Source organism: Bilifractor sp. LCP21S3_F8 (assembly GCF_052117805.1).
Classification (GTDB): domain Bacteria; phylum Bacillota; class Clostridia; order Lachnospirales; family Lachnospiraceae; genus Bilifractor.
The window spans coordinates 1-57,671 of sequence record NZ_JBQKIK010000007.1; the positions used below are offsets into that span (position 1 = coordinate 1).

Annotated in this window: 49 protein-coding genes (1 of these 49 running past the window's edge); 18 read left to right on the top strand and 31 right to left on the bottom strand. The window is 48.9% G+C overall.

What is annotated here, in order from left to right:
- The first annotated feature begins 342 nt into the window (after window positions 1-342).
- The 5 genes from ACTQ3A_RS04960 (at window position 343) to ACTQ3A_RS04980 (ending at window position 6,441) form a co-directional block, all read left to right on the top strand.
- A complete protein-coding gene (locus tag ACTQ3A_RS04960; RefSeq protein WP_441100175.1) occupies window positions 343-1,047 on the top strand; it encodes a hypothetical protein in 705 nt (234 codons plus the stop codon).
- 152 nt (window positions 1,048-1,199) lie between these two features.
- A complete protein-coding gene (locus ACTQ3A_RS04965; RefSeq protein ID WP_441495255.1) occupies window positions 1,200-3,299 on the top strand; it encodes an NlpC/P60 family protein in 2,100 nt (699 codons plus the stop codon).
- 112 nt (window positions 3,300-3,411) lie between these two features.
- A complete protein-coding gene (locus ACTQ3A_RS04970; RefSeq protein WP_441100173.1) occupies window positions 3,412-4,314 on the top strand; it encodes a hypothetical protein in 903 nt (300 codons plus the stop codon).
- Window positions 4,311-4,892 carry a glycerol-3-phosphate responsive antiterminator gene (locus tag ACTQ3A_RS04975; protein ID WP_441100171.1) on the top strand — a complete coding sequence of 194 codons (582 nt, stop codon included), beginning with the start codon at window positions 4,311-4,313 and terminating at the stop codon, window positions 4,890-4,892. Before ACTQ3A_RS04970 ends, ACTQ3A_RS04975 begins: the two co-directional genes overlap by 4 nt.
- A 154-nt stretch (window positions 4,893-5,046) precedes the next feature.
- Window positions 5,047-6,441, top strand: a complete 1,395-nt coding sequence (locus ACTQ3A_RS04980) for an alanine/glycine:cation symporter family protein (RefSeq protein ID WP_441100170.1) — start codon at window positions 5,047-5,049, stop codon at window positions 6,439-6,441.
- Here ACTQ3A_RS04980 and ACTQ3A_RS04985 read toward each other — a convergent pair.
- Window positions 6,438-7,646, bottom strand: coding sequence for a helix-turn-helix transcriptional regulator (locus ACTQ3A_RS04985; protein ID WP_441100169.1), 1,209 nt, complete (start codon window positions 7,644-7,646; stop codon window positions 6,438-6,440). The two genes, ACTQ3A_RS04980 and ACTQ3A_RS04985, sit on opposite strands and share 4 nt — an antisense overlap.
- Window positions 7,647-7,896: 250 nt before the next feature.
- Between ACTQ3A_RS04985 and ACTQ3A_RS04990 the strand changes: the two genes are divergently transcribed.
- The 7 genes from ACTQ3A_RS04990 to ACTQ3A_RS05020 all read left to right on the top strand — a co-directional run bounded on the left by ACTQ3A_RS04990 (window position 7,897) and on the right by ACTQ3A_RS05020 (window position 18,295).
- Window positions 7,897-9,315, top strand: a complete 1,419-nt coding sequence (locus tag ACTQ3A_RS04990; RefSeq protein WP_441100168.1) for an MFS transporter — start codon at window positions 7,897-7,899, stop codon at window positions 9,313-9,315.
- Between the two features lie 116 nt (window positions 9,316-9,431).
- Window positions 9,432-11,882 (top strand): beta-glucosidase, encoded by a 2,451-nt coding sequence (locus tag ACTQ3A_RS04995; protein WP_441494296.1) that lies wholly within the window; start codon window positions 9,432-9,434, stop codon window positions 11,880-11,882.
- A gap of 18 nt (window positions 11,883-11,900) precedes the next feature.
- Window positions 11,901-14,474 (top strand): family 78 glycoside hydrolase catalytic domain, encoded by a 2,574-nt coding sequence (locus ACTQ3A_RS05000; RefSeq protein WP_441494295.1) that lies wholly within the window; start codon window positions 11,901-11,903, stop codon window positions 14,472-14,474.
- 308 nt (window positions 14,475-14,782) lie between these two features.
- Window positions 14,783-16,288, top strand: a complete 1,506-nt coding sequence (glpK, locus tag ACTQ3A_RS05005) for a glycerol kinase GlpK (protein WP_441100165.1) — start codon at window positions 14,783-14,785, stop codon at window positions 16,286-16,288.
- A gap of 31 nt (window positions 16,289-16,319) precedes the next feature.
- Window positions 16,320-16,484, top strand: a complete 165-nt coding sequence (locus ACTQ3A_RS05010; protein ID WP_441495256.1) for a hypothetical protein — start codon at window positions 16,320-16,322, stop codon at window positions 16,482-16,484.
- A gap of 174 nt (window positions 16,485-16,658) precedes the next feature.
- Window positions 16,659-16,991, top strand: a complete 333-nt coding sequence (locus tag ACTQ3A_RS05015) for a hypothetical protein (protein ID WP_441494294.1) — start codon at window positions 16,659-16,661, stop codon at window positions 16,989-16,991.
- Between the two features lie 278 nt (window positions 16,992-17,269).
- Window positions 17,270-18,295: a tyrosine-type recombinase/integrase gene (locus tag ACTQ3A_RS05020; protein WP_441100163.1), complete on the top strand. Its 1,026-nt coding sequence runs from the start codon at window positions 17,270-17,272 to the stop codon at window positions 18,293-18,295.
- Window positions 18,296-18,383: 88 nt separating this feature from the next.
- Here the strand turns inward: ACTQ3A_RS05020 and ACTQ3A_RS05025 are convergent, their stop codons facing one another.
- The 9 genes from ACTQ3A_RS05025 to ACTQ3A_RS05065 form a co-directional block, all read right to left on the bottom strand.
- Entirely contained in the window at window positions 18,384-19,733 is a 1,350-nt protein-coding gene (locus tag ACTQ3A_RS05025; RefSeq protein WP_441494293.1) for an S-layer homology domain-containing protein, read from the bottom strand.
- A 236-nt stretch (window positions 19,734-19,969) separates the two neighbouring features.
- Entirely contained in the window at window positions 19,970-20,500 is a 531-nt protein-coding gene (locus tag ACTQ3A_RS05030; protein ID WP_441100161.1) for an HD domain-containing protein, read from the bottom strand.
- A 118-nt stretch (window positions 20,501-20,618) separates the two neighbouring features.
- The gene (locus ACTQ3A_RS05035) at window positions 20,619-22,988 is read right to left on the bottom strand and encodes an S-layer homology domain-containing protein (RefSeq protein WP_441100160.1); all 2,370 of its coding nucleotides are present in this window, start codon (window positions 22,986-22,988) and stop codon (window positions 20,619-20,621) included.
- Between the two features lie 159 nt (window positions 22,989-23,147).
- Entirely contained in the window at window positions 23,148-23,309 is a 162-nt protein-coding gene (locus ACTQ3A_RS05040) for a hypothetical protein (protein WP_441100159.1), read from the bottom strand.
- Window positions 23,310-23,531: 222 nt separating this feature from the next.
- A complete protein-coding gene (locus ACTQ3A_RS05045; protein ID WP_441100158.1) occupies window positions 23,532-25,118 on the bottom strand; it encodes a L,D-transpeptidase family protein in 1,587 nt (528 codons plus the stop codon).
- A gap of 222 nt (window positions 25,119-25,340) precedes the next feature.
- Window positions 25,341-25,985, bottom strand: coding sequence for a lysoplasmalogenase (locus ACTQ3A_RS05050; RefSeq protein WP_441100157.1), 645 nt, complete (start codon window positions 25,983-25,985; stop codon window positions 25,341-25,343).
- A gap of 80 nt (window positions 25,986-26,065) precedes the next feature.
- On the bottom strand, window positions 26,066-26,473 hold the full coding sequence (locus ACTQ3A_RS05055) for a DUF6483 family protein (protein ID WP_441100156.1): 408 nt from the start codon (window positions 26,471-26,473) through the stop codon (window positions 26,066-26,068).
- A 157-nt stretch (window positions 26,474-26,630) separates the two neighbouring features.
- Window positions 26,631-27,941, bottom strand: coding sequence for a homoserine dehydrogenase (locus tag ACTQ3A_RS05060; protein ID WP_441494292.1), 1,311 nt, complete (start codon window positions 27,939-27,941; stop codon window positions 26,631-26,633).
- A 154-nt stretch (window positions 27,942-28,095) separates the two neighbouring features.
- Complete coding sequence (locus tag ACTQ3A_RS05065) at window positions 28,096-28,806, bottom strand: Crp/Fnr family transcriptional regulator (RefSeq protein WP_441100154.1); 711 nt, start codon at window positions 28,804-28,806, stop codon at window positions 28,096-28,098.
- 333 nt (window positions 28,807-29,139) lie between these two features.
- On the opposite strand from ACTQ3A_RS05065, the gene asrA reads away from it, so the two are divergent.
- From asrA to asrC, 3 genes are read left to right on the top strand one after another with little or no spacing between them, the layout of a single operon-like run.
- A complete protein-coding gene (asrA, locus tag ACTQ3A_RS05070) occupies window positions 29,140-30,204 on the top strand; it encodes an anaerobic sulfite reductase subunit AsrA (protein ID WP_441100153.1) in 1,065 nt (354 codons plus the stop codon).
- Complete coding sequence (asrB, locus tag ACTQ3A_RS05075) at window positions 30,191-30,991, top strand: anaerobic sulfite reductase subunit AsrB (RefSeq protein ID WP_441100152.1); 801 nt, start codon at window positions 30,191-30,193, stop codon at window positions 30,989-30,991. The genes asrA and asrB overlap by 14 nt, the downstream gene beginning before the upstream one ends.
- A 14-nt stretch (window positions 30,992-31,005) precedes the next feature.
- On the top strand, window positions 31,006-32,082 hold the full coding sequence (gene asrC / locus ACTQ3A_RS05080) for a sulfite reductase subunit C (RefSeq protein ID WP_441100151.1): 1,077 nt from the start codon (window positions 31,006-31,008) through the stop codon (window positions 32,080-32,082).
- Window positions 32,083-32,197: 115 nt separating this feature from the next.
- Here the strand turns inward: asrC and ACTQ3A_RS05085 are convergent, their stop codons facing one another.
- The 19 genes from ACTQ3A_RS05085 to ACTQ3A_RS05175 all read right to left on the bottom strand — a co-directional run bounded on the left by ACTQ3A_RS05085 (window position 32,198) and on the right by ACTQ3A_RS05175 (window position 55,442).
- Window positions 32,198-32,845, bottom strand: a complete 648-nt coding sequence (locus tag ACTQ3A_RS05085; protein ID WP_441486207.1) for an AAA family ATPase — start codon at window positions 32,843-32,845, stop codon at window positions 32,198-32,200.
- 175 nt (window positions 32,846-33,020) lie between these two features.
- The gene (locus ACTQ3A_RS05090; protein WP_441100149.1) at window positions 33,021-33,938 is read right to left on the bottom strand and encodes an RluA family pseudouridine synthase; all 918 of its coding nucleotides are present in this window, start codon (window positions 33,936-33,938) and stop codon (window positions 33,021-33,023) included.
- Window positions 33,935-34,483: a signal peptidase II gene (lspA, locus tag ACTQ3A_RS05095; protein ID WP_441494291.1), complete on the bottom strand. Its 549-nt coding sequence runs from the start codon at window positions 34,481-34,483 to the stop codon at window positions 33,935-33,937. The genes ACTQ3A_RS05090 and lspA overlap by 4 nt, the downstream gene beginning before the upstream one ends.
- A 120-nt stretch (window positions 34,484-34,603) precedes the next feature.
- Entirely contained in the window at window positions 34,604-35,701 is a 1,098-nt protein-coding gene (gene aroB, locus ACTQ3A_RS05100) for a 3-dehydroquinate synthase (RefSeq protein WP_441494290.1), read from the bottom strand.
- A 470-nt stretch (window positions 35,702-36,171) separates the two neighbouring features.
- The gene (locus ACTQ3A_RS05105) at window positions 36,172-36,768 is read right to left on the bottom strand and encodes a cell division protein SepF (RefSeq protein WP_441494289.1); all 597 of its coding nucleotides are present in this window, start codon (window positions 36,766-36,768) and stop codon (window positions 36,172-36,174) included.
- Window positions 36,769-36,944: 176 nt separating this feature from the next.
- Window positions 36,945-37,652 carry a YggS family pyridoxal phosphate-dependent enzyme gene (locus tag ACTQ3A_RS05110; RefSeq protein WP_441494288.1) on the bottom strand — a complete coding sequence of 236 codons (708 nt, stop codon included), beginning with the start codon at window positions 37,650-37,652 and terminating at the stop codon, window positions 36,945-36,947.
- A 207-nt stretch (window positions 37,653-37,859) separates the two neighbouring features.
- A complete protein-coding gene (locus tag ACTQ3A_RS05115) occupies window positions 37,860-39,188 on the bottom strand; it encodes an HlyD family efflux transporter periplasmic adaptor subunit (protein WP_441100144.1) in 1,329 nt (442 codons plus the stop codon).
- Window positions 39,189-39,417: 229 nt separating this feature from the next.
- A complete protein-coding gene (locus ACTQ3A_RS05120) occupies window positions 39,418-39,843 on the bottom strand; it encodes a twitching motility protein PilT (RefSeq protein ID WP_441474444.1) in 426 nt (141 codons plus the stop codon).
- A gap of 185 nt (window positions 39,844-40,028) precedes the next feature.
- Complete coding sequence (locus ACTQ3A_RS05125; RefSeq protein WP_441494287.1) at window positions 40,029-41,315, bottom strand: D-alanyl-D-alanine carboxypeptidase family protein; 1,287 nt, start codon at window positions 41,313-41,315, stop codon at window positions 40,029-40,031.
- Window positions 41,251-42,441 carry an FtsW/RodA/SpoVE family cell cycle protein gene (locus ACTQ3A_RS05130; protein WP_441100141.1) on the bottom strand — a complete coding sequence of 397 codons (1,191 nt, stop codon included), beginning with the start codon at window positions 42,439-42,441 and terminating at the stop codon, window positions 41,251-41,253. Before ACTQ3A_RS05130 ends, ACTQ3A_RS05125 begins: the two co-directional genes overlap by 65 nt.
- Before the next feature lie 99 nt (window positions 42,442-42,540).
- Complete coding sequence (locus ACTQ3A_RS05135; protein WP_441494286.1) at window positions 42,541-45,489, bottom strand: penicillin-binding transpeptidase domain-containing protein; 2,949 nt, start codon at window positions 45,487-45,489, stop codon at window positions 42,541-42,543.
- Window positions 45,474-46,001 (bottom strand): rod shape-determining protein MreD, encoded by a 528-nt coding sequence (gene mreD, locus ACTQ3A_RS05140; protein WP_441100138.1) that lies wholly within the window; start codon window positions 45,999-46,001, stop codon window positions 45,474-45,476. The genes ACTQ3A_RS05135 and mreD overlap by 16 nt, the downstream gene beginning before the upstream one ends.
- Window positions 45,998-46,846, bottom strand: a complete 849-nt coding sequence (gene mreC / locus ACTQ3A_RS05145; protein WP_441100137.1) for a rod shape-determining protein MreC — start codon at window positions 46,844-46,846, stop codon at window positions 45,998-46,000. The genes mreD and mreC overlap by 4 nt, the downstream gene beginning before the upstream one ends.
- A complete protein-coding gene (locus tag ACTQ3A_RS05150; RefSeq protein WP_441494285.1) occupies window positions 46,843-47,862 on the bottom strand; it encodes a rod shape-determining protein in 1,020 nt (339 codons plus the stop codon). Before ACTQ3A_RS05150 ends, mreC begins: the two co-directional genes overlap by 4 nt.
- Before the next feature lie 41 nt (window positions 47,863-47,903).
- A complete protein-coding gene (gene radC / locus ACTQ3A_RS05155) occupies window positions 47,904-48,680 on the bottom strand; it encodes a RadC family protein (RefSeq protein WP_441494284.1) in 777 nt (258 codons plus the stop codon).
- Window positions 48,681-49,064: 384 nt separating this feature from the next.
- Window positions 49,065-50,696, bottom strand: coding sequence for an NAD(P)/FAD-dependent oxidoreductase (locus ACTQ3A_RS05160; RefSeq protein ID WP_441100133.1), 1,632 nt, complete (start codon window positions 50,694-50,696; stop codon window positions 49,065-49,067).
- A 119-nt stretch (window positions 50,697-50,815) separates the two neighbouring features.
- On the bottom strand, window positions 50,816-52,402 hold the full coding sequence (locus ACTQ3A_RS05165) for an FtsX-like permease family protein (protein WP_441494283.1): 1,587 nt from the start codon (window positions 52,400-52,402) through the stop codon (window positions 50,816-50,818).
- 47 nt (window positions 52,403-52,449) lie between these two features.
- Entirely contained in the window at window positions 52,450-52,920 is a 471-nt protein-coding gene (locus ACTQ3A_RS05170) for an ATP-binding cassette domain-containing protein (protein ID WP_441495259.1), read from the bottom strand.
- 773 nt (window positions 52,921-53,693) lie between these two features.
- A complete protein-coding gene (locus ACTQ3A_RS05175; protein WP_441494282.1) occupies window positions 53,694-55,442 on the bottom strand; it encodes a hypothetical protein in 1,749 nt (582 codons plus the stop codon).
- A 78-nt stretch (window positions 55,443-55,520) separates the two neighbouring features.
- On the opposite strand from ACTQ3A_RS05175, the gene ACTQ3A_RS05180 reads away from it, so the two are divergent.
- The 3 genes from ACTQ3A_RS05180 (at window position 55,521) to ACTQ3A_RS05190 (ending at window position 57,029) form a co-directional block, all read left to right on the top strand.
- Window positions 55,521-56,186 (top strand): DUF2115 family protein, encoded by a 666-nt coding sequence (locus tag ACTQ3A_RS05180; RefSeq protein WP_441495257.1) that lies wholly within the window; start codon window positions 55,521-55,523, stop codon window positions 56,184-56,186.
- Window positions 56,089-56,556 carry a DUF2284 domain-containing protein gene (locus tag ACTQ3A_RS05185; protein ID WP_441494280.1) on the top strand — a complete coding sequence of 156 codons (468 nt, stop codon included), beginning with the start codon at window positions 56,089-56,091 and terminating at the stop codon, window positions 56,554-56,556. Before ACTQ3A_RS05180 ends, ACTQ3A_RS05185 begins: the two co-directional genes overlap by 98 nt.
- 233 nt (window positions 56,557-56,789) lie before the next feature.
- Window positions 56,790-57,029 carry a hypothetical protein gene (locus ACTQ3A_RS05190; RefSeq protein WP_441494279.1) on the top strand — a complete coding sequence of 80 codons (240 nt, stop codon included), beginning with the start codon at window positions 56,790-56,792 and terminating at the stop codon, window positions 57,027-57,029.
- Here ACTQ3A_RS05190 and ACTQ3A_RS05195 read toward each other — a convergent pair.
- Window positions 57,014-57,178 (bottom strand): hypothetical protein, encoded by a 165-nt coding sequence (locus tag ACTQ3A_RS05195; RefSeq protein ID WP_441494278.1) that lies wholly within the window; start codon window positions 57,176-57,178, stop codon window positions 57,014-57,016. The genes ACTQ3A_RS05190 and ACTQ3A_RS05195 overlap by 16 nt on opposite strands.
- Window positions 57,179-57,361: 183 nt before the next feature.
- Window positions 57,362-57,671, bottom strand: the final stretch of a protein-coding gene (locus tag ACTQ3A_RS05200) for a HigA family addiction module antitoxin (protein ID WP_441494277.1). 743 nt of this gene lie beyond the right edge of the window; the window shows 310 of its 1,053 coding nt (coding positions 744-1,053); its start codon lies beyond the right edge, outside the window — the gene reads right to left on this strand; it ends in the stop codon at window positions 57,362-57,364.

The following is a 57,671-nucleotide window of genomic DNA, read 5'->3' on the forward strand; positions in this document are numbered from 1 at the left end:
TATGCGATTTCGAAGGCAACAGGTATGAGGATGAAGCGCGAACGCGCGAAATCCGAATACCTGTAGGATTGCGGGAGTGCGAAGCACGGAGCAATCCGTAGCTTATACAGTTTGTGGCACTGTTTACTATTACCGGGCGTAATTCTCATACAGGTCTCATACACTTCAGAAGTTTTCATCCTTGGATTGACGCGGATTGGTGCAGAAGACTATAATAATAACAATAAGCCTTAGCGGGAAAGTATGTCCTTCATAGATCCATATCCCGCTGGCGGGGCAGTACAGATCATTATCTGGTGTGGATTGCCCCGGGTTTCGGACTTTCGCAGGGAGGAACATTTCATGAAGAAATCTGTTATAACCGTTCTTTTAGCAGGTGCCATTGCTGTTTCCGCCGCTGGATGCGGGAACCGTACCTCCGGCACTGCGCCGTCCGTTGAGAAGAGCACCGCGGCTGAAGTGACGGAAGCAGCATCGTCTTCCGACAGCAGTGCGGAAGGCTCTCAGTCTGAATCCATTGTTTCTTCCTCGTCCGGAGAATCAGTTTCATCGGATTCCATGTCTTCATCCGTGTCTTCGTCCTCACAGAACAGTGTCGCACCCGAGACGGAAGCTCTGACCGCAGTTGCCGTCAGTTCGGATGATTCCGCTGCTTCTCTTGAAAGCTCTTTCGGAGATGTTCTTGATATCTGTACAAGCTGGGGACCCGGAACGGCTGGCTCTTCACTGCAAAGCGTGTTATCAGCGGTTACGCTGATCACCTGGGCAAATACAAATGATGTGAAGGATATGGATCAGGATAAACTTCTCGGTATTGTCATGGATGTAATCGACAAATCGGATGATACAGAAAAGGACGCACTTGCGGCAAACTGGAGAACAATCTACGACACCGGTGACAGTATTCTGAATGACCCGACAAATCTGTATGGAATCATGAGCGATGCCGGCTGTTATGATGAGGGAATAGCAATTGTGCAGAACGCGGATTCTGCAAAGAACTGGGAGACACTCAAGCTTCTGATCGAGAGAAATGCTTTTGAGTAAAAATACGGTTATAAGCAGGCAAGATAAGAAGAAATAAACTGACTGAAAAAGACAGAATTGACAGAACGTGAAAAAGACAGAATTGACAGAACATCATTGGAAAGGCAGGACCATTGAGACAGAATCAGATAAGAAAAAAGCTCGGTATTATTGTGACTGCACTGGTAATTGCATCGATTACGGCGGCTCCGTCCGCACTCGCTGTGTCAGCGGATGAGATCACGACCGCTTCTTCTTCAGCGGTAACGGGGAGCAGCCAGGTGCCGGACAGCAGTATCGCATCCTCGTCTGCCGGGGCAGGAACTACTGGGACAGCAGTACCGTCTGCTCCTGCGACGACGACTCCGGACGCAGGAAATCAGGGGACGGGAGAAATTGCTTCTCCTGGAGCATCGTCTGAAACAGCGGGATCTGTTCCAGAGAGTTCAGCTTCTTCATCGGAGACAGGTACTGTGTCTTCCAGTTCCTCTGCATCCACACAGAGCGCTTCCGGGTCGGCCGGTGCTTCGGAATCATCCGCTGTGAAAGAAAATGGATCGTCTGACGAGAGCTCCGGGAATAAGGCTGCGGATGGGCAGAAGGACACCGATGGACTGACGATTACAGATACAGCAGGAGAGACACCGGCTTCTGATTCGACCGGGGCGAATGGGGGCGAGGCAGAAGGACCGCAGAGAGCTCCGACCGGATCCCGTACGGTTGTTCCGCCTGAATATCTGAAGGTATCCAATCTTCGATTTGAGACGATCGGTAAGCACCCGGTTTTTGCCGCGGAGGATATGAATATCTATATGTCGGCTGCCACATCCGCTCAGGTGGTCGGACATATCACGAAAAGCGGCATCATGTACCGCCTGAAGGATGAGGGGAACGGGTGGCTGTATGTCGAGTCCGGAGAGGTCCGCGGTTTTATTCCTGCTTCTTCAATCCGGTCGGAGGTAGCTGCGAAGCACCTGATTGCGGCGCGTTATCGGCTTGGAAACGCTCATACAGATGAAGAAAAGGCCGAATTCGACTGGAGCCCTTATTTTGCCTCGAAGACAGTTGAGATCTGGGACAATGAGGCGTTCACACACACGAACACAACGACGCGAGAAACCATCGCTGAAAAGCATAATCTGCTCACGCTATCCGCAGTGAATATTACAGAACAGCCGGATCCGAACAGCACAGTGGTCGGCACTATTCCGGCAAACGGCCTTCTGTACAAGATTGAAAACGCAGGAAGCGACTGGTTCTATGTGGAATCCGGTGACTGCCGGGGATTTGTTCCGAGGAGCAGTGTCCGGGGCGGCAGAGAAGTCAATGCTGAGGTTGCGGCAGCAGGAGAGAGCAGTTTCGCGGGAGCCACAGAGAAGGTCAGCCCGAAGGATAACCGGGCGTTCTATTACAGTCTGTCTTCGGTAACCCCCTGGTCCGAGAAAAAAGACCTCGGTGCTTCAATTATCAAAAACGCCTCCTATTACATCGGAAACAATTATGTATGGGGAGGAACCAGTCTGACGGATGGCGCGGACTGTTCTGGATTTGTGCAGACGCTTTACGGTGAGTTCGGGATATCGCTCCCGAGAGTGGCACAGGATCAGGCACAGGTCGGCGCGAAGGTTTCACTGGAGGACGCGGTTCCCGGAGATCTCTGTTTCTACCGGAATGCTGCGACCGGTGAGATCTATCATGTGGCAATATATGCCGGAGACGGGAAAACAATTGAGGCCTACAGCTCAAGCCGCGGGATTATCGCGACGACCGTCTACACGCCGGATTTGTGCTGGTGTACCCATGTGCTTCCTGACCAGACGAATGAGCCGGACGCCCTGACGGCGGGGGATTCTGCGACAGTCACTCCGGCTGCGTCCGCGGGCGGTCAGTATGGTTATGGTATATGGGACAATTTCTGTGCGGCGGGAACTTTTGAGAGAGGGCTGAAGGAAAAGTACGGAGATTTTGATGCGGAGGGTTTTGGAAGAATCAGCGGAAGATACGTGATTTCCTGTATGCCGTCCTTTGGTAAGGTCGGAGACCTTATTGATTTTACACTCTCGAATGGAACTGTACTGAAAACGATTGTCGGAAGCAACATGACTCCGTCTGATAATCAGTGGGGACTGGCGGGAGGAAAGAACGCCATTTCCTTTATGGCTGCCGGAAGAACCTGGAAGGAAGGGCATCCGGTTCCGGGAACTGCGGAGTTCCATCCGGAATGGAACGCGGCAGTTCAATCGGCTCACAATTACGGTTCGATTCTTGGCTGACCGGCTTCTGAAATACCCGGAGAGCTTTCCAGCTGATGGGATTTTGAAATATTCCGCCTTCGGAAGCGGTAATTCCGATATGCAATCCATGTAAGGAGAAAAGAATGCGATTATGAACGACTCAATTTCAATAAATGAAAAGAACTTTCCGAATGCGGACTGGTTTTATCTGAAAAACGGAAATATTGCGGCGGTCCTTCCGGATCCTGATTCGGAGAAGATCCGTGAGAAGGAGTTCTGCAGACGTTACCACCTTTTTGCGGCGGTATACAGCAGCTCTGAGGAAAGCGAGGAGGACAAGGTCCTCAGATTTGAGAAGGAGTACGACCCTAGGGGCGGAAAGGCAATGTATGCCTATGTCAGCGACGGATCACGGTTCTGGCTTGCTGCTGTCGGTTCTGAAGTCGTATCCGAACTGGGCAAAGACCGTGAGGAGACCGGAAAGTATTTGAAGAGGGTTCTGGCTATCTGGAAATCGGAAAAAATATGGACGCTTCAGACGGTTGCCTTGTATGACGCGGCATCCGGAAAGGAAGTGGATCACTTCACCGGTATCCGTTCCTGCGGCAAGACGGATGAGGACATTCTCCGTGATTCCGGGATGCTGAAGAAATATAAAACAGGGATTGAGACAGATCTCTACAGCGGATTCAAAGACATATCCGGTGTCCTGAATTCGGTGGAGAGCTATCGGATGCAGAAATCGAAAAGTGCGGTGCTTGCGCTGAATAGGGATAGAGAATATTACACGATCTGCAAGGGAAATGAGAGACGGATGGTTTGCTATCGGGCTTCTGACGCCCGGACGCACTGCATTCCTGTTTATACGGATCGTACGGAAGCGGCACGCGCAGCTTCTTCGCGCGGCAGCGAATACAGCGTTCGGACAATGAATCTGCGGGAGCTTGTTGGAATGCTTGAAAAGCCTTCCTTCAGTGAGGTGAGACTGTATACGACAGACGGTAGTACTACATTGGATGCACAGACGGTCATCAGCCGTTACAATGAGACATGAATAAGGAATTTCTGGATAAACTGGAGGACAGTCCGATTGTGGCGGCTGTCAGAAATGACGAGGGCCTTGAGGCCTGCCTGAAGACAGAGGTTGAGATTGTATTTGTTCTCTATGGCGATGTGTGCAGTATCTCCGGAATCACAGAGCAAATCGCAAAAGCCGGGAAGACACCGGTCGTTCACCTGGATCTGATTGACGGATTGAGTCAGAGGGAGGCTGCCGTTGATTTCCTGAAGAAGAGGACCATGGCGCAGGGAATCATCACGACGAGGAGCAGTCTGATCTCCTGCATCAAGGACCGGGGACTTGCAGCGGTTCTTCGTGTCTTTATTCTGGACAGCAGAGCAATGGACACCGTCGGGAAGCTGACCAGACAGAGCTATTCATCACAGCCGGATGTGATTGAGATTCTTCCTGGAACGCTGGCGCCGAAGGTGATCAGCAAGATCCGGAGATCGGCGAATCTGCCGCTGATCTGCGGAGGACTCATCAGTGACCGGGAGGATGTGATGAACGCGCTGGACCACGGAGCCATCGCGGTTTCCGCCACCAGTCCGGCGATCTGGGATATGCTGTAGCAGAGGAATCAGGCATCGGGATCGCGGAGTGTTTTTATCATTTGGAATCAGTATTTTTCAGAAAGACTATCGCAGGTGAGAGAGGCCTCCGGTAATGAGGCGGGTATTTCAAATGCGGTAGTCATTTTATATGATTGTCGATGAAGGGGAAACCATGAAAAATATTACGGAAATCATCAATCAGTTCGACTCGCTGGTCTGGGGCATTCCCATGCTTGTGCTGTTGCTTGGAACAGGCGTTTTCCTGAGTATTCGTCTTCGCTTCATGCAGTTTCGCAAGTTCGGATATATCATGAAGAAGACTGTCGGACAGCTGTTCGTTCGCAAGGAGAATCAAAATGGAAGTCTGACCCCGGTACAGGCGCTCAGCACGGCGCTGGCGGGAACAGTCGGAACCGGAAATATCGCCGGCGTTGCGGGTGCGATCGCAATTGGCGGGCCGGGCGCTATTTTCTGGATGTGGATAGCGGCTCTGTTTGGAATGTGTACGAAATACTCGGAGATTCTGCTTGCCGTTCATTTCCGCAAGAAGAACAGCAATGGAGATTTTGTGGGCGGTCCGATGTACTATATCCAGAACGGACTCGGTGCCAGATGGCACTGGCTGGCAGTTCTGTTCTGTGTTTTCGGCTCTATAGCCGCGATCGGTACAGGAAATATGACCCAGATCAATACCATCGTTACCTCGATCGGAGCAGTTGTCACATCCTTCCAGCCGAACCTTCCTGCGGGAGACCTTCAGGCGCTTTATATGGTGATCGGTATTATTGGAGCGGTCCTGACCATTCTCGTATTGTTCGGAGGTATGCAGCGAATCGGAAGCGTAACCGAAAAACTGGTTCCGGTGATGGCACTTGTATACATTGTGGCGGCACTGGTCGTGGTTCTGGGAAATGCCGGCATGATCGGATCTGTATTTTCCGATATTTTCAGGGGTGCCTTTGATCCGAAATCCATCAGCGGCGGGCTTGCAGGTGTAGCGGTTCAGCAGGCAGTGAAGGCCGGATTCGGAAGAGGTATTTTCTCGAATGAGGCCGGACTTGGAACGGCACCGATTGCGCATGCGGCTGCAGATGTCGAGCATCCGGTTCAGCAGGGAATGTATGGTGTATTTGAAGTTTTTGCGGATACCATCGTTATCTGTACGCTGACAGCGCTTGCGATCCTGATATCCGGCAAGGCCGAGGCCTTTTATGGAAAGACCGCAGGAACGGATCTGACCATTATGGCGTTTGGAACAGTGCTTGGAACAAAGCTGGCAGCCATTGTAATCGCCGTATGTATTGCCATGTTCGCCTATTCGACATTGCTTTCCTGGAGCCTTTATGGGAGCAGATGTTTTGAATTTATTTTCGGAACGACCGGTTCAAAGGTATATCAGGCGATCTATGTAATCTTCGTTGTGGTCGGAGCAAATGTAAAGCTGGGACTTGCCTGGACGATTGCGGACGCCTCGAACGCACTCATGGCGTTTCCAAACCTGATTGCCGTGCTTCTGCTTTCTCCGGTTGTTGTTCAGCTCACGCGTGAATATAAAGGGATGAATTAACGAGCGTGCGTTTCTGATTTCGTGACAGATTTTCGATATTCCCTGGGTGTGCAACCGTATTTTTTGCGAAAGACATTCTGAAAATAGGACTGTGAGGAGAAGCACAGATATTCGCTTATCTCACTGATCGTTTTATCGGTGTAGCGCAGAAGGCTTCTGGCCTCCTCCAGTTTCCGCCGCATGATATAGGAACTGATATGGAATCCAAGCTCTTTTTTGAATTTTCTGGAGAGAGTACTTCGGTCCATTTTCAGTTCCTTTGCTATATCACTGACAGATATGTTTCGATTGATATGATTCGAGATAAACTGAATGGCGCGAAAGACATCCGTTGACATACCGCTGGGAATTTTCGCGTCAGAAACTCTTCTGGTGAAATCCATTGTCGCTGTTGCGGTTAACAGCGTGATAGCTGTGGCATCTGTCATACGCTCCGCTTCCTGAATGTAGGAATCGGAGAGCTGATAGGCAGTTTCAATATCGAGACCTCCGGAGATTGCGTGACGAGTCATAAGCGCAATAGTGATGATAAAGATATTCTTCGATTGCCGCAGGGAATCCTGAGCGACAGAACCGATGTCAAGCGGTGGAACCGTTTTCATGAAATCCTTCAGGCCATTCAAATCTCCCCGTTCGACAAATCCATAGTAGGCCTGCTCAAAAAAGTAGGTATCATGATAATGCTGTTCCTCCTTGCGCTCATAGAGCAACCTGGAGTGTACATTTCCTATTTCTTCTTCCCTTTCATGATTTACAATTCCAAACCGTGCAAAGATGTCAATGTCGTTTCCGGTCAGCTCTGTATAGATTAATGCAAGGATATTCAGAAACTGATCCAGAGAGAAAAGAGGCGTCTGATGAAAAAAATCTATGATCTGAAGCCGCATCTGCACCGGGAGGCTGTAAGCGGAAATGAGATGATCAATTGCCTCGTCACCTAAGGGTATTGAGCAGACCGGACCTAAAACGACAGACTCACCGGTCTCCGGGTTTCTGCAGAAGCCAAAATAGGCAAATTCTTTTGTCGTCAGATAAAGAAGATTATCTTGTGCAGAGAGCAATTGGTCCTTATAATGCTCCAGATAATCATCCGGAAGGCTGAGAGAAGGATAAACAGCCTTCAGATTACTCTTTACGTAATAGTGGGTCGGCACATAGGTGGCATGATAAATCATGTTTAGCTTTTGTTCAAAATCTATGTTCATTAATGAAGCCTTTCTTTTATCTTCTGTAGATTTTCATGTTTAAAGATATTCAGACTGCTATATTTTGATTCTTCGATATTTCAATGATTTGCTTCTTATCCGTAATAAGTTTCTTCCGATAATGCCTTAATTTTACAATATATCATCACAATTTTACAATAAAAAGGGCTATTTTCCTGTTAGACTGTTCATAAAAGAACCGTTATGGGGCCCGGCCAGCTCGGATATCGATGTTTTACAGGAGGAGATTATGGGAAAGAAAATGGCACTTGGTAAGGACGCGATGGGAATTCAGAAAACTATGCGCTTTAAGGATTATCTGGGAGATGGAATCGGTCAGCTTCCTTTAAATGCGGTTTCCTGTCTGGTGGGACAACTGACGTATTTCTATACGGATAAAGTGGGACTTGCAGCGGCAGCGGTGGCAACCATGCTCGTTATCGCTAAGATTATAGATGCGTTTACGGATTTGATCATGGGAAAGATTATGGATGATGTTACTTTCAGGGATGGAAAAGCCAGGCCATGGTTTCGGATCATGGCGATTCCGATAGCGGCAATTATTGTCTTGCTCTTCACGGTTCCCACGAAGGCATCCAGGGGTGTTCAGTCCGGTTATGTGCTGATCACAAACATCCTGTGCAGCGCAGTCATCTATACAGCGATTGCCATCCCCTACGGCGCTATGATTGCCATGCGCACGGAGAGCAGCGAGGAGCGTGGAAAGATGGGAATATACCGCGCAGTCTTCGGATATGTGGTCGGCATGATTATATCGATCGGTCTGATACCGATCACGAATCTTCTGGGAGGGACCCAGGCGGCATGGATCAAAGTGGCAGCTGTTTTTTCAATTCTTTCCTTCATCAGCATGGTCGTTTTATACAAATCATCAAAAGAGACGGTCGCAGAGAGTAGGAAGGAAGAGGATGCGGAGAGCACAGAGGGCCCTGACAAACTAGCTTTTGCACAGTCAATCAAGCTTTTATTCCAGAATAAATATTGGGTGATTATGTTGATTGCCAATCTTTTGATGAATATTTCCTACGGACTCTCTACTTCCGGAGGAACCTTTTACGCAAAGTATATCCTTGGCAACGACAACATTGTCGCGCTTTTGGGCGCTGTCGGTCTGATTCCAACCTTTGCGGGCTTTATACTTGTTGGTCCGATGACGAAGAAATTAGGAATGGCAAAGACCTGCCTGACCGGCTGTATCATTGGTATTGCCGGCTGTATCTATCGTGTATTCACCCCATACAGCCTGATTTCCTGTCTGGTGGGTGGAAGCATGGTTACCTTTGCGAACATTCCAATCATGTGTCTGACCAGTGCACTGGTAAATAACTGTGTTGAGTACAATGACTGGAAGTTCGGACATAAGCTGGTCGGGATGAGCAATTCAGCATCATCCTTCGGGTCCAAAATCGGATCAGGTATCGGAGGATCATTGATAGGGTGGATCCTGGGTGCGTGTGGATTTATTTCAGGCGCGGCAGCGGCAGAACAGCCGTCAGCGGTTACTGCAGGAATCTTTACGTTTTCTATCTATATTCCGCTGGCTCTTTTGATCGGAATGACAATTCTGTTTAAAATGTACGACCTGGAGAAAATTTATTCGAAGATCGTGACAGAACTTGCTGAGAGAAAGAAAAAAGCTGTGAAATAAGAATTTACGTAAGAATAATTTCAGAACAGAAATTTTCGAACCCGGACAACAAAGCTTAATTAGTCAAAAGAATGCTGCAAGTTTGAGGATAGCGCAGGAAAGGGTGTAATAATTACATGGACAAATACACAGAGGAAATGAGAAACCTGAAAATAAGACAGATTCTGGATGAGATGTCTCTGGAAGACAAGATTGCCCTCTGTTCCGGCAAGGATTTCTGGCATACAAAGGCATTTGAACAATACGGAATTCCATCTATTATGATGACGGACGGTCCTCACGGTCTTCGAAAACAGAGTGAGGAAGCGGATATGCTCGGCATCAATCAATCGGAACCGGCCACTTGTTTTCCTACAGCTGTGACGCTGGGGGAATCGTGGAACCGGGATCTGATTCGTCAGGTAGCTGAGGCGATCGGAGAAGAAGCACGTGCGTATGATGTCTCTGTCGTTCTGGGTCCTGGTATCAATATCAAGAGAAATCCGCTGTGTGGGAGAAACTTTGAGTATTTTTCAGAGGATCCATTTGCAGCCGGGGAAATGGGGGCCGCCTATGTAGAGGGTATGCAGTCGACCGGAACGGGATGCAGCCTGAAGCATTTTGCAGCAAATAATCAGGAATACAAGAGATTTTCTTCGGATTCTCAGATCGATGAGCGTACACTCCGTGAGATCTATCTGGCCGGTTTTGAAAGAGTGGTCCGGAATGCGCAGCCTAAAACTGTCATGTGTTCCTATAACAAAATCAATGGAGTCTATAACTCGGACAATTATCATCTCCTGACAGAAATTTTGCGGGAAGAGTGGAAATTCAAGGGAATGGTTGTCACCGACTGGGGCGCAATGAATGACAGAGCAAACGGTTTTTCTGCCGGATGTGATCTTTCTATGCCCGGAGGTGCGATATCGGTAGATGAAGAAGCCATGCATGCGATTCGTGAAGGGAGGCTTAGTGAGGATAGTGTAGATCGCTGTGCTGCACGGGTGCTAAAACTGGTGTTCGACATGCAGAAAAATCGGGAGCAGCATCAGGAGACAATTACGCAAACAGAAAACTCACGGGGCTTTGATGAGACAAAACACCACGAGCTCGCCAGAAAAGCAGCTGAAGAAGGTATTGTTCTGTTGAAAAACGAAAACCATGTTCTGCCGTTGAACGGCGGTGAGAAGATTCTGATTCTCGGACATATGGCGAAGGATGGACGTTACCAGGGAGCCGGAAGCAGTCATATCCATCCGACAATGCAGGATCAGTTTCTGCCCATGATGCCGGAAGCGGATTATCTGGAAGTGGTAGATGAAAAGGGACACCTGCTCGAAGGTGCACTTGACGCGATTGACCAGACAGCCGGAAAGTATGATAAAGTTATCGTCTTTGCCGGCCTGCCTTCTCAATATGAGTCGGAAGGATTTGACCGTGATACACTGGATCTGCCGGTCGGACATAAGCGGATGATAGATGAAGCAACCTTACATCACGCTCACGTGGTTTTTGTTCTGATGGGTGGAAGCGTGATGGAAATTCCGTATCAGGACCGGGCGGAGGGAATTGTATATGCCGGGTTGTCAGGACAGGCTTCAGGATCTGCTATCTATGATGTTCTTACCGGAGCGGTAAATCCAAGCGGAAAACTGACAGAAACCTGGGTTCGTTCCCTGAAGGATGTGCCGTCTTACGGCTACTATGCCGGGGTTCGCAAGAACGCCCAGTATCGGGAGGGAATCTATGTCGGTTACCGGTATTATGACAAAGCGGGGGTGAGTGTGAATTTTCCGTTTGGGTTCGGGCTGAGCTACACAGATTTCGTTTATTCTGATTTGAAGATTTTAGAGACTGATAAAGCAGAATATCAATACGAGGTATCTGTCAGCATCAAAAATACAGGAAGCAATCCGGGTGCGGAAATTGTACAGCTCTATATCGGAAATCCACAGGATGGAATTTTTCGAGCGATCAAAGAATTAAAGGGATTTGAAAAGATTTATCTGGAGCCGGGTGAGGAAAAAACGGTGACCATGATGCTGGATGCGAGGAGCTTTGCTGTATTTCAGGATAAATTTATTATCCCTTCCGGGAAATATACGGTTATGGTAGGGGCGTCTTCCGCAGACATACGTCTGAAGAAGAGTCTAATAATAGAAGGGGTAACCCTTTGCACCGAGAATAGGTTGAAGGGAAGCTGGTATGAAGCGCCTGCAGGGCATCCTTCTCTGAAGGACTGGAGTCTTTTATTGGGAAGAGAGGTTAAAGAGGATCGGTCCCCTGTGAAGGGAGAGTTCACATCCGGAAATACACTCAGTGAGATGAAGGACTTCAGCTTTATCGCGCGTAAAATGTGTGAAATGATTGAAAAACAGATCGCGAAGAAAATGGGAATGAAGCCGGACTATTCCAATCCCGAATTCCGAATGATGGTATCATCTTCCGTGGATTGTTCTCTGCATGGAATGATTGTCAATTCCGGTGGAGCCTTTCCAAAGAAGATTGCGGATATGATCCTTGCAGAGGCAAATCATGGAAAAGCAGGAGCATTTATGGCTTTAATCAGAAAAGAACACAGGGTTTAATTTTGGAGGGAAATGGGGATGAAAGCAATCAGACTTAGAACGGAATACTTGACGAATCCGATGGGCATTGATATCCGTCGTCCGCGTTTATCCTGGAATTGTGAGGGCGGACGCAGACAGACAGCATACCGGATTCGGGCAGAAAAAGAAGGGAGACTTATATGGGATTCCGGAAAAGTTTGCTCTGACCGGATGCATTTGATTCCCTGGGAAGGCGACCAACTGCATAGCAGGGATTCTGTCCTGTGGACGGTGCAGCTTTGGGATGAGGAGGATAGAGCCGGAGAGATCAGCGAAGAGGCTTTTTTTGAAATCGGTCTAGGTTCAGCGACCTGTTGGAAGGCGAAATGGATCACCGGAAATTATAAGGTGAATAAGAAGGAACGTTATCCGGTCGATTGCTTCCGAAAGGAATTTACCTGCAGACGGGCGGTGAAGAAGGCAAGACTCTACATCACTGCCTGCGGTCTCTATGAGGCCAGGATTGACGGCGTAAAAGTGGGTGATTTTTATATGGCACCCGGTTATACGGATTACAGGAAGCGTGTGCAGTATCAGACTTATGATGTCACAGATATGCTTTCAGTGGATTCTCATATCCTGGATGTAGATCTGGCTGACGGATGGTATCGAGGAAGTTGCGGTGCTTATGGATTGAAGAATCAGTACGGGAGTGAGACAAAGCTTCTGGCGCAGATGGAGATCTGTTATGAGGACGGCTCATCGGATGTGATCGGAACAGATGCAGGCTGGAAATGGTCCGATCAGGGCCCGGTCCGTTTTGCAGACAATAAGGATGGGGAAATTGTGGATGCTCGTATGGATGCTTTTGCAGATTCTTCCTATGTTGGGTATGCAAAGCTGACAAGCCATGAGGTACTTCCGACCTGCTCCAATAATGTGCCGGTTACGAAACATGAGACCTTTCATCCACTTATCACGACTGCGCCAAACGGAAAGAAGCTCCTGGATTTTGGACAGAATCTTGCCGGAATTATCTCTTTTCGTGTTCACGCAGAGAACGGTCAGAGGATGGTGTGGCGTTTTGGAGAAATGCTGGATGAGGAGGGAAATCTGACGCTCGCCAATATTCAGCTCACGAGAAAAAAACGGACTACCCCCCTGCAGAAGATCGAATTTACTTGTAAAAACGGATGGAATGAATATGAGTCCCGTTTTACAGTTTTCGGATTTCGATACGCGGAGGTGGAAGGCGATGTGGAGCTGGATCCGGAGAACATTGTCTCCATTGCCGTCTATTCCGATATGAAGACGGTCGGAAGCTTTAAATGCTCAGATCTGCTGTTGAACCGTTTTTATCAGGCTACAATGTGGTCTGCCAAGAGCAACCATCTGGATATTCCGACTGATTGTCCGACCAGAGAACGTCACGGTTGGACAGGAGATGCGCAGATTTTTTTTGAAACCGCGGCGTATATGATGGACTTTGCCAGCTTCTCTAAAAAATGGCTGCATGATGTCTTTGACTGGCAGAAGAAAGACGGCTGCCTGCCGCATATCGTGCCCGACGGAGGCGCTGATTCTTATATGCGATCGATGAACGGATCGGTGGGATGGGCCGATGTCGGAATCCTGATGCCCTACCGTTATGCAAAGATGTTCGGCGATAAAAGCATTCTGGAAGAGTTCTATGACGGCATGGCAAGGTATGCCCGTTTCATGGAAAAGCGGATGGGCGTGAATCACTCACCTTTAGCAGAAAAGATCAGACTTTCCCCAGAAAACCGGAAATATCTGGTTAATAAGGGACAAAGCTATGGGGAATGGGCGGAGCCTGAGGATGTATGTGCTTTCCGGTGGCAGGATTTCGTTACTCCCCACCCGGAGGTATCGACTGCCTATACCGCATATGTACTTCGTCTGATGGCGAACATTGCCAGGATACTCGGACACGATAGAGATGCCGGAGAGTTTATGCGCAGCAGCAATGGATGCCGCAGAGCATATCAGGAGCTAGTCAGCGGAGGAAAATACAGTCTGGATACGGACCGCCAGGCACAACTCGTCAGACCTCTTGCTTTTAATCTTTTGAATGAAGAACAGACAGAATTTGCCAAGAAACGGCTGATCAAAGCGTTGGACCATTATGACTGGAGACTTGGAACCGGATTCCTTTCTACTCCGTTAATTCTGGACGTGCTTACAGAGATTGATGTCAAGTATGCGTACCGTCTTCTGGAGAACGAAGATATTCCGGGATGGCTTTCTATGCCGAAGAATGGGGCCACAACCATCTGGGAGGCATGGGAAGGACCTGCGTCAAAGCAGGGAGGGATCGGATCCCTGAACCATTATTCCAAGGGAGCAGTTTGTGCGTGGCTGTTCCGCACGATGTGTGGAATTTCCGTGAACGGAAGAAACTCCTTCCGGATTGCGCCCAAGCCGGGCGGGAGATGCAGCTTCGCGGAGAGCAGCTATGACAGCGTGTACGGGCTGGTCTCCTGCCGCTGGGAAAAGGATGCAGAAGGAAATTATCATTACACGATCCAGGTACCGGCAAATACAACAGCAACCGTGGAACTTCCAGGAAGGGAAGCCTTCATAGCTGAGGCCGGATGCTGGCAGTATTAAGAAGTGAGTATGTATCACTGCACAGTACTATAATCCTTCCGGAGCAGAAGTTTGTCAGAGAGGTTAAGATGCTGCCAATTGAAAAAACAGCTTGAAAAAACAGCTTGCTAATTTGGTAAAAGTGCAATAAAATATAACTGTTTCAGAAATGAATCTATGAGATTTACCTAAAGAGTTAAAGAGTTATAGAGTATACGCACTGGAGTTGGATGGAGTCAGTCGAAAAGCGATAGAAAAAGACTATCGTCTATTGACTGACTTTTTCGTTTGCTTCCACAAAGCAGCGGACAAGGGAGGTTTTTACAATTATGGCAAAGTATGTGATGGCACTGGACTCGGGTACCACAAGCAACCGTTGTATTCTGTTCAACAGCAGAGGTGAAATCTGCAGTATGGCGCAGAAGGAATTCATGCAGTACTTCCCTCAGCCGGGCTGGGTGGAGCATGATGCCAATGAGATCTGGCAGAGTCAGCTGCAGGTAGCGCGTGAAGCGATGCGGAAGATTGATGCCGCGCCAGAGGAAATTGCGGCAATTGGCATTACGAATCAGCGTGAAACAACAATTTTGTGGGACCGCAGAACCGGGCAGCCGATCAGCCACGCAATTGTCTGGCAGTGCCGCCGTACCGCTGATTTCACAGAAAATCTGAGAGTGAACCGCCCGGAAATTGTCGATATATTCAAGAAGAAAACGGGGCTCATTATCGATCCGTATTTTTCCGGTACAAAAATCCGCTGGATTCTGGATCATGTCGAAGGTGCCCGGGAGATGGCGGAGAAGGGAGATCTCTGCTTCGGGACCGTGGACAGCTGGCTGATCTACAAGCTGACCAAGGGAAAGGTTCATGTGACGGATTATTCCAACGCATCCCGTACGCTCCTGTTCAATATCAACACGCTGAAGTGGGATGAGGAGCTCTGCGACATTCTGGACATCCCCATGAGTATTCTTCCTGAGGCGAAACCGTCAAGCTGCATATACGGAGAGACGGACAAAGAATTTTTCGGTGCACCGGTTCTGATTGCGGGAGCAGCGGGAGATCAGCAGGCTGCGCTGTTCGGACAGACCTGTTTCCAACCCGGTGAGGCAAAAAATACCTATGGTACCGGCTGCTTTATGCTGATGAACGTAGGGGATAAGCCGGTATATTCCGAAAACGGGCTTCTGACGACGATTGCTTGGGGGCTGGACGGGAAAGTGGATTATGCCCTTGAAGGATCTGTCTACGTAGCAGGAGCTGCGATTCAATGGCTTCGCGATGAACTGAAGATTGTTGATTCCTCACCGGATTCTGAATATTTTGCGACAAGAGTCCCGGACACGAATGGATGCTATGTGGTTCCTGCTTTTACCGGACTCGGAGCTCCGTACTGGGATCCGTACGCCCGCGGCGCCATAACAGGGCTGACCCGCGGCGTAAACAAATATCATATCATCCGGGCAACGCTGGAATCTCTGGCTTTCCAGACCAGTGATGTGCTTCACGCGATGGAGCTGGATTCGGGAATTCATCTGTCTTCGCTAAAGGTGGACGGCGGCGCAAGCATGAATAATTTCCTGATGCAGTTTCAGTCCGATATCATCAACACACCGGTGAGACGCCCGGTATGCGTCGAAACGACGGCCATGGGCGCCGCTTACCTCGCAGGGCTCGCAACAGGCTTCTGGAGCAGCAGAGACGATGTCATGCATAACTGGTCCATAGACCGTGAATTCCGGCCTCAGATGGACGATGAGACCCGTACAAGAGAACTGAAGGGATGGAAGCAGGCCGTCCGTTCGACGCTCGGATGGGCCAAGGATACAGAATAAGGATCGGGAAGTACGAAACACGGAGCAATCCGTGACTTTTACAGTATTTGATAAGTATTTGGCACAAGGTATCGTACGTTTGTTCGGTATCATCGCGATTATAAATCAGGTACCGGTTGCTTCTCTGATAAAAGGCTGTATAATGATAGCTATATCAGCAGCTATCATGACATCGGATATTTCACATATCATTTGACATGTGCGGCCTTGTGCCTGTCGTCTTTTACATCTATCATTTGACTTGTGTGGCTTCATGCCGGTCGTCTTTTGCATCTATTATTTGACATGTGCGGCTTCATGCCGGTCGGCCAGCATGATGTGTTTGCGTTAAAGCTGTAATAAAAGAATTTTTTGCCGGAGGAAATAAGATATGGCAGATCTGAAGGATTGGTCTTTGCATTACAATGGAAAATTTTTCTGGGTGCGCGGATATGTGTACCGTAAGTATGACGTAAACGACGGAACACCCGTGACAACATCCGCAATTATTCGTGTGGACAAGGATAAGGACGGGCTGGATATTTATACCGGACATTCTTATTACAGATGCGATTATGAGCTGCATGCGCAGGACCGGAACGACCTTTCTTATGAAAAACTTCTTCCTGGAATTGTAAAATCAAACGCAATACCCGCAGATGTCCGGTCAGCTGCAGCAGAGGAAAGAGACCGCATAGAACGGGAAAAAAGAAACCGCAGATAAGCAATAGAATGGGAAAAAGAAACCGCAGATAAGCATTGGATAACGCAGATCATTCGATGAGGCATATCATTGCTCATAAGGACACCTAGGAGTATTAATTTCCGGAAAAGGGATATAAAGTGTCGTAAAATTGTTATTTTGCGACACTTTATATCCCTGTCTGTCTTCTCTCATTCTCATCTTTATCCAGATTTTTCGCCTTATCTGACGTGGTATTCTGATGTGATTTGGTATTCAGGAAGTCAGCTACGCATCGCAAAGCCGAAAGGATTTCATTTATGAAATACAACGAAGAAGTCGATATTCTCACCATGGAGAAAATCAATGATCTATTGACAGAGCTTCCGCAATATGTAAAAAACTACATCAGCAACCTTGCTGCGGGAAGCAAATCACGGCGGACGATTCTGAATTATCTGTATGACATTCGCGGGTTCCTGACGTTTACGGCGAATGCTCAAGGTATTGATCTCATGGATCTTACGGCGGATACGCTCGGACAGCTGAATAATTTTGATTTCGATGATTATTTCGGCAGCTTCCGCACCGGAAAATCCGAAGGCAAGGCCAGAAAGCTTGCGGCGCTCCGTTCCTTTTATAAATTTTTGAAATCATACGGCTTTATTGCGCACAATCCGCTCGCTGAGTACAGCATTGAGCTGAAACAAAAAAAAGATCCCAGGCGGGATCTGCAGTTTATGAGTACGGAGGAAGTGAATCAGGTGATGGCCGGGGTGACGACCGGAAGCTCGCTGTCATCGGAACACCAGAAGAAATGCAACCGGGAAAATCAGTACCGTGACACTGCCCTCTTCACTCTCATGCTGAACACAGGGATCCGTCTCTCGGAGTGTGTGGGAATTGATCTTACGGATATCCTGTGGGAGGAACATAAGCTTGTGATCCACCGCAAGGGAGGGATTGATGATATCGTCTTCCTGAATGAGAATGCGGAAAGTGCTCTGCATGATTATATACGCTATGAGCGTCCGGAGGATGCAGACGATCCGGCGCTTTTTCTTTCCAATCAGAAGCGGAGAATTACACCGAGATCAGTGCAGAGGATCGTGAAGAAATACACGGAATCGGTTGTTCCGGACAAGAATATTCATGTCCATTCTCTTCGGAAAACCTTCGGAGACAACCTCTATCAGGCCACCCACGACATCAAGCTGACGCAGCAGGCGCTGAATCACTCGGATATCAGCGTAACGGCCGCCCACTATATCACCGACAACGCGGAGAACAAGAAGACGGCCGTTGAGATTATTCAGGACGTATATAGGGAAGACTCCAAAACCTGAATGATATTAGAGCGCAATTGAGAGCATTGCCGGCACATCCCTTTGGGCTGTGCCGGCGGCTTCGCCGCACCGGAATATTGATCACGGCTTATGGCTTATTTATTATTCTTGACAGAAAGACAACTGCCTGAGACCTTGTACAGAAATTATCGGTCCCGAAGGCGCCGGGTGCTGTGCCGTTTGTGATGCCATTCGCCACTGCCCAGTTGACGGCATCGTAACAGTAGCTTCCATTCTTCACGTCACTGAAATTACAGGCCACATTTTTGCTTCCGCCGCCTGCGGCGCGGTACAGGAAAGTGATGATCTCGCCTCTGGTGCAGCTGCGGTTTGGGCTGAAGGTATTTGCGCCGGTTCCGGCCGCAATGCCATGAGCGGCCGCCCAGTTTACTGCCTTATACCAGTAATCTCCCGGGTTGTTGTCCGCAAATCCTGCGTCCGGAGCATTTTCACCGTTTCCAAGGGCACGATACAGGAAGGTGATGATCTGCCCTCTTGTGCAGTATTTTCCGGGCCCGAAGGATGTAGGACTGATTCCCGATGTAATGCCCTTATTCACCGCCCAGTACACGGCGTCATAATAGTTTGAGGACGGGTCCGTCACATCGTTAAAGAGCACCTGAATGGTCTTTTCGCCGACGGTATTGCTGCCATCGTTTGCGGTTGCCTGGATAACGGCGGTTCCCTGTGAGACGCCGGTTATGATTCCATTTTCATCGATAGAGGTGACAGATGGATTTGAGGAGGACCAAGTCACGGACTTATCGGTGGCCTCTTCGGGCGCTACAACAGCAGACATTTGTGTGCTGCTTCCGGCTGCTACGGAAGAATTGCCATTTACGGAGATTGCAGATGCCGCGACCTTACAATTGCTGCCTAAATATACATAGCCCAGAAAATCTCCTGCCCTGGAGGATTCTGCTTCAGCCCTCGATACTTCAAAAATGCCACAGTGTCCGGCATTTGCAGGTACGTCGGAACGCCCGCCCTCGCTGATGGTCAGCGTATCTCCATTCACCTTTTCCACAACCGCGATGTGGTTGGTATAACATGCCAGAGAATATGCCTTTGGTTCGGTACCTCTCGTGAATCCGAACTGGGCGTATACCCAGTCGTACCAGCTGTTTCCGTCATAGATCGTGTTCCCGAGTCCGGTCAACTCCCGTACACGGGCAGAGGCAAACCATGCACAGCCCTCTCCGGTATAAGCATAAGAGCCCCACGTCGGAATCCCCGCAAAGTCTGTATAGGGTGAGCCGCTGATGTCAATCGTCACTCCATCTAATCCGTTATTTGCAATCGTATAATTCTCTGCAGCTTCTACCGTATTCACAGTTCCGGGAAAAATATAACCCGACATTTCCGGAACAGAGACCGTGATTGTCAGCGCCGCAGTCAGACCGGCAACCAAAAATGTTCTCAGTACTTTATTCTTCATACCATTAACCTGTCATTTTTTTATAATTTTTACATCCTGTCTATCATACACCATATTGACACACAAAAGCAACATTATTGTAATAATGTTTGACCCGATAATTACAGATTATTATAAAAAGTATGACAATAAGAAAAACTGCCGTCTGAAATCCATGTGAATTCCAGCGGCAGTTTTTCATGTGGCAGTGTTCGTAATGAAGGAATCAGGTATTGATCCGATCCCGACATGTTCATTCATGCGGCAGTGTTCAAGATCAAAGGATCAGGTATTACCTTGAGATTTCGCTTCTCCCACATCCTGCGGACCGGGGGAAGCATCCTCTCACCGACGGCAGATACCTTATCGGCAACCGTGATCACCCATCCTTCCTTTGTTCTTGGCGGTGCAGCCAGCAGAGGAAACATGTGGTGCATACAGATATCATAGACCTTGTCCCTATCTTCCGGATCTGCAAAAAAAACAGAAAGATCAGCGGATTCAATCGGATGAAGTCTGCACATAGATGAACTTGAGGTGAAGCGTTCGCGGCCGAGGATGCCGAGATCATGGCACAGACAGCCGACAACCAGTGCTCTCGTGTCCGTGCGGATATGGAGCTTGTCCAGCATGTACCCGATGCCGAGGGCAACAAAGGTGACGTTCAGAGAATGCATGCCTACGGTTGAGCTGTGATGATGACACTGCTCCAGAGCTTCCCGGAACTTCAGACTGTTGAGAACCGGTTTTCCATATTTTTCAATGTTTGAAATATTTTCTTCCTGCAAGATTATCCTTCCTCCGGATTCCGGTAAAATGCTGAACCATTAACGATTTGTCTTTAACTTCTTATTATATATCTTTTTTGAACAATTAAAAATAAATTTTTAATAAAGCGCCGTTGAATCAGGATTTTGCAGACCAGTACAGGAAGGTAACCGCTTCTGCCCTGGAGCAGGTTCTATCCGGGGAGAAGGTGGTGCTGGTGGTTCCCGATGTGATACCTCTGGATACAGCCCAGTTTACCGCATTATAGTAATAGCTGTTCCTTGAGATATCCTGAAAAACGGATGTCTGGTATGTCTGCCCCTTTCCTAAGTGATTGTACAGGAAAGTCACAATCTGAGCTCTCGTACAGGATTTGTCCGGAGAGAAAGTGGAAGCAGTGGTCCCGGTTGTAATATGATGGCTGTATGCCCAGTTCACGGCATTGTAATAATAGATGTCCTTCGATACATCGGTGAAAGGACAAGCCTGTGATGGCACCTCTCCGTTTCCAAACAGTCGATACATAAAAGTGATAATCTGTGCGCGGGTGCAGATGGTGTTTGTGCCAAAGGTATCAGAGGAAAATCCCATTGCAATGCCCTTCTTCTGCGCCCAGTATACCGGTGTGTAGTAATAGGAAGAAGAATCCTGTACGTCAGAGAACACGGCGTCGGATGCAGCCGGTGCCGCAGAATTTTCCCTTGCGGAATATCCGGCGCTGCCGAGGTTTTCAGGTGCGTCAGATCCTTTCGGAAGGATGACGATTTTGATTCCCAGGATGCCGCGTCCCTGTCCGGTTGTTCCTGAGGTAGCCCCGTCGCTGGTCCAGTCAAGCCATCCGAGACCGTAGACATTTGTGCAGTAATAAATAGAATAGTTGGAAGCCTCTGACCCGGTCAGCTCGATTTGAACGGCTTCGAGCTGATGACCGGCCGTGCCGGCGATATTGCCCAGGGTACCGAGCCAGTTCCGTGAAGTGTTCTCACTGTGCCACACAGTGTCCCAGCCGACTTTCGCGGATGAAACGCGGTATTTGACCGATAGATTTGAACCCATGGTCTCATTGATTGTCAGGAACTGAAGTACGTCAGTGCTGCCGTCTTCATAGGTGGTTCCGGCAGTGGAGCCGTTCTGACCGGTCAGCCATTCATTCTGACTGCCGAACGTGGAATAAAGGAGCCTTGTCCCGGTTGCCTCGTCAAGCACGCCGGGGTTGGCGACAATTGTCGGGCTCTGGGAGTTCGTGTCAACATAGGAGTAATCGGTGTCCACGTTTCCCGAGATACCGTCTACACTTCCTTTGCTCGAATTCTGCCAGAACTGATAGGCGGCATTTGTGTCACATACACTGTTCCACTGGGCAACCCAGTGATAATAGGTGGTGTCCTGCGCAATGCCGGAGAGCTTCCCTTCCCACCAGTTCTTGGAGGAATATATTCCTGCCTTATATCCTGCCGCTGTGATGCCCGCGCAGTATTGGTTCGCAAAGCTGCAGAGAGTTGAGGATGAGAGGGCAGCCTGTACACCGTCTTCCATATCATAGAAAACAGGAAGACTCAGACGATGCCCTGCCAGAAGCCGCAGTGTATGCGAAATCTCGCTGTTTACCATCTCTGTTGTGCTGGCATAGGAGTACAGGTATGCGCCATAAGGAATTCCAAGCTTCTCACAGGCATCGGCATTGGTTTCCCATGTATCGTCATCCTGGCTGGAGATATCGCTTCCATATCCGACACGAAGAATCGCGAAGGTGACGCCGTCTGCCTTGGCCTTTGCCCAGTCAATGGATCCCTGGAAGGTGCTGACATCGACACCGAAGCTGCCTTTATCTGCAAGAAGGATCCCGTCTGCTTCGCTTTCGGATGAATCGTCGGAATGGTATGCTTCTGTCTCACCGGTAACGACACTTGCCTCTCCGTTTTTCAGCGCCTGAACGACCGTATCCGATTCTCCTTCATTCAGCGCCTGAACAGCGGCCGTTTCATTTTCAACCGTGTCAATGGCATCGTCAACGGGCTGTCCGTTGATATATCGCCAGCTGTTATAATTCTCATCCTGCTGTACAGTGACCGTTCCGGTGTTCTCAACTTGCGTCAGCGCATCACTGATGCTGTCTACAGATGCCTCCGCATTGGTCAGTGCCTTACGGCTCTCTGAGAGAAGCTGCTGTTCTTCTCCGGAAAGAGAATCAAATCCCTCGATGGTGTCTTCAATCTGCTCCTTGAGAGCGTCCGCGGATGTCAGATCTGCGTTTCCGTCTGACAGGTCTGCCGTCTGAGCAATGATGTCCCGAATATCATTTCCTACAGCTTCCGCATCATCCGCACTGTTTTCTGTGCTCTCCTGTCCTCCCGAGGCATTTGCTTCGTTCGAAAATGACTGATCCGAGCTGTTCGCAGCCGAGGATGAAACAGCGGTGCTGTCAGCGGCGGATGTCGGAACAGCTGACAGTGCGATGCTGATACTCATCAGAATACTCGCTGCGAGCTTCAGGTGCTTGTGTTTCAAGGTATTACCTCCCCATGATATAAATAAATTTTTAGCAAACAGTGTAGGCTTTCGCGTCACTTCGTGCTCATACATGTTGCCACACACTGTATAAAGCCAGCTGCTCCGTTGCTTCGCAACTCTCGCAGCTGCCACATGTATTCGCATTCTCGCGGTGTTTCACACCGCTCCATGCTCATACATGTTGCCACAAACTGTATAAGTCCCCGCGTCACTTCGCTGCTTCGCAGCTTCCGTGCCTCTAACAGGTATTCGCATTCCCGCGTTGCTTCGCACCGCTCCATGCTCATACCTGTTGTCGTCGCTAATGTTCTTGCCCACTGGTGAGCAAGCTCCCCGTGGGCCAAGAACATTGCGACTGGACTTATACAGTAAAAAGGTACGGCCTGATAGAAGTTATCGGACCGTACGCTTTTCATGCTGTTATGTAATTGATTGTATCACGAAATGAAGAAATTTAGGATCTCTTTTTAATAATTTTGAAAAGAAAAAGCAAATCTTTATTCACTGTTGAATTACAAAAAGGATGAACAGTGATTCCTATCAGCCGGCTGCGGCTGCGTTGTCCGCCATTGTCGTAGAATCTGACGCATAGGTTGAATCAGCCGGTTCGGTGCCTGGTTCATAATAGATCACGATCGGGACACCCGCGTCGATGTTTTCATAGATGGACTGTGCTACATTCGACGGAAGATTCAGACATCCGTTTGATCCGTTGGTCTTATAAATTTCACCGCCGAATGCGGTGCGCCACCACGCATCGTGAAGGCCTTCACCCTCATAGAATGGCATCCAGTACTGAACCTTTGTGGAGTAGTTCGCGCCCACCAGAGTGGAAGGACTTTCCTTGTATGCGACAGGGAAAATGCCGGTCATGGTGCCCTGGTTTTTCGAAAGGTCACCGCTTACAAGATCACTCTCCAGAAGCAGGGAGCCATCCTTGTAATACCAGAGGTGCTGCTTCGTCAGGTCGACCTCAACATAGGTTCCGGCCAGATCATCCGTTCCGTTTCTCTTGTAGTAGTACGGGTTTCCATAGTCATTGGTCTGAACGTATATCGGCTCACGGCTGACGGACTGGCCTGCCTGAAGATCCTTGATCAGTTCCGCGGTTTCGGAATCCTCATCAACAGTGTACCCGTATTCCACCTTTCCGGCCGGGAAGTCAATGGTCAGACCGCCCGTGGTCTTGAAAGTTTTTTCAATATGACGGGTATTGTATTTATTCGCAAGATCACTCACCCACGCTGCGGCCTTGTCCTTGTCCACGGTGCAGCTTCCGTCGTCTGCAATGGTGAGCCAGTCCTTGAAGGTATCGTATGTAAGCGTCTCGCTCTGATCCCCGAACTGGTAGGTGATCACCATGTCCTTGTAAGCCTGAAGCTTCAGCTCCTTATTCTTGTCATCAGCTTCCTTCTGCAGATCTGTGGTATCCATATTCACTGTCTTTGAAGTGTAACAGTCTTCGGGAATTGCGATCTTAAGAGTGCCAGTGAGTGTACCGTTTTCGGATGCGCTTTCAATTGCGTCCCGGACTGCCTTCTGGAGTTTTGTGTCATCCACTTCATTTCCCTGCACCGGCTGTGTGACAACATAAGTGTTGCTCGAAGAATCCAGATTAACCGCAGCCTCGACTGATTTTACACGGGCGACACTGAACTTTGAGCTCTGTACAAAAGAGTCAAAAGTGGACTCATCGAACGAATATACGTTGTCTGCGGAGATGTTATCTCCTCCGGTTGTGTTCTGCAGATAGGCGCTGATGCTCTCTGTCTGTGCTTCTCTTGCTTTTTCAAGAGAGGCTGTCATTGAGTTTTTATCCAGACTGTAACCGTAGTCAGACAGATCTCCGGTAAGCACCGTCTGGTCGTTTTCGGTAATATCAATCGTCACCGGCTGACTGTTCTGAATGATCTGATCAGCAACCTGTGACGGCGTCATCCCGGAGATATCAGCACCGTTGAAGGTGGTGTTCTTCATGAAAGTGTCCGTATGCTTTGCGTGCTGATAAATCGCGAATACCGATATGATGCCGATAATGATAACCGCCAGCATCACGATCAGTACAATTGTGCTGACGGAAAGTTTCCTGGTTTCCTGTCTGTGTCTGGTACTTGAAGTTTTATTCAAAAAATATCACGCTCCTGTTGAATTTATACAGTTTGTGTACCCCGCTCCGAGGCATGTTGGTTAGTTGTACCCTGTTGATTTGTCCGGCGATCATAAAACACTGCCGGACGGTATTCCTGGTTTCAAAACAGGATTATACCCGTATATAGTAAAAAAAACATTACAAGAAAAGATAATTTTATGTCAGATTTTGCGCAATGTATTTTCTAACTGCAGCACATTCTACATAAGTGCACCCAGTACGATCAGGAACTGCGCGGCAAGGTATGTCGGCATAACCCATGTGCCGCGCTTCCTGTGAAATACCTGGAAGGAAAGGATGGTGTCGGACACGATAAAGAGCATGGTTCCGGCCCAGGTAATCATTCTTCCAGTGGTTTTACCCGTCATATACATCAGATAAGAGCTGAAACTCATGGCCAGAATAACACTGATGTAGAGGCTTACCGGCACCTTTGCCCTAGGGTCCATGCCGGGAAAAAGTTTCTGAACGACAAGGATCATATAGAGAAAATAGATCATGAAGATGACAATGACCGGAATGGGCCGCAGCCAGGATACCTTGATGTTTCTCCAGAAATCAATGAGATAGAAGACATGGCCTGCCAGAAAGGACAGCAGACCCGGAATAAAGTACTCCTCCCGGAGAAGAAATGTATCTCCAAGAAATCCTCCGATCAAAGCCGGAATCAGAAGATACCGGATTTCCCTTCCCGACGCGGAGACGGATGACAGATAAAATACAATCAGCACCGGCATCAGCAGCGGTTTGAAGAAACGCTCCTTTTCCGTCTGGTGGAATCGAAGCTCCAAAACACTCAGTATACAAAAGCACGCCAGTGAAAGGATCGATACACAGAGTGCCATTTCAAAGTCTCCTCCCCAAAATAATAAACTCACCCCTAAATAATAAATTCCACCTTGTAACCGTCTTCAGGTCAGAATACTCAGAATACCTGTACCAGGCTGCCGAGTCCGTAGGTTTCGCATACATTCCGGATGCCATCGGTGACTTCCTGACGGCTGTACTGGTGTTCTTCCAGAAAATCGTCGGATTTGTCATTCAGGTACGCGTAGAAATATAGCGCCGTGCGCATATTCCCCCGGTCACCGGTTTCGATCAGGTCATAGACCTTGTTTTCGGCGTCATTGATGTCTCCGTCATCTACCATAGACTGTAGTTCAAAGAGAGCTTCGGAGGTGTCGTCCATCTGTTCGTTGATATTCTGCGCCTCTCTTCCGTTCTCTCGGGCTGCAGTGTTATACGGAGGCCTGTCGGCCTCGCCAAACACAATTTTTCGCAGTGTATTCAGGATTTCCCGGTTCTGCCGGGTTACATAATCATCTTCAAACATAGCGGATATCCTTTTTACAATTTACTGTTCGGATACAAATAATCGTAAAAAATTCAGAGGACTATTCTTCTTCGTGCAAAAACAATTCTGAAGACTATTCTTCTGTGTGCAAAAATAATCTGGAAGACTATTCTTCTTCGTGCAATAATCCGGAAGACTATTCTTCTACACGCATCACGGTCTCGACAGATTTCACGCAGTGATTCTCCAGAAGATCATCGAGCGCGTCGCTGACGATTGTCTTCTCCACATTAGCAAAGATAAAGATCAGCGGGACGATGGGAGCCGATGAGGTGCGCGTGTCGCCGTTATTTCTGCCGGGCCGCTGCAGGGCTGTCTCGATGCTGATTCCGTGCGCTCCCAGGATTGTGGTGATTCTGCCCATGACGCCGGGGATATCCTCAGCCATCATCCGCACATAGTATTTATTGCTGCCCTCACCGATGAATTTCAGGTCAGCGTCGTAGCGAAGCTGCGGAACGATATCGTAGGCGGAATCCTTCTCCCACTTGCGCGCCACGCCGATTACATCGCCCATGACAGCGCTTCCGGTCGGAAGCGGACCGGCCCCTCTGCCATAGAACATCAGATTGTCAACTGCGTTGCCAGTGATAAACACGGCATTGAACTCATTGCGGACATTCGCCAGAGGATGGCTGACCGGAACGAGTGACGGCTCCACGCTGGCAGAAACCTCTCCGTTCTCCTCACGGGCACTCGCAAGCAGCTTGATCTTATATCCGGATTCCTTTGCAAAGGCGATGTCATCCGATCCAACGTGGGTGATGCCCTGTGTAGGAATCTGATCCGGTCCTACACCCAGACCGAATACCAGAGATATCAGAATCGAGAGTTTATTCGCCGCATCGATTCCCTCCACATCAGCGGTCGGGTCCGCCTCCGCGAATCCCTTTGCCTGTGCGTCCCGGAGGATATCGGCGTAATCCTTGCCATTTTCTTCCATCTGCGTCAGGATATAGTTTGTCGTTCCATTCAGGATGCCGTGAACGGAGCTGAATTCGTTAGACAAAAGGGCAGTCGTCAGGGAGGTCAGGATCGGAATTCCGCCTGCCACAGCCGCCTCGAAACGGAGCAGCACATGGTGTTCCTGTGCGAGCTGCGCAAGCATGCGGCCGTTTGCGGCAATCGCTGCCTTGTTTGCCGTGACAACACTCTTGCCGTTCTCGAGCGCCCGTGCCATAAACGTCGTGGCAGGCTCAATGCCTCCGATCAGTTCCACGACGATGCTGATCTCCGGATCGTTCAGGATGTCATCTACATCCGTTGTATATTTCTCGCGGGGAATGTCGATTCCGCGGTCCTTTTCAGGGTGACGGTTCAGAATCTTCACGATTTCAATATCCAGTCCGGTTGTATCCGCGATCTTCTTCTGATTCATGGCAAGTGCCTTGTAGGTTCCCTTGCCGATGTTGCCGATTCCAAGCATGCCGACTTTTATTTTTTCCATGATTGTTCTCCACTCCCGGTGTATATTTGAATGATGGTGTATATAATATAGAATAAATATGATTATTCTGTGAATTTATCGGATCAGAAATCCGATTGAATTACTATTATAACAGAATGTCTGCAGCTGCGCACAATTTTCTTGTGAAAGGCTTTCATTGATATTGTGCGGGAAATGCGTGAAGCGGATTGCGGAGCAGAACAAAGGTATTCTTGTGATAATCAAGAATACCGTCCTGCTTCAGCAAAGCAAGTTCACGGCTGAGTGAACTTCGGTTCGCGCACAGATACTCCGCCATTTCCTCGCGGTTCAGCGGGATTTCGATGTAGCGAGTGTTCTGCTTTTCTGCCTGCAGCGACAGATAGCTTAGGATCTTGCTCCTCAGGTCCGGCTTGGATACGATCTCTATTTTTTCTATCAGCTGCATATTTTTCTGCCCGAGAAGATCATACAGATTGTCCGCAAGGTTCACATGAAAGACGCACTGATTGCTGCAGGGATGAAGGATGCGGTTCAGGGACAGGAAAATCACACGGGTATCTTCCGCCGCACAGAAGGTGACCCTCGAGGCAGTCTGCTTCATGATGTTGAAGGTTTCTCCGAAAAGTTCCCCTTTTCTCATATAGATGATGAAAATTTTATTTCCCCGGACATCCTCCCGGATCATATCCACCCTTCCGGACAAAACAATGCCGATAAACTTCACATTTTCCTCTTCCATAATTATATGCGATCCCTTTTTAAAACCGGAAATATGACTGTCCAGATGACCGGCCAGCGCTCCGATCTTCCCGGAATCGAGTCCCGCGAAAAGAGGTATCTCTGCCTCGCATATCTCTGCGATTTCTTCTTCTTTTAACCGCATGCTGTTCCTCCGTATCCATTGACTGTCCGGCGGATCAGGCCAGACGTAACCTTAAGCAAAATTATAGGACGCAGGCTCTCTTTTCGCAACCGGTCTGCGTTTACAAAGAATTGATCATTTTTTTCGCAACCGGTCTGCGTTTACAAAGAATTGATCATTAACGTTGCGTGTGCAACCAGATGAATCTGCGGGAGTGATATAATTGGAACGATGAGTCAGATACGCATTGTTAAATTTTTAACTATAATGAAATCGGTATTCTTTTTTCATAGTATTTGTTATATTTAACAGTGTGAAAGTAGATGTCCTGTATATATACGAGGAGGTATTTACATGGGATACACGCTAGATGGAGCCGGATTCTCTCGGGTGGTGAAGAATCTCGGCAAAAATTATCGAATCTTTGCGCCTGTCCGTAAGGTCGGGGAGGGAAGATTCACGGATACGGATGTCATCCGCTATGAGTTTATTACGGATGCGTCGGAAATCGAGCTTCAGAAGAAGTCGGACTACTCTTTCAAGGAGATCCTGACGCCGCTGTCTGAGACGCTCTTCTTCTTCACGGAGAATGTTGTGAAGGAAGCGGATCGTGACACCCGGGATGTGATTGTTTTTCTTCGCAGCTATGATATTCACGCGGTAAAACGACTGGATCAGATCTATCTTGGCAATGGACCGAAGGATTATTTCTATGAGAACATCCGCGATCATGTAAAGTTTGCGCTGATCGCCGGTGATGAGGCGGATGATCCGGATGGATTTTCGGTCAGCATGGGAACAAACCGGGTGACAGAGGGATATCTGTTCTCCGTAGAGCAGACGCCGGATGGATTCTGCTGTGATGTACCGGACACTTCCCTGAAGGCTGTTTTTGAAGAGGCTGGCGGTGTGAAGGCCGAGATAACGCCCTCCTATCCCGTTGAGAACCGGACCAGGGTGGAAATCCCCGATGAAATTCCGAACAGTATCTACAAGGATCCGATCTGGGATGAATACACGGCGAGGTGTATCGGCTGCGGCCGTTGTACCCTTGTATGTCCTACATGCACCTGCTTCACCATGCAGGACATCTACTATACCGACAACGGGAAGGTTGGCGAGAGACGCCGTGTAAATGCGTCCTGCATGATCGACGGCTATACGAACGTAGCCGGCGGCGGTCAGTACAGAAGAACGCAGGGAGAACGGATGCGGTTTAAGGTGCTTCACAAAATCTATGACTTCCGGAAACGCTTCGGCTATGATATGTGCGTCGGCTGCGGCCGCTGTGATGCTGTTTGTCCGGAGTACATCTCCTTCTCCAAAATCATCAATAAGGTGAATCAGAGAGTGAATGAACTCGCTGCGGAATCTGCGGATGCAGCGGGAAAGGAGGCAGGTGCAAATGGCAGCAAATGAAAAAAATCCATACATTCCCTTCACGTCTGAAATTCTGGATGTAATTCGGCACACAAAGAAGGAATATACCTTCCGTCTCAGCTATTCGGGAGAGGTAAAGCCCGGTCAGTTTTTTGAGGTATCTGTTCCGAAGTTCGGAGAGGCACCGATTTCTGTCAGCGGCATTGGTAAGGATTATATCGATCTGACGCTCCGCAAGGTCGGCAGAGTCACAGATGAAGTCTTTGAGAAATATAAAGGACAGACTCTCCTGCTTCGTGGTCCGTACGGAAATGGTTTTGACATGGATCTCTATCGGAACAGAGAAGTTCTGGTGATTGCCGGAGGCACCGGTGTATCACCGGTTCGCGGTGTTGTGAGCGCATTCGCGGACGAACCGGATGCTGCGGACAAGCACGTCATCGTTGGCTTCAAGAGCCCGGACGACATGCTGTTCCGGGATGACCTGAAGATATGGGATGAGCGTCTGGATCTCTGGCTCACCGTTGACGGAGCGCCCGAGGGATATGACGGAAAGATCGGTCTTGTGACCAAATATATCCCTGATGTGAAAATCCGCGATGTGGAGAAGGCCGCGGCGATCGTGGTCGGTCCGCCGCCGATGATGCGCTTCTCCGTCATGGGGCTTCTCGAGAAGGGTTTCCGTGAGGAGAACATCTGGGTGTCTCAGGAAAGAAAGATGTGCTGCGGCCTCGGAAAGTGCGGCCACTGCAGAATCGGCGAGAAGTACGTCTGCCTGGACGGTCCGGTTTTCAACTATACCGAGAGCAAGAATATGCTTGACTGAGGAGGGAGATATCTATGGGTTACGATTGTAATGTAAAGAAATTAAAAAAGAACAACTTCCGTCAGTCGAAGGTCAGAGGAGAAGTCGCTTCCCGTGTGCGTGTGCCGGGAGGAAGAATCGATGCGGCCTCTCTCGCGAAGGTTGTGGAGATCGCGGTAAAATACGGCACCGGAGAAGTAAATCTGACAAACCGTCAGGGCTTCGAGATTCCGGGAATCCCGATTGAAGATGTCGAAGAGGTGAATAAGGCACTGCAGTCTATCATCGACGCGAGCGGAGTGACACAGGCGCCGAACAAGCCGGGCGAGGGCTATCCCTCCTCCGGAACCAGAAATGTTGTCGCGTGCCCGGGCAAATCTCTGTGCCCATTCGGATGCTATGACACCAAGGAACTTGCAGCAAAAATCGACAAGCTGATCTATCCGAACGATCATCACGTGAAGATTGCCTGCACCGGCTGCTCTAATGACTGTGCGCATGTCAGACTGAATGATTTCGGTATTATCGGGCAGACAGAGCCTCAGTACAACCCTGACCGCTGTATCGGCTGTGAACAGTGTGTGAAGTACTGCAGCAGACGAAGCGTAGGTGCGCTCTCTGTCGTAAACGGAAAGATTGTCCGTGATACAGACAAATGCATCGGGTGCGGTGTCTGTGTCATCTACTGCCCTACCCGCGCGTGGACGCGAAGCAAAGAGCATTATTTCCGCGTGTCGCTTCTCGGACGCACCGGCAAGAAGAACCCGCGGCTTGGTGTTGATTTTCTGAAATGGGCGGATGAGGAAAGCATTCTCAAGATTATCAAGAACACCTATGATTATCTGGATGCTTATCAGGACAGAGGAGCGGTTGAGAACAAGGAGCATATCGGCTACATTGTTGACCGCACCGGCTTTGAAGAGTTCCTGAAATATATCATGAAGGATGTTCATTTCGGACCGAAGACCGAGATGAACGGAAGACCGTACTGGGGCGGCAAGCGTTACGATCAGACCAATGAGCTCCGTTCTTCCATGTACCGTTTCTCCGACCGTCCGTACGACGGATACTCCGGTATCCCGAGAGAAGATCAGCCGCAGAAAAAGAGATAACCGAAAAAAGAAACAGGAACGCAAAAAAAGCAACAAAAAAACAATACAAAGAACAATCGAAACGCCGAACGGGGCTGCCGCACACTTTCGCGCGGCAGCCCCGTATTTGCCGAAATCAGTTCTTATCGGTAATGCCGTGGTGATATCCGCTCTCCTTGTGAGCAATCGCGTTCTTGATAATCTCCACGCAGCCGTCGATTCCGAACTTCGAACTGTCCAGACAGAGATGGTAGCTGTCTACAGATCCCCATTCCTTGCTGGTATAGTAGTTGTAGTAGCTGGAACGGCTCTTGTCGTTCTTCCGGATCCGGTCTCTGGCCTTATTGTCCGTCAGATCATACAGATTGGAAATCCTTCTCACCCGGACATCGAGATCCGCGTGAATGAATACGCTCAGAAGATTCGGGTTATCCTCGAGCGCGTAATCCGCGCACCTTCCGATGATAACACACGGTCCCTGCTGTGCAAGCTTCTTTACGGTGTCAAACTGTGCCAGGAATACCTTCTGATTCAATGGCATATCGTTCATGACATTCGATGTGTAACCGAAGGAATAGGTATCCATTACCAGAGAATACAGAAAACTGCTGGTCGGTTTCTCATCCTGATTTTCAAAAATTTCCTTGGCGAGTCCGCTGTGCTTGGCGGCCTGGTCGAGAAGCTCCTTGTCGTAAAACGGGATCTTCAGATCTTCTGCAAGCAATTTGCCGATCAGATGTCCGCCGCTTCCAAATTCACGTCCGATTGTAATGATGGTCTTCATAACAAGTCCTCCTTCCTGCATCGTGCTGTAGCAAGAAATTTTCTAAGCTCATTATAACATGATCCCTCAAAAAATCACACACAAATTTATGCGAAAAGGATATGTTTTTGTATACTTTCACAAAATAACTGTCAGTTTGCACAAATATAATCAGAATAAAAGCGGAGGACAAAATTCAGGCCAGTTTTATCAGGAGCTTATTGAAATAATCCGGCAGCGGCGCGGTGAATTCCATATATTCACCGGTGACCGGATGCTGAAAACCGAGAATCATGGCATGAAGCGTCTGGCCCTGCAGTCCCTTCACCGGGCATTTCTTTGGCCCGTAGAGCTCATCGCCCAGGAGCGGGTGACCAATATGTGCCATATGTACGCGGATCTGATGGGTTCTCCCGGTTTCCAGGCGGCATTCAATGTAAGTGTAGCCGTTCAGCCGCTGAAGCACGCGGACATGGGTAACGGCAGGCTTGCCCCTGCCGTCCGGAACGACTGCCATCTTCTTGCGGTCAACCGGATGGCGTCCGATATTGCCCTCGATTGTAATTTCGTCTTCCGTCAGGTTTCCGTGAACGATCGCGCGGTATCTGCGGGTGATGCTGTGTACGGCAAGCTGAGCGGCAAGACTTTGATGAGCAATATCATTTTTGCAGACGACAAGCGCTCCGGTCGTATCTTTGTCGATCCGGTGAACGATGCCCGGCCGGAGGACACCGTTGATCCCGGACAGACTGTCTCCGCAGTGATACAGCAGAGCATTTACCAGAGTGTGCTCATAATGCCCCGCGGCGGGATGAACGACCATATTCTTCGGCTTATTGACGACGAGGAGACAATCATCCTCATAGAGAATGTCGAGAGGGATGTTCTCGGGCAGAACAGGCGGCTCCTGATTGTCGGGAATTGTCAGGTGAATCCGGTCTCCGGCCTGGATTTTATAATTGGCTCTGACCGTCCGGTCCGCGACAAAAACGCTCTCATTCTTCAGAAGCTTCTGAATATGGGAGCGTGACATGGTTTCAAGCTGTTCGGTCAGATAGATATCAATTCTTTTATCCTGGTCTTCCGGCTCGACGGCAAACGAGATTTCTTTCATTGTGCGTCCTCTTTTTGATCCGCGTTGTTCTTTCGCCCGAAGATCTTCTGCAGATCCGTGTCCTTATAGTGAAACAGAACCAGAATAATCAACAGAATCACAGATATGGTGACGTAGATATCCGCAACATTAAAGATCGGAAAATTAATGACGGAGAAATAAATAAAGTCGACCACATATCGGTGCATGATCCGGTCGATCAGATTGCCGACCGCCCCTGCGCAGAGAATGGCAAGGCTCCACAGAAGAGGATTGAATGCAGATGTATTCTGTGGGATCTTCCTCATCAGCCAGATGGCGAAAATCAGAAAGACTGCGGTCAGAATATAGAAGAACCACTGCTGATTCTGAAGCATGCTGAAGGCTGCTCCGTTATTCTCAAGGTAGCGGAGTTCAAGAATACCGGGAATCAGAACACGTGCCTCTCTTCCGGCGAGATGGCTGACGGCGAGGTACTTTGTAAACTGATCGAAAATCACAAGGATTGCGCCCGCAATCAGCAGGAGAAGCGGACTTGTTCGTTTTTTTTCAGCAGTATTGCTCATGGGTAAACTACAGTTCCTTTCATTAATACAGTATGTAGAGCCCCGATTGCGGGAGTGCGCAGCACGGAGCAATCCGAAGCATATACAGCAGGTGGTGCCCTGCTTGTGGAACAGGGACATTTATTTCATAAGTACAGACGCTGCTTCGCGCAGCTCCTCGTCTGTGACGCTGCTGTCAATTACCGCGTTGCCGACACCGTCAAGAAGGATAAAGCGGATATGCCCCTCTTCCATTTTCTTGTCGGATCGGGTAGTCCGGACGATTTCATCAACGGTCAGGCCGCTGACAGAGGTGGGAATCCCGAAATCCCGGTGAAGCTTCTGCAGCCACCGGTAATCCTCCTCTGAGATCATGCCACGCTTCATAGACAGCCAGGAAGCTCCGATGGAGCCAATCCCGACACACTGACCGTGAAGAAGTTCGAAGTTCTTGCATTTCTCAATGGCATGGCCGAGCGTATGACCGAAGTTGAGGATGGCACGGAGTCCCTTGTCCTTTGGATCCTCCTCGACAACGGACGCCTTGACCCTGCAGCAGGCACGGATCACGGTCGCCAGAGCATCCGGATCTCTCCGGAGGATCTCTGCCTCGTGGGAATCGATCCAGGTGAGCAGATTTCTGTCGCGGATCGCACCGGTCTTCAGAACCTCACCCATTCCGGATGCAAACTGATCCTGCGGAAGTGTCTTCAGTGTCTTCATATTCATGTAGACAAGGCGCGGCTGAAGAAATGCGCCTACCATATTTTTGTACTGTTCAAAATCGACACCTGTTTTCCCTCCGACACTGCTGTCCACCTGCGCAAGAAGGGTAGTCGGAATCTGGATGAAGTCGATGCCGCGCAGATAAGTAGCTGCCGCAAAACCGGTCAGATCACCGGCGACGCCGCCGCCAAGTGCGGCGAGGATGTCGTTTCGCTGAAACTTGTGTTCGATTAGAAAACGATACAGGCCGATTACCGTATCCAGACACTTGTGTTCCTCCCCGGCCGGAAAAACGTAGGTTTCAACCGTAAGGCCAAGCGGAGCGAGTGCCTTCTCAACCTCCCCGGCATACAGCGGCGCCACATTGCTGTCGGATACCACACAGATCTTTTTTGCCCGGAAACCGCTGATCTGGCGGATTTCATCCGCAAGGGTCTGAAAGCTGCTCTCCCACACAATCCGATAGGAAAACTCCATGCCTGAGCTTTTTCTCTCTACAATTAATGATTCCATAATAATCTCCTTCTCAATCCTTTGTCGCCTGTATCCCACTGCTGAAGCAAGAGGAACTTTACGGTATTTTCTGATAAGAGAAAAGCATCAGTAAGAATCGCTTCTAACTGATGCCTGCAAGGTCATTTACTGTATAAGCTCTTCGAAAATACAGACAGGATCGTCACGCGCGAAGCGTGTGTAAGAGACTGTATGCGATTTCGAAGGCAACAGGTATGAGGATGAAGCGCGAACGCGCGATATCCGAATATGCGCGGACAGTGAGCCACATCCGCTCACACAAAGTGTGAAGCGGTGGGGCGAACGCCGCGTCAGACCGGCGAAGCCGGTCACCTGTAGGATTGCGAGAGTGCGAAGCACGGAGCAATCCGCAGCTTATACCGTGTGTGGCACGATGTATCGTATGGCCGTTACTGTAATCATTTGAACAGATATGGATGTCCGGAAAGCCATCGCGATGAAAAGCTCTGTCAGAACGCAGTGCGCATCGTCGGCATCGCGCCGTTCAGAAGATCCTGAATGTCTCCGGAAATCTCGACGGTAGAAGGAGTCAGAATGAAGATGTAACTGGAAACCTTCTGCAGTCCTCCGCCGATTGCATAACAGGAACCGGAGGAAAAATCAATAATTCTCTGTGCGAGCTCGACATCAAGTCCCTCCAGATTCAGTACAACGGTACAGCCGGAAAGCAGGGTGTCTGCAATCTCCCTGTAGTCCTCGACCTTTGCAGGTTTGATTACACAGACTTCCATACCGCTGCGGGAGGACGATGCGGCGCGATGCATCGGCGTTACTTTCTGTGACTGTGCTGCAGGTCTTGTCTGCATGCGGGCAGCCGTGGTATATCTTCCTGAGGTCTCCGGCTGTGCCTTGCGAACCGGCTCCTCCTCTTCTGCCTCGCGTGCTGCATTTACGCTCTTGCGGCTTCCAAAATGCTTTTTCTTCGGCGCTGGTTCTTCTTCCGGCTCATCATCATAATCTTCATCGTCGTCATCGAAGAATTCATCGTCATCATCATAATCGTCATTCAGACGTACCGCATCAAGGAACTTATCAAAAAATCCCATCTTATCATTCTCTCCTAACAATTTCTTACAGACTCAGGGGCGGCGCGGAAGCTGCGGAGCAGCTAACGTAACGCGGGGACTTATACCTATTGTGGCACCCCGCCTGCGGGGCATGGCCGTTTATTTCACAATGCTGAAATCTGCCGCAGTGCAATGCGGAAATAGAAAAATGCACCTCACTGTTTGTGCGTATAATCGCGTGCGCCGAAAATGGCGGTACCTACACGGACAAGTGTGGCACCCTCTTCGACTGCAATAATATAATCATTGGTCATACCCATACTCAGAGTCTTCATTTCAACATTCTCATTATCAGTGTTTTCATTGTTGATGTCAACACTTAATTGTCTCAATTTGCGGAAGACCGGACGGTTGTCCTCCGGGTTCTTCACAAAGGGAGCGCTGGTCATAAGACCGCTTACAATGATATGTGGAAGCGTTTCTGCAATTCTTTTCACAAGCTCCGGGGCTTCCTCGCAGGAAACGCCGAATTTTGTGTCTTCCTCCGCAACATTGACCTCGATCAGGATCGGAATCCGGCGGCTGTGCTTAACTGCTTCCTTCTCGATAGTCTGAGCAAGCTCATAGGTATCGACGGCATGTATCATCGTGACGTATTCCGCGATGTACTTGACCTTGTTTCTCTGCAGATGACCGATCATATGCCAGTGAATATCCTTTGGAAGGTCATCATGCTTCTGGCGGAGTTCCTGAATATAGTTCTCACCGAAGTCACGTACCCCGGCACGGTAAAGCTCTTCGATATTCTCCTCCGGCTTTGTCTTGCTGACTGCAATCAGCGTGACATCCTCCGGATTCCGGCCCGCGCGGGCGCAGGCCTCATCGATGTTCCTGCGAACAGCTTTATAATTTTCCAAAAGCATCTTCAACACCTCACATTTCTGTATATATGTGGCACCCTGCCCGAGAGGCAAGGGCGTTTTCTGTAAAACATCATATGATATATGGTATCACAAACGGTAAAAGCTAAGGATTGCGCTGTGCTTTGCACTCTCGCAATCCCTATACTTATATGGACTTGTATGACGCAATGCCTTTACGAGAATATGGATCTGTATGACGTATTGCCCTTATCGGAGGATCTCCGCTTCGTTCACAGTGCTTCCGTCTCTGACAATATAATCATACTGGGAGATTCCGTAGTTTGTGCCCTCTTCTACCAGACAGTATTCATCATTCTGATCGATAATGTCGATCTTGCGGAACTGTGCGTAGCCGCGGTTGATACAGTAAACTCCCTCCAGCGACGCGGTAGCTCCGATGGTATACGTGTCACTGGAATCCGGCTTGAGGATGAGATCGCCAGGCTGGAAATCCGCTTCATCTACATAGTAAACCTTCTGTCCGGAATCATCCGTGGTGCTCTCATACAAATCGGCTTCCACAAATTCTGTTGAGGAACTGCCTCCGCTGCTCTTCGTCTGTTTCATGAATCCGTCGGAGTCGTCATCGCCTCCTGTCGTCAGATAATCTACCGGAATCGTGTAAAATTCCTTTGTGACGATAGAAGAAAGGGGAATTTTCAGTCCGGTGTCCGTATTTGTCACAAGTTCAATATTCAGGAACCGGTCATCTGCGTACCGTACCATACCACTGTACAGAGTAATTTTTGCAAAATGCGTGCCGTCCTTGTCAAACAGAGTGAGATCTCCGTTCTCGGAATTCCCGTCTTTGCTGAACTTTACGCGGACTGTTGACTTTGTGGAAAGAGCGGCATATTGCCTGTCCGTTAAGGGGAAGACAAGATACCAGGTGTCATCGGTCGCAATGCGAAAGATCGGATCTCCCTTCGAAACCTTGTCGCTGGTTCGGAGCTGCGTGCTCTCATAGGATTTGATGTTAAAATCATCCAGGGTGACGTCCTGCGGTGTCAGCGTCTCATATCCGTCTGTCGTATAGGTAATGACACCGTCGTTATCTGCCTGACAGGCAGTTCCGTTGACAGAGGATGGATCACTGTCGTTGATGACGGTAGAGTTCAGGGAATACTGAAAGTCATAGACGGTTCCGAAATTGTCCTCATTATATGCCCCCGTAAATTCCGAGGCAAGCTGCCGGATTTTGCTGATGTCGGAGTCTGCCAGTTTGACCGTGGAGGAAGAATCAGGGCTGGAGCCGATACTGCACACGATGTCATTCTTGGATGCCCGGGCACTGTCCTGCGTATAATAGCTGACATACCCTGAGGCCGAAGCATCAACCAGCTCTTCCGACCGAAGCGCAAGCGCTGAATAGGATTCGTTATTTGAAAGAGTGCCGGAAGTTACCATATATGAGGAAATGTGCTTTGAGGTCGCATAGATAAAGATCGTGATGATCAGATACAGGAAGAGCGCTCCGAAGATCACGGTGCCGATATTGAAATTTATTCCGTGTTTTCTTTTATTCTTTTTTGCCACAGTTGCCTCCTGCATACGCTTTGACTTCTTATTCTAGCATTATCCGAAATTTATTACAAGCAAAAGAAAGCTGCCCGCAGGGAGGCATAAAGAAAGCTGCCCGCAGGGAGGCATAAAGAAAGCTGCCCGCAGGGAGGCATAAAGAAAGCTGCCGCAGCAGGTGCGGCAGCTTTCTGAAGTCCCGTTCGGAACCAAAAACTATAGGCTGAATTCGATACATGTACGGATATTACAGAGCAAGGAGGATCTTTTCCTGCATATCTGCGCTCAGTTCTTCCTTGTCCATGGACATGCTGATGACAAAGTCAACATGGAACATTGTGCTGATCTGCTCGAGCTGTTCGATGCAGTCGTCTACCTTATCCTTGTTGTCTTCAAGCTTCGTCAGCTTCAGGAAGCCATCGAGATACATCTGCTCGATATCACGATTCTGAGAGATGATTCCGCAGATAAAACCGACAAATTCATTGTAGTCCTTTAACGGATAAACGGATACATCAATCAGGCGGATCTTGTTGTTCAGCTCAAGCATATGCTTTGCGCTCTTGTCGAGATATACGATATCTCCGCTCGCCGACCTGACTGCTGTATTCACTTTGTCCAGAATATATTTGGTTTTCCCTTTTCCCTTTTTGCCTACAATTAATTGAACCATGGCTGATTCCTCCTTGAGCAGTATCGTAATGTAAAATACATTGGTGTATCATAATTTCCCGAAAAGCTGCATAACCGACACAGACTGGCACGATTTAATTGTCTTTTTGACTAAAATCGTTTCGGGTTGATGGTTTAATTATAGTGTATTTATACAAAAAAGGCAAGACACTTTCCTTATTTTCATCAGGAACCGGAGACTGAGGAAACACTCTCATCCGTATTGGAGGACGAAGACACCTTTTCGGCTCCGGAAGTGGAAGTATCCGTTCCGGAGGATGAGGATTTCGCTCCGGAAGAGGAGGAATCCGTCCCGGAGGAGGAAGCATCCGTGCCGGAGGAGGAAGATCCCGCATCGGAGGAGGCGTCCGAATTCGTCAGACTGAGCAGCTTGCTCATATCGTTGTACAGAGTATCCTTCGTATCGGCACCGGTGACGATTGCGATAAAGGGAACGCCGTAACCGTTCTGTACGACGAGAGCAAGGCATGATCCGGCCTGATCTGTTGTACCGGTCTTGCTCGCAAGAATCTGTACATTGGAAGGCAGTGAATAGGTTCCGTCGAGATATTCATCGGTTGTAGTGGACAGGAAGGTGCTCTCTCCCTCGGTCCCCGTGACGCTTGTCTGGTACTGGGACTGTGAGGCGATCTTTGAAAAATCAGGATAATCCTGATAGACACGGTTCAGCATCAGATAAATGTCATATGGTGTTGTGTAGTGGTTGTCGTCGTGGAGTCCGGAAGGATTGACAAAATGGGTTCCCGTCATCCCGAGCTTCTGAGCTTCCGAATTCATCATCTCCACGAATTTATCTACGCTGCCGCCGACCGTTCGGGCAATCGCCATGGCCGCGTCATTCGCGGAGTATACCAGAAGCAGGTTCAGCAGATCTTCGAGCGCAACCTTGTCTCCGACTTCAAGCTGACTGGACTGCGCGTCCTCACCGAGCTGAAAATCCGCATCCGTCATCGTGACCTGCTGCGTGAGGTCTGCGCCGCTCTCAAATGTCACGAGAGCCGTCATGATCTTCGTCAGGCTGGCGGGATAGATTTTATCGTAGATTCCCTTTGCATAGAGGCTGGTGTGATCCTCGAGATTAAACAGAAGCGCCCGTTCATCATCTTCAGTGAGGCTGAGGCTTCCGGATCCGACTTCGGATTCGGAACAGACAATTCCCTCGCTTTCCGTGTAATTCGATGTACTTTGAAGGGTGAAGGGAGAAAGCTCCTCGGCCCCGTTCTGGGCGGAGAGATTATAGGCCTCGGATGTGTCAAGCGTCGCGCTCCGCGTGAAGATCAGATGAATCAGAACAGCTGCCAGCACAAGAATCACCGCGATGAAAACTGCCGCAATACGATGCAGGAGACGCTGCCGTCTGCGTCTCGCGTTCCGGCTGTATTTTCTGTTATGCCTTCTTTCCGGTTCCGGATTCGAAGGAGTCCGGTTTGAATGTTTCTCCTGTATAGACATATTTTCCTCCATAGTCAAAATATTTCTTGCGCTGCAGACTGATATTCATCACCACACCCATTCCGATGTAGAGACTGATCAGAGAGGTCAGGCCGTAACTCACAAAAGGAAGCGGCGTTCCGGTATTCGGAAGAAGGCCTGTCGCGACGCAGATGTTGATAAAGCTCTGTATCGCGATCAGACATCCCATACCGTAGCAGACCAGAGTGCCGGAGAGATCTTTTGCCGCTCTGCCTGCCAGAAAGCAAAGCAGGATGATCAGGAACAAGAGGATGACAATAATGGCGCTTCCGATGAAGCCCAGCTCCTCTCCCGCAACCGCGAAGATGAAGTCGTTCTGAATCTCGGATATGAAATTGCCGCTGTTCGCGGAAAGATCCGTGTTGTTCAGCCCTTTTCCGGTGACCTGTCCGGAACCGATTGCCATGATGGAATTCTGCTGCTGCATCTTGGAGTCGGAATACTCCTCGCTGTCATCGGAGCTGAGGAAGGTCATGATACGGTCCTTCTGATAATCGTCGACGATATGGAGATCCGTTTTGACGATCAGGAGAAACATCACCAGTACAACCGGTACGATTACCGCGAGGATAATCCCGATCTTCTTGTAGCTGAGCCCTGCTCCGAAATACATCAGTGCGAATACAATGGTCATTGTGATGGTATTCTTCAGGTCCGGCTGACTCAGGATGAGGAACAGCGGAAAAGCAAGAAGAATGATCGACCGGAAGACCGTCTTCCAGGAGTTCAGGTTTTCTTCATGGTTCATAAAGTACATGGAGAAAAACAGAATCATCATGATCTTGCACAGCTCGGTCGGCTGGAACTGGAACCCTCCGATGTTGATCCAGCGAGCCGCTCCCAGCGCCGTTGTGCCGAACAGGCGGACCATGATCAGCAGAAGAATGTTAATAATGTAGATGATCCAGTAAAAATGGAGAATCCAGCTGTAATCGATCAGAGAGATCACGATCATCAGCGCAAGCCCCATCAGAAAGCCCATCAGCTGTCTGCTTCTGAGGGTCGGATCGGCAGATCCGACGAGGACCACACCGATCGAACTGATGATAATCAGCAGAAGCATCAGCATGAAATTGTAATCTTTCAGTTTATATAACTTCAGCATTCGATATTTTCCCTCTATCTGTGCACTGGCTCAGTCGGCAGCGATTTTCTCCGTGCTCAAATCACATCCCGTGCGAATTTTACAAATTGTTGAAAAAACTCAGTCAGCAACAATCTTCTTTGTGATCGAATCTGTATTTGCGTGTTTCATGATGATATTTTCCTCGGAATCCAGATTGAAGTAATACCTGAGGGCATCCCTTGCGACAAGGCTTGCGTTTGTGGAGCTGTAACCATTCGCGATCCGGACGGCGAAAGCCACATCGTCATAGGAAGTGCTGTCCTCTGCGCCGCTTGTGAATCCGATGACCAGACCGTGATCCGCGCGCAGCATGGATTCCTGTGCGGTTCCTGTCTTCGCGTACACGGTAATGGTACTGGAAAATCCCGGCCATACCGTCGCGTCATTTGATACAACCCCTGCCATTCCTTCATCGATCAGATCCCATGTCGTGCTGCTGATGGAATTTGCCGTGCTGAGTGTTTTTGTCTCGTTCTGCTTCAGCGTATTTCCTTCCGAGTCCGCGGTCTTGTCAACCAGGGTCAGATCCCGGCATACGCCTCTGTCTGCGATGGTCGCCGCGTATCTGGCGAGCTGAGTCGTTGTGTACTGATGCGTTCCCTGTCCGATGGAGGACGGAATCGGAAGACTGTCGGACACATGAGGATCCGATTCGGAAATTTCAATCCCCGTTCCCTCATTAAGACCGAACATTGCGGCGTACTTCTGCTCCTTTGCGAGAGCGGTATCCTGATCATAGTTCTGATTGCTATCAAGACCCAGATCAAAGCCAACGGTACAGAAAAAGACGTTACAGGAATTTGTAATTCCGCCGACCACATTCAGGTAGCCGTGGCCGTTGCTGTTCCAGCAGGCCACCCGGTCCGAGTCAGACAGGAACGGAATATCCTTTCCAAAGACGCCGGTACAGTCAATCAATGTTGAACCGTCAATGACCCCTTCGGTAAGACCTGCGGCTGCCATGACCGGCTTAAAGGGAGATCCCGGAGCGGTGAGCTGCTGCGTCGCCTTATTATAAAAAGGAGTGGAAAGATCGGTATTCAGCTTGTTGTAGTAATCGGTGTCCATGTCATTTGCAAGTCGGTTGTTGTCATAGCCCGGATAAGAGACACAGGCACGAACCTGACCGGTATCCGGATCCGTGATGACAATGGAACCGGAACACGGATCCAGGGCAAGCATGGCGGGCGTAATTTCCAAGCTGTAGATTTTGTTGTACAGCAGCTGGTACGCGCTGGTCGCCCCGCTCTCAAAGGAAGCATAGTCAGCGTCATCCTTTGAGAGAATTCCCTGATCATAAAGGATCTGCATGATCACCTTCGGCTCCAGCGCGTCATCCTGAAGCAGATATTTGTAGAGAAGCTTGTGGAACACTTTTTCTCCGGTGATGTGACTGGAGATGAAATCAAGGACTGCCTGATAGATTTCATCTGAGGTCAGATATGAAGAATCCTTGTCGCTGAGCTTGGCTACATTGATCCAGCTGTTATTTGCCGCATACTGGAGAAAAGCACGGGGGCTTATGGAGCCGTCCTTGAAATATGCCTGGTAGGTGGCATCGTCTGTTTTCATGGAAGAACTGTCCAGAATTCCGTACTCCGTTGTGAGAAAATCGGATATCACATAATCGAACACAGCTTTCTGCTCAGCAGACAGATCCGAATACCTGGAAGCGCTGTCGCTGCTCAGCTGACCGGTGATCCAGTTCACCGTGTTGGTCTGGCTGGTATCCAGCGCGGTCTGTGCCTTCTTCTCCGCCTCTGTAGCATCGTCGTCTGAGAATTTATCAATATCAATGATGCTGTTTTCAATCAACGCGTTGTAGCAGTCGTAACTGGCGATGGAAATGGTATCATTGTCCGCGAGGCTTGCCGCGTCCACGGATTTTGCATCCGTCATATTGGTCAGGAGAATACCGGCGATTCTTTCTTCCAGAATCTGATAGGCTGCCTTCTGAAGCTCGCTGTCGATGGTAAGGTAAACGTCATTGCCCTTGGCAGGCTGCACCAGGGAGTCTTTATTTTCCGAGACTACCTTTCCGAGGTTATTGATCGTAACCTCCTCGGAGCCATCGGTTCCCTGCAGGGTGCTCTCCATTGCCTTCTCGATTCCGGCCTTTCCTACAATGGAGTTGCTGTTGTAGCGTGTATCGCCGGAGCCGTAATCTTCCAGTTCGTCCGAGGAGATCTTTCCCGTGTAGCCGACGACAGGAGCCATTGCTTCACCGCCGCTGTAGACACGGATATAATCCTCTGCGATTTCCACGCCCTGCAGAGAATCCGTGTTTTCCTTCACTGCCGCAACGGTACTGTCGGAGACATTGGTCGCGACAGTCACCGCGACATAGCGCTGGTAGCTGACCAGACTGAGCTGGTAGCGGACCACAATAATATCCAGTGCCTCTTCCTTTGTGAGCTTTTCAGGGAGGCCGTATTCGGCAAGCTCCTCCGCCGTATACGGCTCATCCGAATCCGTGAGTCCATAGTATTTTGAACCGCTCAGATCCTGGACAATTTTATCCGGGGATGCATCCGCCTCGCCTGCCTTCAGTTCATCCGTCGTCTGATATCCGTAGATGTCCGCACGGAAACGCTGGATTGTCGTGGTATTGTCGGTATCAAAGGCGTAATTTCCGTCCGATCCGATAATAATATGGAAATCATGGGAAGGGGTGTCGCCGTTGGAACGGATCATCTTCGTCAGGCGGTAGATCTCGCCGTTCAGGGCCAAATTCTTCTGCCGGGTGGTATCATACGACCCGTTATCCTCTATCGTGACATTATTTGCCAGTTCATTGGACGCGATAACCTTCCCGTTTACATCATAGATATTGCCGCGGGTGCTCTTCAGCGTGCGCGTAGCGGTCGTCATGACCGTGAAGCTGTTCGCGTAATCCTTTCCGCGGATAATCTGAAGATGAAACAGCCTCACCAGAAGGATCAGAGCCAAAACAGCAAAAAGCAGAACAAGGATCAGTCCTCTTCTGCTGAAAAAACGGATGAATGCTTTTTTTATCTTCTTAGCCAAGGTGATTGTTCTTCCTCCAGTTCATTTGCGGTGATCTTTCTGTTCAGCCAGTGGTACAGAAAATAAAGCGGAATGGTAAAGAGCATGGTGCATACCGCCTCCGGCAGAATCGTGTGTATCATACAGGATCCGAGCGTAAGGCTCGTACCATTCAGAAAACGGATCAGGTAACAGGCAAGGCCGTAAACGATATCGCTGATTCCCACTGCGACAAGAGGAATCCGGATATCCTCATCAAAAAATACCTTGAACAGAAATCCGTTAAAATATCCGATGTATAGAAGAATAAGCGCGGTGAATCCGAATATTCCGCCGTAAAACAGATCCAAAATCAGTCCGGAGATAAAGCCTGTCCACATGCCGGATTTCTTTCCCCGCATGAAGCCCATGGAGCATGTGAGGATCAGCGCCAGATTCGGCACAGACAGAATTGCCGGCAGAATCAAACCCAACGAGGACTGCACCACTAAGGTTGCGGCAATTATCAGAAAAATACAGATATTTTTCTTCATTGATCAGCGGTCTCCTTCAGCTGTTTGATGATGAGAACGGTGTTCACGGACTGAAAATTCACTGCAGGAATAATATAGCCCGTCTTCGTCAGCAGGTTGGAGTCATCCTGTACAGAATCCACATACCCGATCAGAATCCCGGGAAGGTATTTGTCACTGATGTTGGAGGTGACGACACGTTCTCCGGTGGATACCTTGGCATCTGTTCTGAGCTCGCTCAGCGCAAGCTTACCGGATTCAATCAGTGACAGACTGCCTGTGACAATGCAGTTTTCCGAGGAATCGAGAAGCATGGCGCTGACGTTGTTGTCGTCGTCGATGATGGAGCGGACGGTTGACCAGTTTTTACCGACCTCGGTGACGATACCCACAAGACCGCCGTCGGAAATGACATTCATATTGACGGCAACGCCATCGTCCGTGCCGCGGTTCACAGTAAAGGTGTTATACCAGTTTCCCGTGCCCTTTGCGATGACGGACGCAGCAATTTTGTCGTAGTCATTATAATCCTGATCCAGATCATAGAGCTTCCGGAGATCCTCCAGTTCTTTGGTGTTCTCGGTAAGAACCGTGTTCTCCTCTTCCAGATCTGCCACCTTGCTCTTCAGCTCTTTGTTTTCCTTAGCCAGCTGTCTGGCATTCTTCTGCCCGATTCTCTGTCCGTTCAGCCAGTCTCCGACCTTATTGATCCCGGTCTGCAGCGGAACCAGAAAAGTTCCGGCGGCGTTCCGCAGCGGTGATATGGATATGACCTGACTGCCGGTCAGCATGGCAAGCGCGACGCAGATGATGGTAAGAATGACAAGCAGATATCTGCTTTTAATATGTGTCCCTTTTTTTTTCATGAATATGACTTCTTTCCCGGCAGATATGCCCAGTGCTGCATTTCAGGATGAGTGATGAGCTCCTTCAGACCGCATACGGTGCTGAGATCATAATATTTCGACAGGATAACCGGACAGTCGAGCGCTTCCTCCAGAAACGGCACCATGCCGGCAATGTGCGTGCTGCCTCCGGTGATATAAATTCCTTCCTTCAGAACACCCGCGCGGATCTGCGGCGGAATCCGTTCCATAATCCGGCGGATTTCTGCGGCAATCTTCTGCATCTCCGCGGTGACACTGGCGGTAACATTGTAGCTCGTCACGACGCCGTTTCGCGGAAGGCCACTGTCCAGATCAATACCGTTTACCTTACATCCCTCATTGATGTCTTTTTCCAGATTTGTCAGCGTCAGCTTCAGACGCTGTGCTGTGTGGTGACTGACAATGAAGCTGTTCTTTCGTCGGATGCCCTCTACGATAGCGGAGGTGAATGCCTGTCCGCCGATGGCAATCATTCTGCTGATGATCACCCGCTCATCGGCGATGAAGGAGACTTCGGTGCTCTGAGCTCCGATGTTGATAATCATCGATCCTCTGGTGTGATGCAGCGGGATGCCCAGGGCGAGTGCGTCCGCGATCGGTTTTTCCACAAGATAAACCTGGCTTCGGCGGAACCGGCCCTTCCGCGCAATTGTGGAATATGCCCGGCGCTCGATCTCAGTCATATCGACGGGAACGGAAAAATACAGAACCGGACGATACCCGGCGTATCCGCCGGTCCGTCCGAGCATCGTGTGCAGCACAGCTTCCATCATCAGAACGTCATTGATCCGTCCATTGCTCATCGGTGAGATGATCTCGATATTCTCAGGAGTCCTCTCATACATGGCATAGGCGTCATTGCCGACTGCTATCACGGTATCCCCGTTCCGGACCGCTATCATATTCACTTCCTTGGTAATGGAATCCTTGTTCCTGTCGTAGATCTTCACCGTTCCGGTGCCCATATCCACGCCATACACATGATTAAATGACATATAAAACTCCTGTACTGCCTGTGCTGTACGCCCCGGCCACATTAATCACCGGTGTCTGTCTGCGTTTCCTCCTGAGAGGCAAGCGTGTCAAAGAATCCGTCGTCACGGAAGCTGAAATAGGTCCTGTCTCCGATGATAATGTGATCCGACAGATCGATCCCGACGATTTTGCCTGCCCGATAGAGATTCCGGGTGACCTGATAATCCTCGTGGCTCGGGGATGGATTTCCGCTCGGATGATTATGAATCAGTATCAGATGCAGCGCATGGTAGGACAATGCCTTCTGCAGGATCTCCCTCGGAGATACCAAAGACATGTTCGCCGTTCCGGAGGAAATCTCCGGAGAGGCAATCTGCTGCATCCTGCTGTCCAGCATGACGCAGATAACCTTCTCTGTCTCCTGATGACGCATTTCTTCCATAAAATACTGCGCGACCGTATCGGGACGGTCAAAACAGAGAGACGAAGAGGTGTTCATCTGCGCAATCCGCCTGGAGAGCTCGCGAACACATAAAATCTGCAGCGCCTTCACCTCACCGATTCCATCCAGCGACATCAGATCCTGAAGCGTGAGATGATAGATCCCAAGCAATCCGTTCCTGAACTTGCACAGATCCAATATTTCTTCCGCAAGCTGGAGGGAGTTCTTTCCCTTCGTACCGGACCGGAGAATGATTGAGAGAAGCTCCGCGTCAGTCAGTGCACCGGTCCCCAACCGGAGCGCCTTCTCATAGGGACGTGACTGATCCGGGAGTTCCTTCATCCGGGCTGCAGGCTCAATCTTCTTGCGGGGTATAGATTTTGAATTTTTCTCCATTTTCCTGTCCTCCTGTTTACTGTATAAGCTCTTCGAAAACGCAGACAGGATCGTCACGCGCGAAGCGTGTGTAAGAGACTGTATGCGATTTCGAAGGCAACAGGTATGAGGATGAAGCGCGAACGCGCGAAATCCGAATGCCTGTAGGATTGCGGGAGTGCGAAGCACGGAGCAATCCGTAGCTTATACAGTTTATGGCACGATGTATCGTATGGCCATTTCCTGAAGAAAGACAAGAGATAATCCTGTGAACTATAATTTTAACACATTATGAAAACCATGTGAATCTGCAAAATCACGAATGAACAGTTCCGGCACGCAGTGTCATTCGTACAGAATTTCTTCTGTTTCAAGATGCGTTGCACGTGTCAGAGTTTCCTATATTCAGAGCGCTTTATATATAGAAGAAATTCTCTCGGCGACTTTCAGACCATCCATAGCCGCAGAGGTAATTCCACCGGCGTATCCTGCTCCTTCTCCACAGGGATAAAGCCCACGTATCGTGCTCTGGAGCGACTCGTCGCGGACGATACGGATCGGTGAAGAGGTGCGGCTTTCGACACCTGACAAAAGGGCGTCGTCTCCGCCAAATCCCGGAATTCTGCGGTCAAAGCTCAGAATCCCCTGTTCCAGAGATTCTGAGATATATTCCGGCAGAATATGACGGATATTGGCGCATTGGAATTCTCCCTTTGAACAGGGCTCCACGGTTCCGATGCCTCCCAGTCGGTTTTTCCGGAAATCCTCGAAACGCTGAACCGGAATCCGTCCCTGTCCTTCCCGCCAGGCAAGGGATTCAAGCCTGCGCTGAAAATACATTCCGTTGAGGACGTCCGGCCTTCCTTCCTGATGGTACGGCAGGAAATCCCCGGGGGTCACGGAAACCACTATGGCACTGTTCGCGTTGCGCGAATCCCGGGCGTGATAGCTCATTCCATTCACCGCCAGTCTCTCCGGTTCCGAGGATGCGTTCACAACATATCCTCCGGGACACATGCAGAAGGAATACACACCTCTGCCATTTTCAGCGGTACCGGTCAGCTTGTAAGGAGCGGCGCCCAGAAAGGAAGGAGCGTCCGGTCCGTATTGATCCCGGTTAATCATGCTCTGCAGATGCTCGACACGCACGCCTACCGCAAAGGGCTTCGGCTCCATGAGAAGCTTCTGGCGGGACAGCATCTCGAAGGTGTCCCGGGCGGAATGGCCGATGGCCAGTACGACGTTGTCAGAGAAAAATTCCTTTCCAGACGCTGTGCGAACCCCTGTCATATGCTCCTCTCCCGTCAGCGGGTCGGTACGTGTCAGAAGATCCGTTACCCTGGTCTGAAAATGTACTTCACCCCCCGCTGCGATGATCTGATTCCGGAGGGTTTCGACAATACGAACAAGCAGATCGGTGCCAAGGTGCGGCTTGCTGTCATAGAGAATATTTTCCGGCGCACCGGCCTGCACGAAAATTCTCAGAACCTCATGATTTCGTCCGAATTTGTCCTTGACCCCGGTATTCAGCTTTCCGTCGGAAAAAGTACCTGCGCCGCCCTCTCCGAACTGTACATTGCTGTCCGGATCCAGTTCTCCCGTATTCCAGAAATGCTCCACCGCATTCCTCCGCTGTGAAGCACTCTCCCCTCGTTCCAGCAGGACCGGGCGATATCCATGCATCGCAAGTTCCCAGGCACAGAACAGCCCTGCCGGACCACTTCCTACGATGACAGGAGGAGCAGAAAGCTCGCGGGAGCCGGTTTCCGGGAAATGATATTCCGGCGCCGAATACGCGGAGACATGATTTTTACCGCCCCGGATCAGGATCGACCGTTCCGTTTTTTCCGAAGACAGCCGGACTCCGATGGTGTATACAAAGAGAAGCCTGCTCTTGTCCCTGGCATCAATGGATTTTTTCAGGATTTTCCACTCCGTGATATCCGTGGAACGGACATGCAGCACTTTTTCTATTTTGTGGAGAAGTTGAACTTCTGTGTGAGAGACAGGAAGCTTCAACTGAGAAATTTGTAACATATTGGACCACCTTTTGAGAAGTATTCAAGTTTTGAAGGAAGTATTACAGATTAGAATTATAAAGCCGGTTAGCGCAATAAGCAAATATATCCTTTTTTCTTGATTAATTATTTATTTGATTACTTTTTTGCCTGATTCAATTGAAGTTGGCTGATTATTGGAGGCAATAAAACACCTATTGTAAAAAAAATAGTTAACAGCAGGATGAAAGTATGGTAAGGAAAAGCAAATTCAAAATAAGGAATTTCTCTCTTTGCTAATTTACCAATGATAAAGTCCAAGTATATTCCTAGTGTACCCAACAATGAAGCTAACACTGAAAAATATAATACCCCTTCCATCATGAAGGCTTTTATCATTTCTTTTTTTGTTACTCCAAGATAACGTAAAAGAATGTGTTCCTGTTTGTCACGTACATATTCCGTCAATAAAGTATTGAGGAAGACAATGGTTCCGAGAAAGAAAAACAGGATGCTTACCCCGGTCATTGTGATCCGGCTGAACGTAATATAATTTTTATTTTCCGCAATCAGATCAGTCCTTGATATACATTCCAGAAGATTGATAGTGGTCAGCCCCTTTTCCATATCGTAGTTATAGTTTTCATCTCGGATCCACGCATTAAGCTGCTGTTTCACGCTGCTTTCCAAGTTACCAGTCGCATTAAAACTGATAGACAGGATCTGTTCGTGCATAGAGGCACCAAGTAAGTTATAGGTATCAGGTGTCACCGCAATAATGACAACATTGTCCCCATCCCATGCCAGAGGAATATTGGGAAAATCTTTTTCCTCAGCTTCGGCATACCCACAAACTGATAGTTGTGCGGATGGATAATCATCGAGGTCAGAACCATCTGGCAAGGTATCATATACGGTAAAGGATTTTCCCATGTTTGAACGGATAGCTGAATCTGCATTGCTGTAAAGCAGGTTTTTGCTTATGATGATCGCACCATGATGCTGTTCCCATTCATTTTTATTTATTTTTCTTCCTGCCTTTTCTTCATAGGAACACAACTTGCCTACTGTGCTTTTATCCATTGGCTGGATAACGATCTGTGTATCGTCCTTCATTTTTAAAACTCCAAGCACACTCTTCTGATCTGTGTCCAGGGATGGAAAATATCCTTTCACAAAACGAATGTCACGGATGGAATCATGCAGGTTGTCCGTCAAATCATGAACCATACCCGACGTAAACATCTGATTTTCGGTGTTTTCCGACAGATTTTCTCTCATATTCGCGCATGCATTCTGTGTGATACCGACCTGGAAATCCGGAATTGCTAAAAATGCCTTTTCGTAATCAGCACCGGAGGCTAAGGTATAGGAAACAAGAGCCATTTCACATCCCAAAAAGAGAAAAATGACAGTTGCCATAAATGCCTTCTTCTGCTTCGATAGAAACATCAGGGATAGCTGCACAGGGACGTTTTTACCAGTAAACTTTAATAATTTGGCTGGTCGCACCTTACTGCCTGTCATTTCATGAGACTTCCCATAATAGGAAGCGGTATCCAGCGGTGAAATCGAATTGACTTTTTTAAGAACCGTTGAAGTTGGAATGATAATAGATGCTAGGACAATCAGAAAAACAAATCCGCAGATCAGCACATCAGATTTCAAATTGAAAATAAAAAGGCCGTCATGATGATGATAGAGAGCGATCCGGCTGCTCAAAAACATAATCAGATAGGCCGACATTTCACCGAAAAGATAAGGCCAGAGACAGGTATTGCATTCGTCCTTCCTTATTGCTGAGCGGTGATGGATCTTTGCGACAGTTGAGCGGAAAAACATATATTTTGAAATATGTTTAGCGAGGGAATGAGATTGTAATTTTGAAAAATGAACCCGATATGGTTTCTTCTGAAAATTGTTCGTTCTTCTTCATTCATGGAATCAAAACAAATGCTGTTAAAGATTATGGAACCGGAAGTCGGGACAATTAATCCTCCGATTGCGTTCAAAAGAGTGGTTTTGCCGCTCCCGGAAACTCCAACTAAAGACACAAATTCTCCCCTCTGAATCGTTATGTCAACATTATCTAAAGCTCGTAAAAAAGTCATTCCACACGAAAAATCTACCGTCAATGCTCTGGTTCCCACAAGTATGTCATCACTCATACAATATCTCACTCTAAATTCAAATAATTGTCTAAAGCTTAATGTTAACGTCAAGAAGAGTCCTTTTTTTACGCATTTGGGGAAGGATCCGCCCATCACAAGTTTCGGGGATGCGGACGAAAGGTCGATGTCTGCGGTGCCGAGACCGTAAAAAGCCAGTCTCGAAATGGTTTCGGTGAACTCGTTCCTGTACAACGAAACGTCATCCCACCTATTTGTTTTCCCTCCTTCTGTTTTTAGTAGTGGGAGACGATTTTTTCATCATTCGTTTGCCACTACCCTGTTTTTATTATGTGGCAATGCCGTATTGGTGTCAACAATATGCCCCTGCACGTGCCCTCCCCTGCCCCTATATTTTTGTTATCCTGCCCAGGATTTCGGTTTTTATGTGTCGGAGTAACTGACTATTCGAACCTATTTGGATGCATATTCGAACCTACTAGGTTTCAAATCATTGGCTTTACGCACCTTTTCGTATATCATATATAAAAAGCAGGTGCATACTATAGCACAAGCAACGTTCAGTGTTCGTATGGATGAAACGTAAAAAAAACAGTTTGATCGTCTTTGCCAGGATTTTGGCATGACAGCAACAACGGCGATTAATATTTTTGCAAGGGCTGTTGTTCGGGAACGGATCTGGTTGCCGGAAACATTAAACATTTTCCCGGGAAGCCTTTTGTGGTAACACCGAGAGAACTCCTGAACCTTCTGGATCAGAAAACATCCAAATGAAGGAATCATTCATCTGGCCTTGTAACGTATTTGGGATTGACACAAATGCTATCCGCGCTTTTATCGAAGAAAACCAGTCCGCAAAAAGGCTGCCGCACTATTTTCTTAGTGCGGCAAGCCATGAAGTATATTAATTACCAATCCGTCTTATGTTCATCCGTTACCTCCAGTGTTCCCGGATGAACAAGGAAAAAATCAAGCAGTTCTGTCTCTCCATCCTCGGCCGTATAGACCTTCTCCAGCACAATTTCCCGGCAAAACCCGCTGTCGGCCTCTTTTTCCCCGTTGTCGTACAGGCGAAGCTCATAGCTATTATCCGTACCCTGTACATCGGATCCAGAACCAATCCGGGCATAGAGGTCCCCTTTAGCGTTCGCACTGTACGAAATGCTCAAATTCTGAAATTCTCCATTACCTTTCAAATACTCGTAAACCGCCTGCATCGCGTTCTGTGCGGCAAAGCTGTCATCGGAACCAGTCCCGCCGTCATACCACCCGGAATCGCTGCTGACCGACGCTGACGCACCCAGGCTGCTGCTTCCTATTTTCTGATCCTGTCCCCCGGACTCTGCGGAACTTCCTCTCACGGCAGACGCCGCATTCCGATCCTCTCCGCCTGCTTCCGGCAGATCATTCCCGGCCTCTGTATCGTAATCTTTCGCTTCGCTCCACTCTTCCATAAAAATAAAATCAGGGGAACGGTAGTAACTGATGCCGCCGTAATCCTCTTCTTCGGCAAGATACACATATTTGATCCCGGTAAGCGGATCCGGAACCGCATCTGCCAGTACGCGCTCCTGATCCGAAGTTCCCGCCCAGCTTCCAAGAAATACCATAGCTGAGAGAGAAAGAACAAGCAGCACCCAGGCAATCCCGGCAATAATCAGCCGTGCTTTATCCGCCCCTCTTTCCGGTGATCCTGCGCGCCTGCGTTTTTTCAACAAAAGATACAGAATCCCGATTCCGAGAATGAGAACAAAGAGACCGGCCAGCCCTCCTGCGAAAAAGGAATACTTCGGCCGCAGATGCCACCCTGAAGCGGTAAAGCTTTGAACAGCCGGAAAGAAAATGCTGTGTGCCAGCATCATCCCGAAAAATAAATTTAAAAACGGATGAAGCTCCGGCTCAATGGAAATACCGGAAATCACAGCAATCATTTCGTCCTGCGTCCGCTTATTTTCCATAGCTTCCGGTTTTATCCACGATTCTACAGCGGCATTATCCGGGAACTTCCCTGTTTGATCGGAAAATCCAGAATAGCGGATATACCAGTCCTCTGCCGATGCACGAGACTGCTTTTCTCCCACTCCCCGGACTGTCCCCTCCGTCTCTCCTTTCTCACTTAGCGTTCCCTCTGTCGCCCCTTCTTCACTTAACACTTCCCCTGCCAGCTTCAGAAGGGTATAGAGTTTCATCTGCTTCACAGAAAGCTTGTCGGTAGGAATCTCTTCCAATGCCTCTCCTGCTCTTTCCGGGCGGTGCATCCGAATATCCAGCTGTGCCATAAAAAGCAGAGACTGTGCTCTCAGTCTTACATTTCTCCTGCTTCTATAATGAAAACCATAAAGGATATAATCATGTCTTTCTTCCGGATCCAGCCTTCGGGAAATGCCGGAAAACAAATGATTCAGGAAAATTAAAACCGAGTAAAACAGGACAACCAACGCCACAACAGTCCAAAGAATACCACCGGCAGTCAATGACCCGATGCGTATCACATGCCATTCGAGAAAAATTACCAGAAACACCCAGGCGACAGGGACAAGAAATGCAGAGAAAAAACGATACAGCACAGCCAGTCTCCTGCCTGACAGATTCCACTTGTAGCTATCCGGTACTCCCTCCCCGATCCGATAAATATTTTCCCTACAGCTTTGTTTCAAATCCTGCACCTCCTGAAAAGCTGGACTTCCGTCCCTGTAATGACTATTCTGTTTATAGAGCGATCACACTTTACTGATATGGAGGAGTTTACCAGAAAATTGACCAGAGATGAATTAAAACTTAAAATACTTGCGGCATATTCCGATAAAGAATGGGAGATGCTCCGACAAGATGACTTTCCTGTTCCTGTCAGCGCTTTCAACCGGAAAACATTACTTCGACTTCTGGAAGCCATCCCGGATCCGGATGCCGAAATCCCGGGGGACGCAGTTTCTGAAATGAGCAGAAAGCTGAAGGCCTATCTGGAAAAATATATGACGGATCATCCGGATGCCCACCTACCTGTCATTCTTTCCTGCGTGTCTCTTGCATTTATTTTTTCTGAACCTCTGCACGCAGCCAACCAAACAAAATGGATTGTGCAGTTCCCGGAGGATAAGGCGGTCTATTACTGTCCCGCCAGAGAGGAGACCGCGGACAGTCTCTGCCGGTACTGCATCTGCCGGAAAATGTCCGAATGGAGTGCGTTAATTGCAGAAAAAACAACTGCCGCACAGCGGCAGGCAGGATCTTCCGCTGCCCGAATTCGGGAACTGCTGCTGAAAAACGGTCTTCTGGAAAGCGGAATCCTGCATCCTTCCGATCTTGTTTTTTACCCGGAAGTACGAAAGCTCTGCAAGGAAAACAAAATGCGGCAGATATCAGGAAACCTGGGCATGCCCGCCAGCCGTCGGCACCCTTGAGGAATGCCGGAAGCGATGCATGAAGTACGAAGAACTGCAGGTCTTTTCCAAGGCATTTCCGGTAACCGACCCCTTTGATTTTGATGCATTTCAAAACGCCATGCACGAATTTAAGGAATATATTCAGCGTGCGGCAGATCCGATTCGGCAGGAATTTCCGGAAGCCCTGATTCTTTCAAATGAATCCTGTGACAGATGCAAAAAGTGCACCTGGCCGGACAGCCCTTGCCGGTTCCCCGACAAATGCTTTCACTCCATAGAAGGCTACGGCTTTCTTGTCAGTGAGCTTGCCCAAAAGGCAGGGCTCCGGTATTTGCACGGGCCAGGTTCTGTTACTTTTTTCGGTGCGGTATTCTATAACCGGCACTGAAAGAAATACTCTACTAAAAATACAGGCTCATTGCCGCACGATCCGCCAGCTGCTCCACAGCTAGTCTGATTTATAAAAACATCAAAAGAGTCTGCTGCACTGTTTCTTAGTGCAGCAGACTTCAGACTGTAGACAAAGTCCGAGGCACAACGCCTTCCTTTACTTTTTATCTTTCGGGAGAAGATCCCCAAAAATCAAATCGTCCCAGACTTTTGACGGGAGGGAGAAAAAACATGACAGCAGAAAACAAAATCCTTGTAGAAAACAAAAATCTTATTGAAGCGGGCGGAAGAATTGTCCGCGCACGACGCACGATGAACGGAAATGTCGTTATGACCTTATTAATCAATGACCACCGGCATATTTCACGGATTCCGTTCCTCCATCACGGGCTGATCGATCGTTCTCTGATGGGAAATGCAAACTTTCCCCGCATGGATTTGCTGCAAAAATACGTTCAGTTTTTCCGATAACCGGATCCATTTTTGGCTTCCGGCAATAACCATGCAGGGCAGTCGGGCATTCCCTTACCCGGATTCGGTTCTTTTGTGTTCAGTTTTCTTTTTCCCGGATTGCCTTCCAGCTTTTTCACCGCTGTAGGCTTTGGCTTTCTACAAGCCATAGAGCATCGCCCTCCTTCCTCCTGTTTTGCATAACGAGATAAAACACGCTGCGCGAGTTTTATCTCGCTATTGCGACGCTCGCCGCACACGAATACTTCGCATTCGGCTGCGGCTCACTGTTCGCGTAAATAAAAGGACCATGCTCTTCACATGATCCTTCAAAAGCTTTTTGAATATATCCTTTATACAGCTATTTCATATTTCTCTTTCAAATTATTCAACATACTGTACTTGATCATTCCTTCCAACTGCATTCTCCCGACTACTATCCCCGGAGCAATTCCTTGAGCTTTTGCAAATTGGAGTACTCTTCTCTCTGAATAATCTCTTTCCTCTCTGAAAGCTTCAAAATCATCAGATGAAATAAGTGTATCACCAGACCATTTATCCGCTGCTTTCTCATCATCTTCAGATGTACCATTAGGCTTCCCTACATGACCAAGAACAATGTGTGCAAGTTCATGGAACAGGCTGAACCAAAACTTGTCAGCA

Excerpts from the sequence above, each read along its gene's own strand:
- ACTQ3A_RS05125 (WP_441494287.1), bottom strand. The coding sequence starts at position 41,315 with ATGTCTATACAGGAGAAACATTCAAACCGGACTCCTTCGAATCCGGAA.
- ACTQ3A_RS05085 (WP_441486207.1), bottom strand. The coding sequence starts at position 32,845 with ATGAAGACCATCATTACAATCGGACGTGAATTTGGAAGCGGCGGACAT.
- ACTQ3A_RS04960 (WP_441100175.1), top strand. The coding sequence starts at position 343 with ATGAAGAAATCTGTTATAACCGTTCTTTTAGCAGGTGCCATTGCTGTT.
- ACTQ3A_RS05165 (WP_441494283.1), bottom strand. The coding sequence starts at position 52,402 with ATGTCGGCCTATCTGATTATGTTTTTGAGCAGCCGGATCGCTCTCTAT.
- ACTQ3A_RS04985 (WP_441100169.1), bottom strand. The coding sequence starts at position 7,646 with ATGAACATAGATTTTGAACAAAAGCTAAACATGATTTATCATGCCACC.
- ACTQ3A_RS05180 (WP_441495257.1), top strand. The coding sequence starts at position 55,521 with ATGGAGGAGTTTACCAGAAAATTGACCAGAGATGAATTAAAACTTAAA.
- ACTQ3A_RS05060 (WP_441494292.1), bottom strand. The coding sequence starts at position 27,941 with ATGGAAAAAATAAAAGTCGGCATGCTTGGAATCGGCAACATCGGCAAG.
- mreC (WP_441100137.1), bottom strand. The coding sequence starts at position 46,846 with ATGAAAAAAAAAGGGACACATATTAAAAGCAGATATCTGCTTGTCATT.
- ACTQ3A_RS05090 (WP_441100149.1), bottom strand. The coding sequence starts at position 33,938 with ATGAAAGAAATCTCGTTTGCCGTCGAGCCGGAAGACCAGGATAAAAGA.
- ACTQ3A_RS05170 (WP_441495259.1), bottom strand. The coding sequence starts at position 52,920 with ATGGGCGGATCCTTCCCCAAATGCGTAAAAAAAGGACTCTTCTTGACG.
- ACTQ3A_RS05120 (WP_441474444.1), bottom strand. The coding sequence starts at position 39,843 with ATGGTTCAATTAATTGTAGGCAAAAAGGGAAAAGGGAAAACCAAATAT.
- glpK (WP_441100165.1), top strand. The coding sequence starts at position 14,783 with ATGGCAAAGTATGTGATGGCACTGGACTCGGGTACCACAAGCAACCGT.
- ACTQ3A_RS04990 (WP_441100168.1), top strand. The coding sequence starts at position 7,897 with ATGGGAAAGAAAATGGCACTTGGTAAGGACGCGATGGGAATTCAGAAA.
- ACTQ3A_RS05020 (WP_441100163.1), top strand. The coding sequence starts at position 17,270 with ATGAAATACAACGAAGAAGTCGATATTCTCACCATGGAGAAAATCAAT.
- ACTQ3A_RS05000 (WP_441494295.1), top strand. The coding sequence starts at position 11,901 with ATGAAAGCAATCAGACTTAGAACGGAATACTTGACGAATCCGATGGGC.
- ACTQ3A_RS05015 (WP_441494294.1), top strand. The coding sequence starts at position 16,659 with ATGGCAGATCTGAAGGATTGGTCTTTGCATTACAATGGAAAATTTTTC.
- ACTQ3A_RS05050 (WP_441100157.1), bottom strand. The coding sequence starts at position 25,985 with ATGGCACTCTGTGTATCGATCCTTTCACTGGCGTGCTTTTGTATACTG.
- lspA (WP_441494291.1), bottom strand. The coding sequence starts at position 34,483 with ATGAGCAATACTGCTGAAAAAAAACGAACAAGTCCGCTTCTCCTGCTG.
- asrC (WP_441100151.1), top strand. The coding sequence starts at position 31,006 with ATGGGTTACGATTGTAATGTAAAGAAATTAAAAAAGAACAACTTCCGT.
- mreD (WP_441100138.1), bottom strand. The coding sequence starts at position 46,001 with ATGAAGAAAAATATCTGTATTTTTCTGATAATTGCCGCAACCTTAGTG.
- ACTQ3A_RS05110 (WP_441494288.1), bottom strand. The coding sequence starts at position 37,652 with ATGCTTTTGGAAAATTATAAAGCTGTTCGCAGGAACATCGATGAGGCC.
- aroB (WP_441494290.1), bottom strand. The coding sequence starts at position 35,701 with ATGGAATCATTAATTGTAGAGAGAAAAAGCTCAGGCATGGAGTTTTCC.
- ACTQ3A_RS05105 (WP_441494289.1), bottom strand. The coding sequence starts at position 36,768 with ATGGGATTTTTTGATAAGTTCCTTGATGCGGTACGTCTGAATGACGAT.
- ACTQ3A_RS05195 (WP_441494278.1), bottom strand. The coding sequence starts at position 57,178 with ATGGCTTGTAGAAAGCCAAAGCCTACAGCGGTGAAAAAGCTGGAAGGC.
- ACTQ3A_RS05055 (WP_441100156.1), bottom strand. The coding sequence starts at position 26,473 with ATGTTTGAAGATGATTATGTAACCCGGCAGAACCGGGAAATCCTGAAT.
- asrB (WP_441100152.1), top strand. The coding sequence starts at position 30,191 with ATGGCAGCAAATGAAAAAAATCCATACATTCCCTTCACGTCTGAAATT.
- ACTQ3A_RS05190 (WP_441494279.1), top strand. The coding sequence starts at position 56,790 with ATGACAGCAGAAAACAAAATCCTTGTAGAAAACAAAAATCTTATTGAA.
- ACTQ3A_RS05025 (WP_441494293.1), bottom strand. The coding sequence starts at position 19,733 with ATGAAGAATAAAGTACTGAGAACATTTTTGGTTGCCGGTCTGACTGCG.
- radC (WP_441494284.1), bottom strand. The coding sequence starts at position 48,680 with ATGGAGAAAAATTCAAAATCTATACCCCGCAAGAAGATTGAGCCTGCA.
- asrA (WP_441100153.1), top strand. The coding sequence starts at position 29,140 with ATGGGATACACGCTAGATGGAGCCGGATTCTCTCGGGTGGTGAAGAAT.
- ACTQ3A_RS04980 (WP_441100170.1), top strand. The coding sequence starts at position 5,047 with ATGAAAAATATTACGGAAATCATCAATCAGTTCGACTCGCTGGTCTGG.
- ACTQ3A_RS05160 (WP_441100133.1), bottom strand. The coding sequence starts at position 50,696 with ATGTTACAAATTTCTCAGTTGAAGCTTCCTGTCTCTCACACAGAAGTT.
- ACTQ3A_RS05150 (WP_441494285.1), bottom strand. The coding sequence starts at position 47,862 with ATGTCATTTAATCATGTGTATGGCGTGGATATGGGCACCGGAACGGTG.
- ACTQ3A_RS04975 (WP_441100171.1), top strand. The coding sequence starts at position 4,311 with ATGAATAAGGAATTTCTGGATAAACTGGAGGACAGTCCGATTGTGGCG.
- ACTQ3A_RS04995 (WP_441494296.1), top strand. The coding sequence starts at position 9,432 with ATGGACAAATACACAGAGGAAATGAGAAACCTGAAAATAAGACAGATT.
- ACTQ3A_RS04970 (WP_441100173.1), top strand. The coding sequence starts at position 3,412 with ATGAACGACTCAATTTCAATAAATGAAAAGAACTTTCCGAATGCGGAC.
- ACTQ3A_RS05130 (WP_441100141.1), bottom strand. The coding sequence starts at position 42,441 with ATGCTGAAGTTATATAAACTGAAAGATTACAATTTCATGCTGATGCTT.
- ACTQ3A_RS05065 (WP_441100154.1), bottom strand. The coding sequence starts at position 28,806 with ATGCGGTTAAAAGAAGAAGAAATCGCAGAGATATGCGAGGCAGAGATA.